Source organism: Streptomyces torulosus, from assembly GCF_001419765.1.
Classification (GTDB): Bacteria; Actinomycetota; Actinomycetes; order Streptomycetales; family Streptomycetaceae; genus Streptomyces; species Streptomyces torulosus.
In genome coordinates this window covers 1-42393 of record NZ_LIRK01000003.1, presented here as the reverse complement: position 1 = coordinate 42393, position 42393 = coordinate 1, and the positions used below count along the sequence as shown (strand labels likewise).

The 42393-nt window shown below is 71.8% G+C and carries 31 protein-coding genes and 5 pseudogenes; 26 read left to right on the top strand and 10 right to left on the bottom strand.

Annotated elements, in window-relative coordinates; genetic code table 11:
• Positions 1-89 precede the first annotated feature (89 nt).
• A complete protein-coding gene (locus tag AOK23_RS00345; protein ID WP_055515596.1) occupies positions 90-581 on the bottom strand; it encodes an Lrp/AsnC family transcriptional regulator in 492 nt (163 codons plus the stop codon).
• A gap of 129 nt (positions 582-710) precedes the next feature.
• Here AOK23_RS00345 and pdhA point away from each other — a divergent pair, with 129 nt between their 5' ends.
• From pdhA to paaN, 4 genes are all read left to right on the top strand, one after another.
• Positions 711-1832 carry a pyruvate dehydrogenase (acetyl-transferring) E1 component subunit alpha gene (gene pdhA / locus AOK23_RS00340; RefSeq protein ID WP_055710736.1) on the top strand — a complete coding sequence of 374 codons (1122 nt, stop codon included), beginning with the start codon at positions 711-713 and terminating at the stop codon, positions 1830-1832.
• A 3-nt stretch (positions 1833-1835) separates the two neighbouring features.
• A complete protein-coding gene (locus tag AOK23_RS00335) occupies positions 1836-2864 on the top strand; it encodes an alpha-ketoacid dehydrogenase subunit beta (protein WP_055710735.1) in 1029 nt (342 codons plus the stop codon).
• Positions 2861-4348, top strand: coding sequence for a dihydrolipoamide acetyltransferase family protein (locus tag AOK23_RS00330; protein WP_055710734.1), 1488 nt, complete (start codon positions 2861-2863; stop codon positions 4346-4348). Before AOK23_RS00335 ends, AOK23_RS00330 begins: the two co-directional genes overlap by 4 nt.
• A gap of 151 nt (positions 4349-4499) precedes the next feature.
• Entirely contained in the window at positions 4500-6200 is a 1701-nt protein-coding gene (gene paaN / locus AOK23_RS00325) for a phenylacetic acid degradation protein PaaN (RefSeq protein ID WP_107102693.1), read from the top strand.
• Between the two features lie 69 nt (positions 6201-6269).
• On the opposite strand, the pseudogene AOK23_RS00320 reads toward paaN, so the two are convergent.
• Positions 6270-6758: pseudogene (locus AOK23_RS00320) on the bottom strand (helix-turn-helix domain-containing protein); the annotation flags it as partial.
• A 15-nt stretch (positions 6759-6773) separates the two neighbouring features.
• Positions 6774-7046, bottom strand: a complete 273-nt coding sequence (locus tag AOK23_RS00315; protein ID WP_055710731.1) for a hypothetical protein — start codon at positions 7044-7046, stop codon at positions 6774-6776.
• Positions 7047-7089: 43 nt separating this feature from the next.
• On the opposite strand from AOK23_RS00315, the pseudogene AOK23_RS51790 reads away from it, so the two are divergent.
• Positions 7090-7356, top strand: a pseudogene (locus tag AOK23_RS51790) (LysR substrate-binding domain-containing protein); the annotation flags it as partial.
• Here the strand turns inward: AOK23_RS51790 and AOK23_RS00310 are convergent.
• The 3 genes from AOK23_RS00310 to AOK23_RS00300 all read right to left on the bottom strand — a co-directional run bounded on the left by AOK23_RS00310 (position 7353) and on the right by AOK23_RS00300 (position 9675).
• Positions 7353-7664, bottom strand: coding sequence for an NIPSNAP family protein (locus tag AOK23_RS00310; protein ID WP_055710730.1), 312 nt, complete (start codon positions 7662-7664; stop codon positions 7353-7355). The pseudogene AOK23_RS51790 and the gene AOK23_RS00310 sit on opposite strands and share 4 nt — an antisense overlap.
• Positions 7665-7792: 128 nt before the next feature.
• On the bottom strand, positions 7793-9253 hold the full coding sequence (locus AOK23_RS00305) for an ABC transporter substrate-binding protein (protein WP_055710729.1): 1461 nt from the start codon (positions 9251-9253) through the stop codon (positions 7793-7795).
• Between the two features lie 68 nt (positions 9254-9321).
• A complete protein-coding gene (locus AOK23_RS00300) occupies positions 9322-9675 on the bottom strand; it encodes an ArsR/SmtB family transcription factor (RefSeq protein WP_055710728.1) in 354 nt (117 codons plus the stop codon).
• A gap of 581 nt (positions 9676-10256) precedes the next feature.
• Between AOK23_RS00300 and AOK23_RS00295 the strand changes: the two genes are divergently transcribed.
• Positions 10257-11630, top strand: a complete 1374-nt coding sequence (locus AOK23_RS00295; protein WP_206336088.1) for an amidase family protein — start codon at positions 10257-10259, stop codon at positions 11628-11630.
• A gap of 330 nt (positions 11631-11960) precedes the next feature.
• Entirely contained in the window at positions 11961-14414 is a 2454-nt protein-coding gene (locus AOK23_RS00290) for a SpoIIE family protein phosphatase (protein ID WP_079049188.1), read from the top strand.
• 87 nt (positions 14415-14501) lie between these two features.
• Here AOK23_RS00290 and paaK read toward each other — a convergent pair whose 3' ends face one another.
• The gene (paaK, locus tag AOK23_RS00285) at positions 14502-15848 is read right to left on the bottom strand and encodes a phenylacetate--CoA ligase PaaK (RefSeq protein ID WP_055710727.1); all 1347 of its coding nucleotides are present in this window, start codon (positions 15846-15848) and stop codon (positions 14502-14504) included.
• Complete coding sequence (gene paaI / locus AOK23_RS00280; protein ID WP_055710726.1) at positions 15845-16282, bottom strand: hydroxyphenylacetyl-CoA thioesterase PaaI; 438 nt, start codon at positions 16280-16282, stop codon at positions 15845-15847. Before paaI ends, paaK begins: the two co-directional genes overlap by 4 nt.
• A 132-nt stretch (positions 16283-16414) precedes the next feature.
• Between paaI and AOK23_RS51785 the strand changes: the two genes are divergently transcribed.
• The 11 genes from AOK23_RS51785 to AOK23_RS00225 all read left to right on the top strand — a co-directional run bounded on the left by AOK23_RS51785 (position 16415) and on the right by AOK23_RS00225 (position 25114).
• Positions 16415-16888, top strand: a complete 474-nt coding sequence (locus AOK23_RS51785; protein ID WP_055710725.1) for a hypothetical protein — start codon at positions 16415-16417, stop codon at positions 16886-16888.
• A complete protein-coding gene (locus AOK23_RS00270; RefSeq protein WP_055710724.1) occupies positions 16867-18090 on the top strand; it encodes a thiolase family protein in 1224 nt (407 codons plus the stop codon). Before AOK23_RS51785 ends, AOK23_RS00270 begins: the two co-directional genes overlap by 22 nt.
• Positions 18087-18839 carry an enoyl-CoA hydratase/isomerase family protein gene (locus tag AOK23_RS00265; RefSeq protein WP_055710723.1) on the top strand — a complete coding sequence of 251 codons (753 nt, stop codon included), beginning with the start codon at positions 18087-18089 and terminating at the stop codon, positions 18837-18839. Before AOK23_RS00270 ends, AOK23_RS00265 begins: the two co-directional genes overlap by 4 nt.
• On the top strand, positions 18836-19690 hold the full coding sequence (locus AOK23_RS00260) for a 3-hydroxyacyl-CoA dehydrogenase family protein (RefSeq protein ID WP_055710722.1): 855 nt from the start codon (positions 18836-18838) through the stop codon (positions 19688-19690). The genes AOK23_RS00265 and AOK23_RS00260 overlap by 4 nt, the downstream gene beginning before the upstream one ends.
• Positions 19687-20508 carry an enoyl-CoA hydratase/isomerase family protein gene (locus tag AOK23_RS00255; RefSeq protein ID WP_055710721.1) on the top strand — a complete coding sequence of 274 codons (822 nt, stop codon included), beginning with the start codon at positions 19687-19689 and terminating at the stop codon, positions 20506-20508. The genes AOK23_RS00260 and AOK23_RS00255 overlap by 4 nt, the downstream gene beginning before the upstream one ends.
• An 82-nt stretch (positions 20509-20590) precedes the next feature.
• Positions 20591-21589: a 1,2-phenylacetyl-CoA epoxidase subunit PaaA gene (gene paaA, locus AOK23_RS00250; protein WP_055710720.1), complete on the top strand. Its 999-nt coding sequence runs from the start codon at positions 20591-20593 to the stop codon at positions 21587-21589.
• The gene (gene paaB / locus AOK23_RS00245) at positions 21586-21879 is read left to right on the top strand and encodes a 1,2-phenylacetyl-CoA epoxidase subunit PaaB (RefSeq protein ID WP_055710719.1); all 294 of its coding nucleotides are present in this window, start codon (positions 21586-21588) and stop codon (positions 21877-21879) included. Before paaA ends, paaB begins: the two co-directional genes overlap by 4 nt.
• A gap of 10 nt (positions 21880-21889) precedes the next feature.
• Positions 21890-22717, top strand: coding sequence for a 1,2-phenylacetyl-CoA epoxidase subunit PaaC (gene paaC, locus AOK23_RS00240; protein WP_055710718.1), 828 nt, complete (start codon positions 21890-21892; stop codon positions 22715-22717).
• Positions 22711-23226: a 1,2-phenylacetyl-CoA epoxidase subunit PaaD gene (gene paaD / locus AOK23_RS00235; protein ID WP_055710717.1), complete on the top strand. Its 516-nt coding sequence runs from the start codon at positions 22711-22713 to the stop codon at positions 23224-23226. The genes paaC and paaD overlap by 7 nt, the downstream gene beginning before the upstream one ends.
• On the top strand, positions 23226-24338 hold the full coding sequence (paaE, locus tag AOK23_RS00230; RefSeq protein ID WP_055710716.1) for a 1,2-phenylacetyl-CoA epoxidase subunit PaaE: 1113 nt from the start codon (positions 23226-23228) through the stop codon (positions 24336-24338). The genes paaD and paaE overlap by 1 nt, the downstream gene beginning before the upstream one ends.
• Positions 24339-24346: 8 nt before the next feature.
• Positions 24347-25114, top strand: a complete 768-nt coding sequence (locus AOK23_RS00225) for an enoyl-CoA hydratase/isomerase family protein (RefSeq protein WP_055710715.1) — start codon at positions 24347-24349, stop codon at positions 25112-25114.
• A gap of 220 nt (positions 25115-25334) precedes the next feature.
• Here AOK23_RS00225 and AOK23_RS00220 read toward each other — a convergent pair.
• A pseudogene (locus tag AOK23_RS00220) lies at positions 25335-27247 on the bottom strand (non-ribosomal peptide synthetase); the annotation flags it as partial.
• A 28-nt stretch (positions 27248-27275) separates the two neighbouring features.
• Here AOK23_RS00220 and AOK23_RS00210 point away from each other — a divergent pair.
• From AOK23_RS00210 to AOK23_RS44175, 7 genes and pseudogenes are all read left to right on the top strand, one after another.
• Positions 27276-29730, top strand: a pseudogene (locus AOK23_RS00210) (amino acid adenylation domain-containing protein); the annotation flags it as partial.
• Positions 29731-29839: 109 nt separating this feature from the next.
• Positions 29840-30913, top strand: a complete 1074-nt coding sequence (locus AOK23_RS00205) for an aminotransferase class III-fold pyridoxal phosphate-dependent enzyme (protein ID WP_240496186.1) — start codon at positions 29840-29842, stop codon at positions 30911-30913.
• A gap of 304 nt (positions 30914-31217) precedes the next feature.
• Positions 31218-33338 carry a SpoIIE family protein phosphatase gene (locus tag AOK23_RS00200; RefSeq protein ID WP_055710712.1) on the top strand — a complete coding sequence of 707 codons (2121 nt, stop codon included), beginning with the start codon at positions 31218-31220 and terminating at the stop codon, positions 33336-33338.
• Between the two features lie 521 nt (positions 33339-33859).
• Positions 33860-34018, top strand: coding sequence for a hypothetical protein (locus AOK23_RS47580; protein WP_157877902.1), 159 nt, complete (start codon positions 33860-33862; stop codon positions 34016-34018).
• Positions 34019-34106: 88 nt separating this feature from the next.
• A complete protein-coding gene (locus AOK23_RS00195; RefSeq protein WP_055710738.1) occupies positions 34107-37280 on the top strand; it encodes a lantibiotic dehydratase in 3174 nt (1057 codons plus the stop codon).
• Entirely contained in the window at positions 37277-38596 is a 1320-nt protein-coding gene (locus AOK23_RS00190) for a lanthionine synthetase C family protein (protein ID WP_055710711.1), read from the top strand. The genes AOK23_RS00195 and AOK23_RS00190 overlap by 4 nt, the downstream gene beginning before the upstream one ends.
• A gap of 60 nt (positions 38597-38656) precedes the next feature.
• Positions 38657-38902, top strand: a pseudogene (locus AOK23_RS44175) (class I SAM-dependent methyltransferase); the annotation flags it as partial.
• A 324-nt stretch (positions 38903-39226) separates the two neighbouring features.
• Here AOK23_RS44175 and AOK23_RS00185 read toward each other — a convergent pair.
• A complete protein-coding gene (locus AOK23_RS00185; RefSeq protein ID WP_079049186.1) occupies positions 39227-40327 on the bottom strand; it encodes an amidohydrolase family protein in 1101 nt (366 codons plus the stop codon).
• Between the two features lie 973 nt (positions 40328-41300).
• On the opposite strand from AOK23_RS00185, the gene AOK23_RS44170 reads away from it, so the two are divergent.
• A complete protein-coding gene (locus AOK23_RS44170) occupies positions 41301-41543 on the top strand; it encodes a DUF6411 family protein (RefSeq protein WP_079049185.1) in 243 nt (80 codons plus the stop codon).
• Positions 41544-42393: the final 850 nt, after the last annotated feature.

Below are 42393 nucleotides of genomic sequence, written 5' to 3'. Positions count from 1 at the left end.
TCTCCGACTCAGGTCACTAGTGCTGTGACCGGACCTGGCCTCGACCCCGCCACCCCCGGGCACCGGGGTCGAGGCCGCCGGCGGTTCGGTCAGCCCGTCCAGTCCGCCCCGCGCCCCCGCACCTCGTCGAACACCAGCCAGGTCCGTGTCGAACGCACCCCGGGAACGCCCTGGATGCTCTCCAGCACGACCGAGCGCAACGCCTCGTTGTCCGGCGCGCGCACCAGCACCAGGACGTCGAAGTCCCCCGACACCAGGGAGACGTGCTCCACGTACGGGATCTCACGCAGCTCGCGCGAGATGTCCCGCCAGGCGGCCTGCTCGGTGCTCAAGGTGATGTAGGCGCTCGTGCCGAGGCCGGCCCGCTTGGGGTTCAGCTGAGCGGTGAAGCCGGTGATCACCCCCTCGGCCAGCAGCCTGCCGACGCGCGTGTAGGCGTTGGCGCGCGAGATGTGCACCTGCTCGGCCAGCGCACGGACCGACTGGCGGGCGTCCTTCAGCAGCCGGGCCAGGATCTGGCGGTCGGTGTCGTCGAGCGGGACGGCAGTTCGTCCGGGCACGGGCCCCGCCGGCGAGTCCATCTCGGACACATTGCTCTCCAGAACGTCGAGATTCGGCACTTCATCTGCGGTTCACGCGAAGTCTTGAACACATATTCCCTCGTCGTCACCATTCTCCTGTCAAGCGTCCAGAGAAAGTGAGCGCCCTCCATGTCCGTGAAGAGCCTCCGACAGACGGTCCAGGGGCTTCTGCCGTCCCTCACACCGGTGCGGTTCGTGGCCGAGGACGGCACCCCCGTGGCCAAGCCCCCGGTCGGCTACAGCGAGCCTTCTGAGGAGGCCCTGCGCGAGGCCTACCGGCGCATGGTCCTGGGGCGCCGCTTCGACACCCAGGCCACCGCGCTCACCAAGCAGGGCCGGCTCGCCGTCTACCCGTCCAGCCGGGGCCAGGAGGCCTGCCAGATCGGCGCCGTGCTCGCCCTGCGCCCGGACGACTGGCTGTTCCCGACCTACCGGGACTCCGTCGCCCTGGTCACCCGAGGCATCGACCCGGTCGAGGTGCTCACCCTGCTGCGCGGCGACTGGCACTGCGGATACGACCCGGCCGCCACCCGCGTCGCCCCCCAGTGCACCCCGCTGGCCACCCAGGTGCTCCACGCCACCGGCATGGCGGAGGCGCAGCGCCGCAAGGGCGAGGACGGCGTGGCCATGGCCCTGATCGGCGACGGCGCCACCAGTGAGGGCGACTTCCACGAGGCGCTGAACTTCGCGGCCGTCCTCCGTGCGCCGGTCGTCTTCTTCGTCCAGAACAACAAGTACGCGATCTCCGTCCCGCTGGCCCGGCAGACCGCGGCGCCCGCCCTCGCCTACAAGGGCATCGGCTACGGGGTGCGCTCCGAGCAGGTCGACGGCAACGACCTCGTCGCCGTGCTCGCGGTGCTCACCGACGCCGTCGCGCACGCCCGCGCCGGGCACGGCCCCGTCCTGGTCGAGGCGCACACCTACCGCATGGACGCGCACACCAACGCCGACGACGCGACCCGCTACCGCGACGCCGAGGAGGTCGAGCGCTGGGGCGCCGCGGACCCCCTCAGCCGGCTGGAGACACACCTGCGGGCCCGCGGCGTGCTCACCGACGCGGACACGGCGGCGGCACGGGAGGAGGCGGAGGCCCTGGCCGCGGACCTGCGCACCCGCATGAACGCCGACACCACCGCCGACCCGATGGAACTCTTCGACCACGTCTACGCCGACCCCACCCCGCAACTGCTGGAGCAACGCGCCCAGTTGGCGGCCGAGCTCGCCGAGACCGCCCTGACCCAGGAGGACTGACCCATGGCCGAGACCACCAAGGTCACCATGGCGCAGGCGCTCAACACCGCGCTGCGCGACGCCCTGCGCGAGGACGACCGCGTGCTCGTCTTCGGCGAGGACGTCGGGCCGCTCGGCGGCGTCTTCCGCATCACCGACGGACTGACCCGCGACTTCGGCGAGGAGAGGTGCTTCGACACCCCGCTCGCCGAGGCCGGCATCGTCGGGCTCGCCGTCGGCATGGCCATGGGCGGCTTCCGGCCCGTGGTGGAGATGCAGTTCGACGCCTTCGCCTACCCGGCGTTCGAGCAGATCGCCTCCCACGTCGCCAAGCTGCGCAACCGGACCCGGGGACGGCTCACCCTGCCCATGGTGATCCGTGTCCCGTACGCGGGTGGCATCGGCGGAGTCGAGCACCACTGCGACTCCAGCGAGGCCTACTACGCGCACACGCCCGGCCTGAAGGTCGTCACCCCGGCGACGGCCGAGGACGCGTACTGGCTGCTGAGGGACTCGATCGCCGACCCGGACCCGGTGGTCTTCCTGGAGCCGAAGAAGCTGTACTGGTCGCGCGAGGACACCGACCTGGGGCGCAGGGGCGCACTGCCGTTCGGGCGGGCCGCCGTACGGCGGGAGGGCCGTGACGCCACGGTCGTCGCGTACGGGCCCTCGGTTCCGGTGGCCCTGGCAGCGGCCGAGGCCGCGGCGGCCGAGGGCATCGAACTGGAGGTCGTCGACCTGCGCACGATCGTCCCCTTCGACGACGAGACGGTGACGGCTTCCGTACGGCGGACCGGGCGCTGCCTGGTCGTGCAGGAGGCGCAGGGATTCGCGGGGGTCGGGGCGGAGATCGCCGCGCGCGTGCAGGAACGCTGCTTCCACTCGCTGGCCGCCCCGGTCCTGCGGGTGGCCGGCTTCGACATCCCCTACCCGCCGCCGAAACTGGAGCACGCCCATCTGCCCGGTGTCGACCGGGTCCTCGACGCCGTCGACCGCCTCCAGTTCGGCGACGAGCCGGACACCCGGCATCTGCTGAAGGGAGCGGTCGCATGACCACGGCAACGCGTCTGGAGCAGCTGTTCCGGCTGCCCGACCTCGGTGAAGGGCTCACCGATGCGGAGATCGTCGAGTGGAAGGTCGCCGTCGGCGACACCGTGACCGTCGACCAGATCGTCGTCGAGGTCGAGACCGCCAAGGCCGCTGTCGAGGTGCCTGTCCCGTACGCGGGCACGGTGCTCCGGCTGCACGCCGAGGCGGGCACGGCGCTGGCGGTGGGGGAACCGCTGATCACCGTGGGGGCGGGCGTCCCCGAGGACGCGGGTGGCGCACCGGACCCGGTGGTGCCGGCCGACACGGCGGCGGAGCGTTACCGGGAGGAGGAACAGGCCGGATCCGGCAATGTACTGATCGGCTACGGCACGGGCCACGGCCCGACGACCTCGCGCCGCCGCCGTCGGCGCGCCGCCGCGGCAGCGGGCCCGTCCGCGAGCACCGCGCCTGCCGGAGCCGCCGGGAGCGCCGGTGCCGCGCAGCGAACCGGAGCGGTCGACGGTGCCGTAGCGGCGGGCAGCGCCGCATCCGTGTCGCACGCCGCGGCCGACATCTCGCCCGCCACCGCCACCGCGTCGCACGCCCCCCGGGTGATCTCCCCCCTCGTGCGGAGGATGGCCCGGGACCACGGCGTCGACCTCACCGGCGTGTCACCGTCCGGCCCGGCGGGAGTCGTCCTCAGAAAGGACGTCGAGCAGGCCATCGCCCGGGCCGGGCGGACCGCGAGCCCGAGCCCGGCCCACAAGGCCGCGGCCCCCGCCCCCGCACCGCTGCAGCAGACCACCACGTCGGCCGGCCCCGAGCGCATCCCCCTGCGCGGAGTCCGCCGCGCCGTCGCCGACAAGCTCTCCCGCAGCCGGACCGAGATCCCCGACGCCACCACCTGGGTCGACGTGGACGCTACCGGGCTGCTCGAGGCCAAGAAGGCGCTGGAGACCGCCGGAACCGGCACCCGCATCGGTCTGCTGGCGCTCCTCGCCCGCATCTGCGTCGCCGGACTGCGCCGCTTCCCCGACCTGAATTCCACGGTCGACACAGAACGCCGGGAGATCCTCCGCCACGGCGAGGTGCACCTTGGCTTCGCCGCCCAGACCGAACGCGGGCTGGTCGTCCCGGTCGTCCGCGACGCCCACCTCATGACGACCGTCCAACTGGCCGCCGAACTCGCCCGGTTGACCGAACTCGCGCGCGGCGGGAACCTTCCGCCGCACGCGCTGACCGGAGGCACGTTCACCCTGAACAACTATGGGGTGTTCGGCGTCGACGGATCCACACCGATCATCAACCACCCGGAGGCCGCCCTCCTCGGCGTGGGCCGCCTCGTCGACAAACCCTGGGTCGTCGACGGCCAGTTGACGGTCCGCAAGGTCACCCAGCTCTCCTTCAGCTTCGACCACAGGGTCTGCGACGGAGGAGTGGCCGGTGGCTTCCTCCGCTTCGTGGCCGACTGCGTCGAGCGCCCGGCGATCCTGTTCGCGGACGTCTGATCCGCCAATCTCACCCGTCGGACCTCGCTCAGCCCCTCGATCTTCAGTTCAGCCCGTCGCCTGTCATTCCCCGGCCCCCAGGCCTTGCGTGCATCCGCCCTGGGGGAGACCGCACCCACCGACCTACCGAATGTTCGGCCAGGAGTTCCCTATGCCCACCGACTTCTACGCCCGCCACGCGGACCTGCTCCAGCAGGCCGTGGAGCACGCCGCGGACCGCGGCTACTGGACGCCGTATCCGGAGACGCCCAGTACCTCCGCCTACGGAGCCGAGGCGCCCCAGCAGGGTGAGGCCGCCTTCCGTGCCCTCCTCGGCAACCCCTTCCCCCTCGAAGGGCACCCCACCGCCGGCACCGTCCCCGCCACCGAGTTCTCGCCCTTCGGCTTCCCACTCGACGTCAGCTACCCCTACCTCGCCCCCGGCACAGCCGTCTCCACGGCCAAGGCCGCCGCCGCACCGTGGCGCGCCGCGAGCCCCGACACCCGGGCCGGAGTGGCGGCCGAGATCCTGGCCCGGCTGAACGCGGCGAGCTTCGACATCGCGCACGCCGTCCAGCACACCACCGGCCAGCCGTTCGTGATGGCCTTCCAGGCCGGCGGCCCGCACGCCCAGGACCGCGGGCTCGAAGCGGTGGCGTACGCCTGGTACGAGCAGAAGCGCCACCCGGCCACCGCCCGCTGGAGCAAGCCGCAGCGCAAGGGCGGCCCGCTCGTCATGGACAAGACGTACACCCCGGTCGGACGCGGCGTCGCCGTGCTGATCGCCTGTAACACCTTCCCCACGTGGAACGGCTACCCCGGCTTGTTCGCGAGCCTGGTCACCGGCAACCCGGTGATCGTCAAGCCGCATCGGCGGGCCGTGCTGCCGCTGGCCATCACGGTGCGCATCGCCCGTGAGGTCCTGGCGGAAGCCGGATTCGACCCGGACGTGGTGCTGCTCGCCGCCCAGCGCCCCGGCGAGCGCACCGCCACCGCCCTGGCCACACACCCCGATGTGCGCATCGTGGACTTCACCGGGTCCAGCGAGTTCGGCGACTGGCTGGAGACCAACGCCCGCCAGGCCGCCGTGCACACGGAGAAGGCCGGACTGAACACCGTCCTCGTCGACTCCACCGACGACTACGCGGGACTGCTGCGCAACCTGGCCTTCTCGCTCGCCCTCTACAGCGGGCAGATGTGCACCACACCGCAGAACATCCTGGTCCCGCGCGAGGGCTTCACCACCGACCAGGGGCGGCGCACGGCCGACGAGTTCGCCACCGACCTGGGTGCGGCGCTGGACAAGCTGCTCGGCGACCCCGTGCGTGCTGCCGGCACCCTGGGCGCGATCGTGAACGAGGGCGTCCTGAACCGGCTGGAGGAGGCGGCGACGGTCCTCGGCGGCCGTGTCGCGCACCCCTCCCGGGAGTTGGCGCACCCCGAGCACCCCGACGCGGTCGTCCGCACCCCGCTGGTGGCCCGGCTCGACGCCGGGACCGACGAGAAGACCTACACCAGCGAGTGGTTCGGACCGGTCTCGTTCGTCATCGGCACCGACTCCACCACGCACGGCCTGCGGCTCCTGCACGAAACCGTCCGCCAGTACGGTGCACTGACCGCCTCCGTGTACACCACCGACGACGACGTGCTGGAGGCGGCCCGCGAGACCGCTCTGGACGCGGGCGTGCACCTGTCGGAGAACCTGACCGGCGCCGTCTTCGTCAACCAGTCGGCCGCCTTCAGCGACTTCCACGGCACGGCGGCCAACCCCGCCGCCAACGCGGCCCTCACCGACCCGGCCTTCGTCACCGGCCGCTTCTCCGTGGTCCAGTCCCGCCGTCACGCCCCCGAGGAGGAGAACAGCAGCATCTGATGCCCGCCCCTCCAGCCGGAGGGATTCGCGCCGCCCGCGCCGGACCTGCCCGGCGCGGCTGTCGCCGATTCAGCAGTCCGAGTCGGCGGTGACGACGTGGCCCGGCGACGTCTCCGAGGTCTCCGAGGCCAACGCGCCGACGAGCTGGGCGAATTCGGTGCGTTGCCGGTCGGTCAGGGTGGCGTAGAGCGGCGCCTGCAGTTCGTCGGTGACGTTCTCCGCGCGCCTCCATCGGGGCACCAGGGCTGCGGCGACCGGCTGCGGCTCCGGCCAGCCGTAGTGACCCGCCTGCTCGACGCCCAGGTTGATGATCATCGCTTCTCGGGCACTCAGTCCGCTCAGGCGCACCGCCGCCAGATGGCAGGCGCCACGGTGTTCCCGCAGGACGTGTAGGCGCTGCATGGCCGCTCCGACCGGGTCGTCGGCGGGGCAGGGCTGCGCGCGCCAGCCGGCGAACAGGGGCAGCGCGTCGGCGTCGGCCGCATCGATCAGCTGCTGCGCCAAGCGGTTGAAGTGCTCGACGTCGACGTCGCAGGGGATGTGGGCGCGCCCCCACGTCCGGACGGCCGAGGCCTAGCATGCGGCGGCTTCCCTCGCCGGCATCACGGGCCGGCCTGCCAACCAGCCCGGGGCCACCAGGTGAGGGCCGAGGAAGCCCTGTACCGCTTGGACCACCGGGACCGATGCCTCGCCGAGCACCCCGAACCGGCCGCGGCAGTAGAAGCCGCGGCCCGGGGGAAACCCGGCACGCAGACCCAGGGCGGCGGTCGTCTCGTCGGATATGAACTCGTCACCGAAGTCGTGGAGGGGCCGGGCAACAGCGGCGATGCAGTCGAAGATCTCCATACGCCGAAGATCGCCCCTCAGGACTCAATAGGCCGGCTTCACGCCCACGGCACGTTACGTCACCGCCCACATCGCCGCCCAGCTCACCCTCGCCCGGGCCGGCCTTGCCACCGCGCTCGTTCCCCGGACCGCCATCGACCCGGCCGCACCGGGAATCCGCACGGCGCGCATCGAGGATCGCCCTGTCCAGCGCCTGCTGTTCGCCGCGACGCGTCACACCGAGACCGCGAACCCGACGACCACGGCAGTCGTCGCAGCTCTGCGCACAGCCACGCGGCAGGACCGCACCCAGGGCCTTCGGCCGGCCTAGGACACGTCCTCGAGGGGGCGCAGGAAGCGGCGCTCGTACCGCTTGATGCAGCGGGTCCTACGGGCCAGTTCGAATGCTTCCTGGCACTCCGGGTCGGAGCTGCTGTCCGTGCGGTACTGCTCGTACGCGGCCAGGCTGGGAAAGGAGAACAAGGCGTAGGCGATGTCGCTGTCGCCCTCGCTCGGCAGGAAGTATCCATGGTGCGTCCCGCCGAAACGGTCGACGAGGCGGACCCAGCGGCGACCGTATTCCTCGAAGTCCTCCAGCTTGTCGGGGTCGATCTCATACTTCAGATGAACAGTGATCATGCCTGCGATCATGCCGGGTGGCGGTCTGCACTCGAAGGCGGCCCGTACTTTGCGTCGGGTGGCGGTGCGCTGGAGGAGACGGGGCCGGCATACCTGCCGGCCAGCGCCCTGCCAAGCCGTGCGCACGGTCAGGCGGTACCGGACGGCAGCTGTCCGCGGATCGCGAATCCTGTGGCCGTCGCCTCGGCCAGGTACATGCGCTGCCGCAGCCGGCCGTCGGCTCCCACCGAGACCCTGCCGCGCGGTCCGGCCAGAGTGAGTCCGTGCAGGGCACGCGAGACCTCATCGCCCCGCGGCGACCCCGCTTTCCGTGCCGCCCGGGCGAACAGCCGCAGGCCCTCGTACGCCGACTCCGTCAGCGCCGACGGTGAGGGCGCCCAGGGACCGAAAGCGGCCCGGTAGCGTCGCAGGAAGTCGGCGTTCTCCGTTGTGTCCAGGGCGGAGAAGTAGGGCAGGCAGGACCAGACCCCGCTGCCCGCGGCTCCCAGATGTTCTCGGGTGCTCTCCTCCAGCAGGGGTGCGAGCGTACGGAGACGACGGCGCAGTCCCGCGGCGTGGAACCGTCGCTCGAAGTCGATCGAGCTCCACCCCACGAGGCTGGAGAGCACCAGGTCGGCGCCGGACGCCTCGATGTCCTCCAGCACGTCGTCGAAGGACGACTCGCCGAGCCGGACGAGGCGCTCGCCGACGACCTGCCCGCCGTGGTGCTCCGCGATGCGGCGGCCCTGCGTGGAGACGGCCCGGGGCCAGGAGTAGTCGTTGCCGATCAGGTACCAGGAGCGACCCCCGCTCTCGCGCATCAGCGCAGGAACCGCCTGTGCCAGTTGGTCCGCCACCGACTCGCCGAGCCGGAACAGGGTTCCGTCCTGCACGCGGCTGCCCTCGTTCGCGGCCGTGTAGAGGTACAACAGGCCCGACGCCCGCGCGTAGCTGCTCACCGTGTCGAAGGTCGCCGAGCTGTGTACACCCACCACGGCCCCCAGGCCGCGCCGCCGGTCGAGTTCCCGCAGCCGGGCCAGCCCCGTGGCGGCGTGGGTGCGATCGTCGATCACCTCGATCCGCACCGGCCGGCCGCCGATCCCGCCCTCGGCATTGATCTCCTCGGCCGCCAGCGCCGCGCAGTTGGCGGCGGCCCGGCCGAACAGGCCGGCGCTCCCCGACAGACTGGTCAGCAGGGCGACACACGTCGCGTCGGCCGGGCCCTCGCCGTCCGGCACCGCGGGGCCCGGGCCGCCCGTCATCCAGCCGAGAGCCTCCTGATCGAGTTCGGTGACCGTACGCACCCGTGTGCCCCCGGGCTCACGGGCGAAGGTGATGGTGATCCGCCCCGTCCACGGCGTCTCGTGCCGCAGCACGATCCGCCGGTACGGCCGCATCTCGACGATGCGTGCCGTGCCCCGCACGGTCGTCTCGCCCCCTGGGCCCGCGAACGGCAGGGGTATGTCGATGTCGGCCGCCGCGCCGGGCTCCGCGTGCTCGAACCGCGCGGAGAACAACCAGCCCGGGCCGCCCGATCGTCCGAACATGTCGAACGCCTCGTGCGGGGGCACACCGAGGTGCGTCTCGTTGACGAGGACGATCTCGTGCATGGGCTCTCCTCAGCAGGCCGTGGCAGGGCCCGGCTGACGGGCACACCGGGAGGCGTGCCCGTCAGCCGTCATCCGCTCTTTGCTTCACGCAGCCCGCTCTCCGGTCGGTCCGCTGCCGTCTCCTGGTCCGTGGGCAGCGACTGCTCGTAGATCTGGCGCAGGAACGCGATCGCCGCGTCCGCGCGGTTGGGGCCCAGGCGGTACCGCCGGTGTTTGCCGTCTCGGATCTCGGAGACCAGTTGCGCGTCCCGCAGGATCCGCAGGTGAGCCGAGACGGCGGTCCTGCCGATCGCCGGGAAAGCGGCCGCGATGTCTCCGGCCGTGGGTTCGTGTTCCGATGCCAGCAGGGCCAGAACGGCCCGGCGGGTCGCGTCGTTGAGGGCACGGAATACCAGGTCGCTCTCGTGGTCGTGGTCGATCACTTCCTGGGACCTCTCATCCTTTCGGAAGGCGGCGACGCCGTGATTCGGCGACAACGTGCCAATATATGTCTACCCGTTGACTTTACTGTTCCCGTGGCCGCCGGGCCAGGCCCGGGCGCACCGGTCCGCTACATCCGGCGCCATCTCCAGGTGCTGCACAACGAGGAGCGCCGCGACGCCTGGGCGCCGATCCCGTACCGCTCCGGTGAACCGGGGCACGTCGGCGGGCTCCTCCGCCGGCTCGTCGAAGGTGCACACCGCGCCCGGAGCCGCGACTGTCCGGGCGATCGCCGGCGCTGTCTGCTCCGGAGCCGAAGAGGGTTCCCGCACGTTCGCCCCCAGGCGTGGTCGCTGCCGAGCGGACGCCACTTCCTGCGGCCTGTGGCGCTCTGCGCCCGGCGGATCGTCTGCTTCAGCCTCAGTGCGTCCGCCGCAGTCCGAGCGCTGCATTTTCGGGAGGTGAGGGGGCTTGATGGGCGAACCCTTTTCCTCCAACATGTCATCACGTGAGCGAACGATGACATGTGTCGGGTGATCGTCCGTGAGAGCTGTCGATGAGGATCCGCGCGAAGGAGCAGGCCATGAGCGAACCCACCACGAAGGAATCCGGCACGCACACCGGCCGGGCGGCACCTACGGGCGCGCGGAGCCGATACGAGTCCGTGCAGATGTCCCTGGAGCGTGCCGAGGAGGCGGCGTATCTGGGCGGCTTCATCACCCTCGACCGTGACGCCGCTGCCAAGACCCCCGACGGACCGGGCCCGCTGTCCGGCATGACCGTCGCGATCAAGGACAACATCCACGTCGCCGGGCTGCCCAACACCGCAGGCACCCCCGCCCTGCGGGACTTCGTGCCAGTGAGCGACGCGCCCGCGGTGCGGCGGCTGCGCGACGCCGGTGCCGTCGTCCTCGGCAAGGCCAACATGCACGAGCTGGCGTTCGGCATCACCAGCAACAACCAGGCGTTCGGCCCGGTCCGCAATCCGAGCGACCCCAGCCGTTTCGCCGGTGGCAGCAGCGGCGGGGTCGCCGCACTCGTCGCGGCCGGAGCGGTGCGGGCCGGCCTGGGCACCGACACGGGCGGCTCCGTACGTGTTCCCGCGGCCGTCACCGGCACATGCGCGCTGCGGCCCACGGTCGGGCGCTACCCCGGGGAGGGCGTGACGCCCCTGTCGAGCACCAGGGACACCATCGGGCCCATGGCGCGCCGGGTCGCGGACCTGGCCCTGCTGGACGGCGTCCTCAGCGGCGACGACACCCCGGTCGCCGCCCGCCCACCGCGGTCGATCCGCCTGGGCGTGCCGACCGGTCACTTCACCGAGCCGCTGGAGGACGAGGTCGCCGTTCGGTGGGAGGCGACCCTGCGCAGCCTGGCGGCGGCCGGCGTGGACCTGGTCCCGGTCGACGTCACCTCGTTCACCGAAGGCGAGTTCGAGACCGGCATGGCCATCGTGCTGTACGAGACCCGGGTGGAGCTCTCCGCCTACCTGGCGAAGTACCGGCCGCAGACGGACCTCGCCACGCTCGCCGCCCTCATCGCGGGCCCCGACGTGCGCGGCGTCTTCGAGGGCTGCATCCTCGACGGGGCCCCAGGGCTGGTCTCCGAGGACGTCTACCGCGAGTGCCTGGCCCAGCGCCGGCGCCTGCGCGCGGCCTACGCGGACACGTTCGCCGCCCACGGGCTGGACGGCCTGGCCTTCCCCACCACCCCGGCTACCGCCCTCGACCTGGCCACCTGTGACCAGGGCATGGTCCTGTGCGGGGAGACCTCCGACACCTTCGCCACCTTCATCCGCAACACCGGCCCGGCCAGCGTCATCGGAGCCCCCGGCCTGAGCATCCCCATGGGCGTGGCGACCAACGGCCTGCCGACGGGCCTCGAGATCGACGCCCCGGTCGGAGCCGACCGCGAACTGCTCGCCCTCGGGCTGACGCTGGAAGGGATCTGCGGTTGACGGACCCGGCCGAGCAGTGCCGGTCCTGCTGATGTGCTGGGCGCTGGTCCGCGCCCTGCGCGGACGGCGCGGAGTGTGGTCCGCACTGGTGGCCGCTGCGGCAGACCTACCCGCCCTGGTCGCTGCGGCCTCCGCACTTCTCCCCGGCCCGATTCGCCCCGCCTTCCGCGACGGCTGGACGCCGCACCAGCCGCCGCGCCCACGCTCAACCCGCCCCGTCGAACCACGTTGCCCTCCAGGTGACTCCCGCAGGCTTCCCTCGCATCGGCAATGGCCCCGCCGCTGTCGCGGGCGGGAGTGACAGGCGTACCCAGGTGAGTCCGGCGCACAATGGATATCGACACCGGTGTCGCGCGGAAGGGCGTACGGGTGGATGAGCACAGGGCCACGTCGCCGATGACCCGAGGTGCCGCCATAGCCGAGGTGGACGCCAAGGGGCTGGTCACCGCATGGAGCGACGCGGCCCGCGGCCTCCTCGGCTTCCCGACCCGGGACGTACTGGGCCGCCCTGCGGCAGAGCTGCTGGCCGAACCCCTGCCGCCTGATGCCCTGCACAGCCTTGCCGAGTCGGAGGGGTGGACCGGCACGGTCACGGTCCGGCACCAGGACGGCCACCACGTCGAGGTGCGGCTCGGGGCGTACCCGCTGCCGAACTCTGCCGACGCGGTCCGCTGGTTCCTGACGGCCACCGAGCTGGAGCCGACTGCGCGGCTGCAGAAGTGGGCTTTGGAGCAGTTCCCCGTACCGGTGGCTCTCTTCGACCAGGACGGGATCGTCGTGTCGGCCAACTCCGCGATGGAGAGGGTGACAGGCAGCCCTTCCCGGCAACTGCGTGGCCGGCGGGTGGGCGAGTCCGTCGACAGCCTCCGGTGCCTTCCCGGATGCGAGGGTCTCGGCGACGCGTGGCAGCGAGTCCTGCGCACAGGGGAGACCGTGCTGTACGAGGCTTGGCTGCGACCCCACGGCGAGCCCCGCGAACACGCCTGGCTGGTGTCCCTGAGCCCGTTGAAGGACGGTGCCGACCGCGTACGAGGCATGTGTCTGGCAGCCATGGACAGTACGGACCAGCTCCGCGCCCGACGCAGACTGAGCGTCCTGAACGAGTCCAGCGTCCGCATCGGCTCCACTCTCGACGTGACCCGCACGGCCGAAGAACTGACCGAGGTGTGCACGGAGCACTTCGCCGACTTCGCCCTCGTGGACCTGCTGGATTCCGCGCTGGCCGGGGACGAGAGGGCGCCCCCGCCCGCTACCGCGCCCGTCTTCCGTCGCACCGCCTGCTGCTCCGTGCTGGAGGGCTGCCCCGAGGTGACGATTCCGGTCGGCGCCCTCCACGGCTACCGCGAGGGCTCGCCGCAAGGGCGCGTGCTGACCGACGGCCGCGGCATGTTCCACGCGGTCGACGACGCCGGCCGACGCTGGTGGGCCGCCGACTCCCCTGACAGCGTCCGCAGCATCGACGCCCACGGCATCCACGCCCTGTTGGTCGTGCCCCTGCGCGCCCGCGGCGTCACTCTCGGCCTGGCCATCCTCGGCCGCCATCGAACACCTGAGCCTTTCGATGACGACGATCTGCTGCTCGCCAAGGAACTCGCGGCGCGCGCGGCGGTCTGCGTCGACAACGCCCGCCGCTACACACAGGAACGCGAAACGGCACTTGCCCTTCAGCGCAGCCTGCTCCCGCAGAACACTCCCCGGCAGGCGGCTGTCGAGGTCGCGTCCCGCTACTGGCCCACAAGCTCGCGCGCCGGCCTCGGCGGCGACTGGTTCGACGTCATCCCCCTGTCCGGAGCCCGGGTCGCTCTCGTCGTCGGCGACGTCGTCGGCCACGGGGTGCAGGCGTCCGCCACGATGGGCCGTCTCCGCACCGCCGTACGCACTCTCGCCGACGTCGATCTGGCTCCCGACGAGCTCCTCACACACCTTGACGACCTCGTCCTGCGTCTGGACTCCGAACGGGCACCGGACGCTGCCGGGGAACCACAGAGCCCGGGCGAGGTCGGGGCCACCTGTCTCTACGTCGTCTACGACCCCGTCTCACGCCGCTGTACCGCAGCGCGCGCCGGTCACCCCGTCCCGGCCATGGTCACCCCACACGGGGAGGTCTCCTTCCTCGATCTGCCGAGCGGACCACCCCTCGGGCTGGGCGGTCTGCCGTTCGAAACGGCAGAGGTCGACCTCCCCGAGGGCAGCGTCCTCGCCCTCTACACCGACGGACTGGTCCACGCCCCCGACCGCGACCTCGACGACGGACTGGCCCTGCTCCGCCGGGCCCTCGGCGGGCCCCGCCGTCCGCTGGAGGAGATGTGTGACGGAATCCTGCACAACCTGCCCGACCAACCCACCGACGACGTCGCCCTCCTCGTGGTCCGCACCCGCGCGCTGGAAGCGGGCCGGGTCGCCACCTGGGAGGTGGCAGCGGAGCCCTCGTCCGTCGCCCGGGCCCGTGCGCTGGCATGCGGGCAATTGGCCACCTGGCATCTGGAGGACCTCGAATTCGTCACCGAACTCGTCGTCAGTGAACTCGTCACCAACGCCATCCGGTACGGCGGATCCCCCATCCAGCTCCGCCTGATTCGTGACACCGCGCTCATCTGCGAGGTCTCGGACTCCAGCAGCACCGCCCCTCACATGCGCCGAGCCCGGGTCTTCGACGAGGGAGGCCGCGGTCTGCTGCTCGTCGCCCAGCTCACCCAGCGCTGGGGCAGCCGCCCCACCCGCACCGGCAAGACGATCTGGGCGGAACAGGCTCTCCCCACCAGGCCCACGGGCCGTGGTCCGTGAGATGCCCGTCCCGGGCGCGACATGCGCGACGGGCGGCCCGCGCAGAAGACGCCTCCCCTCCCGCGCCCCGACGCGCAAGATCAGCCGTTACGCCCGCCGGAGATCCTTGACACGACGAAGCTTGCCGAGGGACCGCTCCAGGGTCTCGGGGTCGACGATCGCCACCTCGACGGTGACGCCCACGCCGTCCTTGATGCCCTGGCCGATCGACCTGGCGGCGGCCTCGCGCTGTTCGGGGCCGGTGCCGGGTCGGGCCTCGACCCGCACGACCATGTGGTCCATGCGGCCGCGCTCGGTGAGCTGGATCTGGAAATGGGGGGCGACCGAGGGCGTGCGCAGCACGATCTCCTCGATCTGGCTGGGGAAGACGTTGACTCCGCGCAGGATGATCATGTCGTCGCAGCGGCCGGTGACCTTCTGCATCCGGCGGAAGGCGGGCCGGGCCGTGCCGGGCAGCAGCCGGGTCAGGTCGCGGGTGCGGTAGCGGATGATCGGCAGGGCCTCCTTGGTGAGCGAGGTGAAGACCACCTCGCCCTCCTCGCCCTGCGCGAGCACGGTGTCCGTGACCGGGTCGACCACCTCGGGGTAGAAGTGGTCCTCCCACACGTGCAGGCCGTCCTTGGTCTCCACGCACTCCTGCGCGACGCCGGGGCCGATCACCTCGGACAGGCCGTAGATGTCGACGGCGTGGATGTCCATCCGCTCCTCGATCTCCCGGCGCATCTCCTCCGTCCACGGCTCGGCCCCGAAGATGCCCACCTTCAGGGAGCTGCTTCGTGGGTCGATGCCCTGTTTCTCGAACTCGTCGAGCAGGGTGAGCATGTAGGACGGGGTGACCATGATGATCTCGGGCTCGAAGTCCTGGATGATCTGCACCTGGCGTGCGGTCATGCCGCCGGAGGCCGGGATCACCGTACAGCCGGCTCGCTCGGCCCCGTAGTGTGCGCCGAGGCCGCCGGTGAAGAGGCCGTAGCCGTAGGAGATGTGCACCTTGTGGCCGGGGCGACCGCCGGCGGCGCGGATCGAGCGGGCGACCATGTCCGCCCACATGGACAGGTCGTTGTCGGTGTAGCCGACGACCGTGGGGCGGCCGGTGGTGCCGCTGGAGGCGTGGATGCGCCGTACGTCCGCCATCGGCACGGCGAACATGCCGAAGGGGTAGGTGTCGCGCAGGTCGGCCTTGGTGGTGAAGGGGAACCGGGCGAGGTCCTCCAGCGACCGGCAGTCGTCGGGCCGCACACCGGCCTCGTCGAACTTCTTCCGGTACAGCTCCACGTTGTCGTAGGCGTGCCGCAGCGTCCATCGCAGACGGTCGAGCTGGAGTTCTCTCAGCTGCTCCCGCGTCAGGCGCTCGGCGTCGTCCAGCAGGCCGTGGGGGAGCGGTTCCCCCAGGCGGGATCCGGGGGCTGCCATGGCCGTCGTCTCGCTGCTCATCGCGACTCCTTCGTGGTGGTGCCCGGCGTCCTGTGCGCCGTCGTGTCCCTGGTCGAGCCCGGTGTCGTACCGGTGATGCTGCGGCTGCGTCCGCGGAACTCCGCGATCACCTCGTCGCCTCGGCGGACGCTCACGTCGTAGATGCCGCTGCGGCCGAACCGGGTGCGCTCCTCGGCGATCGCCACGAGCACGTCCCCCTCGTACGCCGGGGCGACGAAGGTGATGTCGGCGCCCGCCGCGACGGTCACCGGACCGTGGCTGTTGCAGGCGCAGGCGACGGCGGTGTCGGCGAGCAGGAACACATATCCGCCGTGGGTGATCGGGTGTCCGTTCACCATCGCCGGGGTCACCGTCATACGGAGCGTGGCGGTCCCCGGGCCGTGTTCGAGCAGTTCGATGCCCAGCCCTCGGGACGCCTCGTCCTCGGCGAGCATCGCCTGCGCTGGACTCGGTTGAGTGGTCTGTATCACGATTTCTGCCACCTTGTCTCCCGACCGAACATTCGGTTAGCGTGCGGCTCGGCTTAGTAATCCAGCCGCACCGCTGCATGTCAAGAGGTGGAATGCATGCCCCAACCCCTCCCTGATCGACCGGACTTCTTCACCTGCCACCGCGCTCTGCCGGAACAGGCGGTCGCCGCCACCGTCGCCCGGGGCCATAGGACGCCGTATCCCGCGTCGCCCAGCAAGTCGGCGTACGGCGAGGACGCCGCCAAGGCCGGAAAGGTCGCGTTCCGGGAGAGCCTGGGTGGTCACGTCGAGCTCCCCCGTACGGTGCGCGCGTCGGCACCGGTCGAGCATCCGGAGTACCCGGAGGCGGTCCGCCGTACGCCGCTGGTGGCGCGGCTGGATGCGACTGCCGACCGCGAGACGGGGGTCTTCGTCAACCAGTCCGCCGCCTTCGGCGACTTCCACGGCAGTGCCGCCGGTCCGGCGGCCGGCGCCACCCTGTCCGACCCCGCCTTCGTCACCGGCGACGCCGCAGTCGCGCCGGCCCGTTCCCTTCGAGGAGTCCGCCCATGTCTGACGATGTCTTCCTGATCGACGGGGCGCGCACCCCGCAGGGCCGCTACGGCGGCGTACTGGCCTCCGTGCGTCCCGACGACCTGGCCGCCCTGGTGGTGGGTGAGGCCGTCCGCCGCGCGGGTGTCCCGTCCGAGGCCGTGGACGAGGTGGTCCTGGGGGCCGCCAACCAGGCGGGTGAGGACAACCGCGACGTGGCGCGCATGGCCGTGCTGCTGGCGGGGCTGCCGCACACCGTCCCCGGCTACACGGTCAACCGGCTCTGCGCCTCAGGGCTGACGGCGGTCGCGAGCGCCGCCCAGGCGATCCGCTCCGGGGAGGCGGACCTGGTGGTCGCGGGCGGGGTGGAGTCCATGACCCGCGCCCCCTGGGTGATGGCCAAGCCCGGCACCCCCTGGGCCAAGCCGGGGGAGGTGCACGACACCTCACTGGGCTGGCGCTTCACCAACCCGCGCTTCGCCGCCGCCGACCGGGCCGTGCCCGCCGGGGCCGGTCCCGAGACGGTCAAGGTGACCCTCGCGATGGGGGAGACGGCCGAGGAGGTCGCGGCCCTGGACGGCATCACCCGCGCCGAGTCCGACGCGTTCGCGTTGCGCAGTCACCAGCGTGCCGTGGCGGCACAGGAAGCGGGGCGCTTCGACCGCGAGATCGTGCCGGTCCCGGTGAAGGGCGGCGAGGTCACCCGCGACGAGGGGCCGCGCCCCGGCACGACGCTGGAGAAGCTCGGCACTCTGCGGACCATCTTCCGCGAGGACGGCATCGTCACCGCCGGTTCCTCCTCACCGCTGTCGGACGGCGCCGCCGCGCTGGTGGTCGCGAGCGCCGAAGCGGTACGGCGGTACGGGCTCACCCCGCGGGCACGGGTCGTCACCTCCGCCTCGGCCGGTGTGCAGCCCCAGGTCATGGGCCTCGGCCCGGTGCCCGCCACACAGAAGGCCCTGGCCCGCGCCGGATGGCAGGCCGGGGACGTGGACGCGGTCGAGTTGAACGAGGCGTTCGCCGCGCAGGCGCTGGCCGTCATACGCCGTCTCAAGCTCGACGAGGAGAGGGTCAACGCCGACGGCGGCGCCATCGCGCTCGGCCATCCCCTCGGCTGCTCCGGTGCCCGCATCCTGCTGACGCTGCTGGGCAGGCTGGAGCGCGAGGACGCCCGCCGGGGCCTGGCGACGCTGTGCGTGGGGGTCGGCCAGGGCGTCGCCATGCTCGTGGAGCGCGTATGAGCACCGCAACCGCCTACGAGACGCTGCTCGTCGAGGAACGCGAGGACCGGGTCGTCGTCGCCCTGCACCGGCCCGAGGCCCGCAACGCCATCAGCGGCCGCATGATCGCCGAACTGCACGAGGTGTGCGATCTGCTGGAAGCCGATCCGAAGTTGCTGCTGCTCACCGGGCACGGCGGGGTCTTCGCGGGCGGCGCCGACATCGCCGAGCTGCTGCGGCGCGGCCGCGACGAAGCCCTCCAGGGCATCAACAGCCGCCTGTTCGAGCGGGTGCGCAGACTCCCCATGCCCACGCTCGCCGCCGTCGACGGCTGGGCGCTGGGCGGGGGCGCCGAACTGTCGTACGCCTGCGACCTGCGTATCGCGGGACCGGACGCCGTCTTCGGCAACCCCGAGCCCGGGCTCGGCATCCTCGCCGCGGCCGGGGCCTGCTGGCGGCTGCCCGAGCTGGTCGGCGAGTCGATCGCCAAGCAGGTGCTGCTCGCCGGGCGGAACCTCGACGCGGCCGCAGCACTGGCGGCCGGGCTGGTCATCGACGTCGTACCGGCGGAGAAGCTGCTGGACGAGGCGCACGCCCTGCTCGACCGCATGGCACGCTCCTCCGCCACCGCCCTGCGGCTGACGAAGCTCGTCGTCGACTCACCCGGTGCCCACCCGGTCGCCGACGACCTGGCCCAGGCCGTGCTGTTTGAGGGACAGGACAAGAAGGACCGCATGACACGTTTCCTGGAGAAGAGGAGTCGGGCATGACCTCAGCCCCCACAGTCGTCGGGGTGATCGGCGGCGGCCGCATGGGCGCCGGTATCGCCCAGTCCTTCGCGACGGCCGGTTCGGCCGTGACCGTCGTGGAGAGCGGCGCGCAGGCCGCGGCCGCGGCACTGGACCGCGTCGCCGCCGGGCTGAAGAGAGCAGCCGAACGCGGCGCACTCGCCGAGCCCGCGGAGGAGGTGCTGGCCCGGGTGACGACGGTTCCGTCCGTCGACGCCCTGCCCCCGGACGCCGACCTGGTCGTCGAGGCCGTCCCCGAGGACGCCGCGCTCAAGGCCCGGCTCCTCGCGGCCGCCGAGCAGGCGGTGAGCCCCGCCACGGTACTGGCCAGCAACACCAGTTCCCTGTCGGTCACCGATCTCGCCGCCGCCCTCACCCGGCCCGACCGCTTCCTGGGCATGCACTTCTTCAATCCCGTGCCCGCCTCCGAACTGGTCGAGATCGTCGTCGCACCCGATACCGGGGCGGACACCGTCGAGGCGGCCCTCGGCTGGACCCGCTGCCTCGACAAGAAGGACGTCGTCGTCAAGGACTCGCCCGGCTTCGCCAGCAGCCGCCTCGGCCTGGCCCTGGGCCTGGAGGCGATCCGCATGGTCGAGGAGGGCGTCGCGGAACCGGACGCGATCGACGACGCCATGCGGCTCGGCTACAAGCACCCCATGGGACCGTTGCGCCTGACCGACCTGGTCGGACTCGACGTGCGCCTCGCCATCGCCGAGCACCTGCACGCCACACTCGGCGAACGCTTCGCCCCGCCCCGGCTGCTGCGGGAGAAGGTCGCCCGCGGCGAGCTCGGCCGCAAGACCGGAAAGGGGTTCTACACGTGGGAATGAGCGCTACGAACCGGCCTCCGGCCGACGAGACGCGGCACGGCGTCGGCTACACCCTGGACGGCGGCGTCGCCGTCATCGAACTCCGAAGGCCCTCCGCGGGAAACGCCCTTGACGTGCCGTTGCGCGCCGGACTGATCGCCGCCGTACGCCGGGTGCACGAAGACGGCGACCTCGTCCGGGCGGTGCTCCTCACCGCCGAGGGCCGGCACTTCTGCGTCGGCCAGGACCTCAAGGAGCACGCGCGAGCCCTGGAGAGCTCACCCGCCTCCGCCTTCGCCATCGTCCGGGACGAGTACAACCCGCTCGTCGAGGAACTGTGCGCGCTGCCGCAGCCCGTGGTCGCCGCCGTCGAGGGAGCCTGTGTCGGCGCGGGGCTGGGCCTCGCGCTCTGTGCCGACGTGCGGGTCGCGGGAGCCGGTGCCCGCTTCTCGACCGCGTTCACCGGGATCGGCCTGGCTGCCGACAGCGGTCTGAGCGGTGCTCTGGCACAGGCCGTCGGACCGTCGCGGGCCGCCGCCCTGATGCTGCTCGGCGACCGCTTCCACGCCGAGCAGGCGCAGCAGTGGGGCCTCGTCCACAGCGTCGTGCCGGACGGTGGCGCCGCAGCGGAGGGCCTGACCCTGGCCAAGCGCCTCGCCGCCGGTCCCACGGCCGCGTACGCCGAGGTCAAGTCCCTGCTGCGAGCCGACCGAGGGTCCCTGCGCGAGGTACTGGAGCGCGAGGCGGCGGCTCAGGAGCGGCTGGGCGCCACCGAGGACCACCAGGCTGCTGTGCGGGCCTTCCTCGAAGGCCGACAGCCGTCCTTCAGCGGACGCTGACCCGACTGCGGCACTTGCCGAAACACAAAGAACTCAGCCATGATGCCGACCGAACGAACGGTCGGTAGGGAAGGTGGGGCAGATGGCCGCGATACACGCCGACGCGTCGGCGGACCGCGCGGAGCCGGAGCTGCGGGAGCACTTCGAGGCGACGATCGCGCGGGACCAGCGGATCGAGCCGCGTGACTGGATGCCGGGGGGCTATCGCAGGACGCTCGTCCGGCAGATCGCGCAGCACGCGCACTCGGAGATCATCGGGATGCAGCCGGAGGGGGAGTGGATCACCCGTGCGCCGTCCCTGCGCCGCAAGGCGATCCTGTTCGCGAAGGTGCAGGACGAGGCGGGCCATGGGCTGTATCTGTACTCGGCGGCGGAGACTCTGGGTGCGGACCGTTCGGATCTGACGAACCGGCTGATCGAGGGTCGTCAGAAGTACTCGTCGATCTTCAACTATCCGACCCTGAGCTTCGCCGACGTCGGGGTGATCGGCTGGTTCGTGGACGGCGCCGCCATCTGCAACCAGGTCCCGCTGTGCCGCAGTTCGTACGGTCCGTACGCGCGGGCGATGGTGCGGATCTGCAAGGAGGAGTCGTTCCACCAGCGGCAGGGGTATGAGCTGCTGCTGACGATGATGCGGGGCACGGACGAGCAGCGCGCGATGGTGCAGGACGCGGTGGACCGCTGGTGGTGGCCGTCGCTGATGATGTTCGGGCCGCCCGACGACGCCTCGCCCAACTCGGCGCAGTCGATGGCGTGGAAGATCAAGCGGCACTCCAACGACGAACTGCGGCAGCGCTTCGTCGACATGACCGTCCCGCAGGCCGAGAAGCTCGGCGTGACCCTCCCCGACCCGGACCTGAGGTGGAACGAGGAGCGCGGCCGCCACGACTTCGGCACCCCCGACTGGGCCGAGCTGAAGCGGGTCATCACCGGCGACGGGCCCTGCAACGACCAGCGGACGGAACGCCGCAGGACGGCCCACGAGGAAGGCGCCTGGGTGCGTGAGGCGGCCACCGCCCACGCCGCTAAGCAGGCCGCCCGTACCCGCCGTACACCTACGCAGAAGGGAGCGGTGGCATGACCACCGAGGAGAAGGACTGGCCGCTGTACGAGGTGTTCGTGCGCGGCAAGCGCGGCCTGAACCACGTCCACGTGGGCTCGCTGCACGCCGCCGACGACCGGATGGCCCTCACCCACGCCCGCGACCTCTACACCCGCCGGAACGAGGGCGTCTCCCTCTGGGTGGTGCGCTCGGAGCACATCGCCGCCTCCACCCGCGACGAGAAGGACCCCTTCTTCGAGCCCAGCGCCGACAAGGTGTACCGCCACCCGACGTTCTACGACATCCCCGACGACGTCCCGCACATCTGAGGAGCAGGGCATGAGTGACGACCACCTCTACATGACCCTCGCCGAGGGACACGACGACGACACCCGCTGGGCGTACGGCACCGGCTTCGAGGACCCCCTCCACGGCGTGGACGGCGCGGTACCCGACGGCATCGACACCGGTGAACTCACCGCCGTCTGCGTGGCGTTGGCCGACGACGCCCTCGTCCTGGCGCAGAGGCTGGCTGAATGGACGACCCGCGCGCCCGAGCTGGAGGAGGAGGTCGCGCTCGCCAACATCGGCCTCGACCTCCTCGGCCAGGCCCGCCTGCTGTACTCCCGCGCCGGCCAGGTCGACGGAACCGGCCGCGACGAGGACGCCTACGCCTACTTCCGGGACGCCGACGACTTCCGCAACGTACGCCTCGCCGAACTCCCCAATGGAGACTTCGCTTTCTCCGTCGCACGCCTGCTGGTGCTCTCCGCCTGGAGGCTCGCTCACTTCGAGCGGCTCACCGCCTCCGACGATCCGGTACTCGCCGCGATCGCCGCCAAGGGCGTCAAGGAGCTGAGCTACCACCGGCAGTACGCCGCCGAGTGGGTCGTCCGTCTCGGCGACGGCACCGCCGAGTCGCATCACCGGATGCGGGACGCCCTGGAGCAGGTCGCGCCGTACCTGGACGAGCTGTTCACCGCGTACGACGTCCAGGACGAGGTCGAGGCGGTGCTGAAGCAGGTCACGGAGACGGCCGGAGTGCCTCTGCCCGTGTGCCGGCCGCAGCCCGGTTCCGGCCGCGCCGGGAATCACACCGAGCACCTCGCCCCCCTGCTGGCCGAGCTGCAGAGCGTGGCCCGGGCCCACCCGGAGGCGACATGGTGACCGTGCTGCCGGACGTGCGCCATGCCCGGCACATCGCCGAGTGCGTGCCGGACCCCGAACTGCCCATGCTCACCCTGGCCGACCTCGGCGTGCTGCGGGACGTCGAGGTCGATGCGGACGGGACGGTCGTCGTCAGTCTCACCCCGACCTACTCCGGCTGCCCGGCCATGGCCGAGATGCGCGCCGAAGTGGCCGCGCGCCTCACAGCCGCCGGATACGCGCATGTCCGGGTGCGTACGGTGCTCCACCCGCCCTGGACCACGGACTGGATCACACCGAGCGGCCGCCGCACCCTCGCCGAGCACGGCATCGCGCCCCCCGGACCGGCGCCGCGCCGGGCCCCCGGCCCGGTGCCGCTGACACTGTCCCCCACACGCCCCGCGGTTCCGTGCCCCCGGTGCGGCTCGGCGGACACGGAGGAGACCTCCCGCTTCGGCGCCACCTCCTGCAAGGCGCTGTGGCGCTGCCGCGCCTGCCGCGAACCCTTCGAGTACGTCAAGGAGATCTGATGGAGGACCTGTTGCCACCCGGCACCTCCGTGTCCACACCCGTGCGGCGACGCCGCCCCGCCTTCCATCACCTGCGCGTGGCCACCGTGCAGCGGCTGTGCGAGGACGCGGTCGCGGTCGGCTTCGACATCCCGGACGACCTGGCGGAGGAGTTCGCCTTCTCCCCGGGCCAGTCGCTCACCCTGCGCCGCGAAGTCGACGGGCGGGACGAGCGGCGCTCCTACTCGATCTGTTCCTCCGTGGGGGCACGGCCGCGCATCGGGGTGCGCGAAGTACCCGGCGGGCTGTTCTCCTCCTGGCTGGTCCACGACGTACGGCCCGGCGACATCCTGGAGGTGATGGCCCCGACCGGTGCCTTCAGCCCCGACCTCACCGCACCCGGCCACCACGTCCTCGTCGCCGCGGGGTCCGGCATCACGCCCATGCTCTCCATCGCCGAGTCGGTCCTCGCCGCCGACGACCGCTCGCGGGTCACGCTGTTCTACGGCAATCGCCGCACCGGCTCGGTCATGTTCGCCGACGAACTCGCCGACCTGAAGGACCTCCACCCGGTGCGCTTCCAGGTCGCCCACGTCCTCTCCCGCGAGCCCCGCGAGGCCGAGGTGCTCTCCGGCCGGCTGGACGCCGACCGCCTCTCCGCCCTCATCGGCGGGCTGGTCGACGTCACCACCGCGGACCACTGGTGGCTGTGCGGACCCCACGGAATGGTGCGCGACGCCCAGAAGGTCCTCACCGGCCTCGGCGTCCCCGTCGACCGCGTCCACCAGGAGCTGTTCTTCGCGGACGACGCGCCGGTGCGGGAGGCACGGCACGAGGAAGCCGTCGCCGAGGGACCGGTCAGCCAGGTCACCCTCACCCTCGACGGCCGCACCACCACCGCGCCGCTGCCGCGCGCGGCCACGGTGCTGGACGGCGCCCAGAGGATGCGGCCCGACCTGCCCTTCGCCTGCAAGGGCGGAGTGTGCGGCACCTGCCGTGCCCTGGTCACCGAAGGCGAGGCCGACATGCGCCGCAACTTCGCCCTGGAGGCCCACGAGGTCGACGCCGGCTATGTGCTGACCTGCCAGACCTTCCCCGTCTCCGAGACGCTGACCGTCGACTTCGACAGTTGAGGAATCCCATGTCCGTGCATCTGGAGGTCTCCGAAGGCGTCGGGACCATCCGCCTCGACCGTCCCCCGATGAACGCCCTCGACATCGCCAGCCAGGACCGGCTCGGCGAGCTCGCCGCAGAGGTGACCGAACGCGATGACGTCCGGGCGGTGATCCTGTACGGCGGCGAGAAGGTGTTCGCGGCCGGCGCGGACATCAAGGAGATGGAACTCCTCGACCACGCCGGAATGGTCAGGCGCTCGCGCCCGCTTCAGGAAGCGTTCACCGCCGTCGCGCGCATCCCCAAGCCGGTCGTCGCCGCGGTCACCGGCTACGCGCTCGGTGGCGGCTGCGAGCTGGCCCTCTGTGCTGATTACCGGATCGCCGCCGACCACGCCAAGCTGGGCCAGCCGGAGATCCTGCTCGGCCTGATCCCCGGCGCGGGCGGTACCCAGCGCCTGTCCCGGCTCGTGGGCCCGTCGAGGGCCAAGGACCTCATCTTCACCGGCCGGATGGTCAAGGCTGACGAGGCCCTTCGGATCGGCCTGGTCGACCTCGTTGTGCCGGCCGCCGAGGTGTACGAGCAGGCGCGGGCCTGGGCCGCCCGGTTGGCCAAGGGCCCCGCACTCGCCCTGCGGGCCGCCAAGGAGTCGGTCGACCAGGGCCTGGAGACCGACCTCGACACCGGTCTCACCATCGAGCGCAACTGGTTCGCGGGCCTGTTCGCGACAGAGGACCGCGAGCGGGGGATGCGCAGCTTCGTCGAGGAAGGCCCCGGCAGGGCGACGTTTCTCTGAGTACTCCTGGGAACGGTCGGCTGTGTCGGCTTCCGCGGGAGTCGTCCGGCGACGACTTCGGTCTACGGCGACAAGTGCCTCGACGCCCTCGACAGCGTTACCGCCAGCGGTAACGGCCAACGGCACGAAGCTGATCCTGTGGACCAGAAGTGGAGTCGGGACAGTGCGCGGCGGGGTGCCGGCCGTGATGCCGGTGGTCGCACCCCGCTGACACGTACCCTCACTCCGCCGGTGTGCTCAGGTTCGCCGCCGTGGCCCTGGCCGTCGGGTGGCGGTACAGCTCGCGCAGCCGGAGGGAGGGCAGGCCACGGGCGCGTAGGGCGGCGCCTATGCGGACGGCGAACAGGGAGTTGCCGCCCAGTTCGAAGAAGTCGTCGTCGGGGTCCACGGGGACGCCGAGCACCTCGGCCCAGATCTCGCACAAGGTGCGGGTGAGGTCGTCGTCGGTGGAGGGCTGGTCCGGCTGTGCGGGCCCCGCCGGCCCGCGCCGTACCTCCGGTGGGGGGAGTCTCGACGCGTCGAGCTTGCCGTTGGGTGTCAGCGGGAGCTTGTCGAGGGCGGTGACCGTGGCGGGGAGCATGTACTCGGGGAGCATGTACTCGGGGAGGATGTTCGCGGCCCGTTCGCGGCCCGTTCGCGGACCGTGGCGGGGTCGCTGCCCGGGGACAGCGCCACGTACGCGTCGATCCGGGCGGTGGCCGCGTCCGACGGGTCGTCGCGGTGGACGACGACGGCGGCCGTACGGACGTCGGGGTCCTCCAGCAGGACGGCACGGATCTCGTCGAGTTCGATGCGGAAGCCGCGGATCTTGACCTGGCTGTCGATCCGTCCGAGGTGTTCGAGGCGCCCGTCCGGGCGCAGGCGGCCCAGGTCGCCGCTGCGGTACATGGTGCCGCCGGTGAACGGGTCCGGCACGAACCGCCGGGCCGTCAGCTCCTCCTGACCCAGGTAGCCGAGCGCCACGCCGGCCCCGCCGACGCAGATCTCGCCCGCCACGCCCGGTGGCAGCAGCCGGCCCTCCTCGTCCCTGACGTACAGGTGCCAGCCGGGCAGGGCACGGCCGACGGAGCGGGTGGCGGCCAGGGCCAGTGTGCGGGTGAGGGTCTGCTCGGTGACGTGCACCGTCGTCTCCGTGATGCCGAACATGTTCACCACCCGGCTTGTCGACTCGGGGTGGCGGTCGAACCAGCGGAGCATCATGCGGGCGTCGAGGGGTTCGCCGCCGAAGACGACCAGGCGGACGCTCAGCTCGCTGTGGTCGATGTCCAGGAGCTGGGCGAAGGCCGACGGCGTCTGGCTGAGCACCGTGACCTTCTCGGTGGTCAGCAGGTCACGGAAGCGGTCGGGTTCGCGGGAGACGAAGTACGGCACGACGGCCAGGCGGCCCCCCGTCAGCAGGCAGCCCCAGATCTCCCACACCGAGAAGTCGAAGGCGCTGGAGTGGAACCAGGTCCACACGTCCTCGGGGCCGAGGCCGTACTCGTCGCGGGTGGCGTCGATCAGGGCGATGACGTTGCGGTGGGGGACGAGGACGCCCTTGGGCCGGCCGGTGGAGCCGGAGGTGTAGATGACGTACGCCGGGGTGTCCGGAGTGTGCCCGGCGGTGGGGGCGGTTGTGCTGTGGGGGGCGGCTGCGGGTCCGGCCGCGTCCAGCAGGTCGTCAGGGGACGTCGGTGTGCAGCCCGGGACCGTCGGGAACTCCGGGTGGCGGGTGATCACGACCCCGATGCCCGCGTCCTGTGCCGTGTGGGCGAGGCGGTCCGCCGGGTAGGCGGGGTCGACCGGGACGTAGGTCGCGCCCGCTTTCAGGACGGCGAGGAGGGCGATGACCAGTTCGGCGGTGCGGTCCAGGCATACGCCCACCCGGTCGCCGGGGGTGACGCCTCGGGCGTGCAGTCCCTGGGCCAACTTCGCCGCGTGAGCGTCGAGTTCACGGTAGGTGAGGCGGGTCGTGCCGTCGGTGACGGCGACGCGCTCGGGGGCGGCCGTCGCGATACGGGTGAAGGCGTCGGGGATGGTGGTCGCGGTGGTGTGCGGCGGGCGGGGAGAGCGGCCCAGGGCGGCGATGCGGGTCTGTTCGGCGTCGTCGAGGAGTTCGACGTCGTGCACGGGAGTCTGCGGGCGGCGCAGGAGCCAGGTCGCCGTCCACGGCGACACCGCGGCTTACCTCATGTACACCTCCGGGTCCACCGGCCGGCCCAAGGGAACCGTCGTCACCCGGGCCGGGATCGTCAACACCCTCGCCTGGATGCAGGCCGACCACCGCCTCACCCCGGCGGACCGGGTCGTGCACAAGGCGCCGATCGGGTTCGACGTGTCGGTGCGGGAGATCTTCTGGCCCCTCACCCGCGGGGCGACCCTCGTCGTCGCCCGCCCGGACGGCCACCGCGACCCGGCCTACCTCGCCCGGCTGGTCCGCGAGGAGCGTGTCACCGTCCTGTGCTTCGTGCCGGCCCTGCTCGGCCCGTTCCTGGACGAGTACCGGCCCGCCGAGTCGCTGCGCCTGGTGATGTGCGGCGGCGAGGCACTGCCCGCCGCCCTGGCCGCCCGCTTCCACCGACAGTGCGGCGCCCGGCTCGTCAACTCCTACGGCCCGACCGAGTTCTCCGTGACCGCGACCTCCTGGGCCGTCGTCCCCGGCGAACCCGTGCGGATCGGCGGCCCCGGCCCCCACACCCGCGCCTATGTGCTGGACGCGTGGCTGTCTGCGGTGGCACCGGGTGTGGCGGGCGAGTTGTATCTCGCGGGCGTCCAGATGGCGCGGCTATGCCGCCCGGCCCGCTCGGACCTCTGAGCGCTTCGTCGCCGCCCCCTACGGGCCGCCCGGAGCCCGGATGTACCGCACCGGGGACATCGTGCGCTGGACGCCGGACGGGGAGCTGGAGTTCCTCGGCCGCGCCGACGACCAGGTGAAGATGCGGGGCTTCCGGATCGAGCTGGGTGAGGTCGAGGGGGCCCTGGCGGACCATCCGGCGGTCGCCCAGGCTGCCGCGGCCGTGCACGGGCAGCGGCTGGTGGGCTACGTCGTCCCCGCCGGGGACCTCGACGACGAGGAGCTGCGGGCCCGGCTCGCCGGGCGGCTGCCCGAGTACATGGTTCCGGCGCGGCTGGTCCGGCTCGCGGAGCTGCCGTTGACGCCCAGTGGCAAGGTGGACCGCAGGGCCCTGCCGGCGCCCGACACCGCCCCGTCCGTGGGCAGGGGGCCCAGGACGGCGTGGGAGGAGATCCTGTGCTCCCTGTTCGCCGCGGTGCTGGGCCTGCCCGCTGTCTCGATCGACGACGACTTCTTCGAACGGGGCGGGCACTCCCTGCTGGTGGCCCGGCTGGCCAACCGGATCCGGGCCGTGCTCGGGGTCGAGATCGACCTGTCGGCGCTGTTCGAGGCCACCACCGTGGCGAAGCTCTCCGCCCGGCTGGGATCGGCGCCCGCTCGGCGCGCGGAGATCGTGGCCCTCCCGCGCGGCGAGCGCGTCCCCCTGTCGTACGCGCAGCGACGCCTGTGGTTCCTGCACCGCTTCGAGGGGCCGTCGGCCGCCTACAACATCCCGCACGCCCTGCGGCTGACCGGGCCGCTGGACACCGCCGCGCTCTCGGCCGCGCTGACCGACGTCGTCGCCCGGCACGAGATCCTGCGCACGGTGTTCGCCGAGGACGAGGACGGCGCGTACCAGGTCGTCCTCCCGTCCGACAGCGTCACGGTGCCGGTGACCGAGCACCGCACCGCTCCTGACGAACTGGACGCCCGGCTCGCGGCCGCGGCGGCGTACGCGTTCGATCTCACCACCGAGATCCCCGTACGGGCCTGGGTGTTCCGGCAGGCGGCGGACGAAGCCGTACTGCTGCTGCTCGTCCACCACATCGCCGGTGACGCGGAATCCCTGCACCCGTTCACCGCCGATCTGGCCGGTGCCTACCGCGCCCGTCTCGCGGGCGAAGCACCCCGGTGGGCGCCCCTGGAGATCCAGTACGCCGACTACGCCCTGTGGCAGAACCAGGTCCTCGGAGACGCCGACGACCCCGGCAGCCGCGGCGGCAGGCAGCTCCACTACTGGCGGAAGGCGCTCGAGGGCGCCCCCGAGGAGCTGAACCTGCCCACGGACCGGCCGCGCACCGCGTCCGCCGAGAGCCGGGGCGCCGCGGTGCCCCTGGAGATCGGCCCGGAGCTGCACCAGCGGCTCGCCGGGGTCGCCAAGGCCCAGGGCGCCACCGTGTTCATGGCGCTCCAGGCCGGTCTCGCCACGCTGCTCACCCGGCTCGGCGCGGGTACCGACCTGCCCATCGGCATCCCCGTCGCCGGCCGCGGCGACGAGGCCCTGGACGGGCTGGTCGGGTTCTTCCTCAACACCCTGGTCCTGCGGACCGACACCTCGGGCGACCCGAGCTTCACCGAACTCCTCGGCCGGGTACGCCGTACCGACCTGGACGCCTACGACCACCAGGAGCTGCCGTTCGAGCGGCTCGTGGAGGCGGTGAACCCCACCCGGTCCCCGGCCCGGCACCCGCTGTTCCAGGTGATGCTGTCGTTCCGCAACAACGCCGAGGCCCACTTCGAACTGCCCGGCCTGACCGTACGGCACCTCCCGGCGGGCCTGCCGTCCGCCAAGTTCGACCTGTCGGCTCCTGCCGCTGCTCACGCCGGGCACCCGCGAGGCCCTCACCCGCCCCGAGTACGTCACGGACGCACCCCCGTCCTTCGGCCCGGCCGACCAGGGCACCGCGCACGCGGTGCTCACCGGTGACCCCGAGGACCCCGACCTGCGCTTCGACGAGGCGGCCACCCGGGCCGTGACCGACGCGGGCCGTGTCGCCCTCGCGGAGCACGAGGTGGTGCTGGAACCGAGAGGGTTCGGCGACCACGTGGTGCAGTTCCCCGGCCCGGCGGGGACGCTCGCGGTCGAGGCGGCCCTCAAGCTGGCCCGCAAGGTCACCGGGCGCACGCGTGTGATCGCCTTCACGGGCGGCTTCCACGGAGCGTCCCTGGGTGCGCTGGCAGCGACCTCCTCCCCGCTGCTGCGCGGCGGGGCGGGGGTGCCCCTGCGAGACGTGACGATCCTGCCCTACGGGGACGCCCCGGACGCGATGGCCGCGCTGGAGGAGGCGCTGGCCCCCGGCTCCGAGGTCCCCGCGCCCGCCGCGATCCTGCTGGAGACGGTCCAGGGCGAGGGCGGCCTCCACGTCGCACCGAACTCCTGGCTGAGGCGGATCCGTGAACTGGCCGACTCGGTCGGCGCGTTGGTCGTGGTCGACGACATCCAGGCCGGCTGCGGCCGCATCGGCACCTTCTTCAGCTTCGAGGACGCCCCCGGCCTGGATCCGGACCTGGTGTGCCTCTCGAAGTCGCTGAGCGGCATGGGCCTGCCCATGGCGGCCCTGCTGATCCGCCGCACCTACGACCGGTGGGCGCCCGGTGAGCACAACGGCACCTTCCGCGGGAACAACCTCGCCCTCGTCGGTGCCTGCGCCGCCCTCGACCTCTGGACGGACCCGCACTTCACCGCCCACACCGCCGAGCTGACCGCGGCGATCCGCACGGGTCTCGAGTCCGTCACCACAGCCCTCCCCGCCTCGGCCGCGGAGGTCGTCGGCAAGGGAGCGATGAGCGGCCTGCGCTTCGAGGACCCCGCCCATGCCGCCCGTGTACAGATGTCGCTGTTCCGCGAGGGAGTCATCGCGGAGACCTCCGGCCACGGCCACGTCCTCAAGCTCCTGCCCCCGCTGACCATGCCCCTGACCGACTGGAAGGAGGTCCTGGACATCCTCGGCACCGCGATCACGGAACGCCCGTCGCGCGCCGCCTGAGGATCAGCTCCCTGGGGGAGAAGAGGTGATCGATGCGTCCGAGGTCCGGCGCCTGCTGGGCCTTGGCGGATCGCGAGCACATACCCCAGGCCGGTCTCCTCCGGCATGCGGCGCAGCCGTGACCCCTGGCCATCGGCCGCGTCCGCGGCCACCCAGACGATGGGCAGCGGCGAGGCGATCTGCCGCAGCACCATGGGCTTGGCCCCCTCCGACCGGACAGCGGCCCTCCGCGCGGTCCGTTCCGCGTGCTGTCATCGGCGAGCGGGCGTACCGTCCCCGATATGGGCGTGAGGTGCTGGGTGAAGTGAACGGGTGTGGCGAGCGGCCCGAATCGGTCGATCCGCTGGCTGAGGCGTTGACGGCGGCCGTACACCGTACGGGTGCCATCGCCGGGGGCGTCTATGCGCTGGATCCGACGGGAACGGTGCTGAGCCTGGACGTGATGTGCGGTGTGCCCGTCGAGGCGTTCGCGCCCTGGTGGCGGGTGTCACTCGCCTCCCACGGTCCGACCCAGGATGCGGTAAAGGAAAAGCGGCTGGTGTGGGTGAGCTCGCAGGAGGAGCTGGCCCGCTCCTATCCGCGCGTGGCAGCGAATATTCCTTACCGGCTCGCGTTCGCAGTGGCCCCACTCAGCGGCGTCCACGACTGCCGGGGCGCGCTGCTGCTGATGTGGCCTCCCAAGCGTCCCAACCGTCTCACTCTCCGTGAGCGCGAGCACATCGCCTTCGGCGCTCGGCGCATCGCCCGGGTCCTGGACGCGGCCGCCCGCCCTGCGGTCGAGGCGGGCCGGCCCCGTTTCGTCCCTCCCCGTGCCCCTGCCAGGAGGCACGTACAGCCGCCGCTCGCAGCGGCCGAACTGGTCGAACGCCTCCCCCTGGGCACCCTTGCTCTCGACCTTGAAGGCCGGATCACCTTCACCAACGCCGCGGCGGCCGAACTGCTGGGCAGGCCCGCCGAAGAACTGCTGCGTACCCAGCCTTGGCAGTCACTGTCCTGGCTGGACAACGTCGCCTTCATGGACGCCTACCGCACCGCTGTGACCAGCCGCGAACCAGTGACCCTGACCGTCCTGCGCCCATCGAGCCAGTGGCTCGACTTCTGCTTCCACGCGGACGTCAGCGGCGTCAGCGTGGTCGTCACTCCTGGCGACACTGCCGCCTCCCCGTTCAGATCCGTAGAAAGGCAGCCTGCCTCCATCGGAGTCCCAGCCGGAAGCCGCATCCACCTGCTGGTCTATCTGGCAGCCGCGCTGACCGAGACCGTAGGCGTCCAGGACGTCGTCGACCTGGTTGCCGACCAGATCCTGCCCGCACTCGGCGCTCATGGAATGATCATGTCCACGGTCGAAGCCGCCCGTATGCAGATCATCGGATACCGCGGCTACACCCCGGAGACCATCGAGCAACTCGACGGCCTGCCCGCGGACGCCGGTCTCACCCCTGCCGGCCAAGCTCTGGCCAGCGGCGCCTTCTCCTACTTCGCAGACCGCACCGAGCTGGCCCGCGCATACCCCAAGGCGCCGCAGATCAGCGACAAACAGGCATGGGCGTTTCTGCCGCTGATCACCTCTGGACATCCCGTCGGCTGCTTGGTCCTCGCCTACAACCACCCTCACACCTTCGCCGCCGCAGAACGCTCCGTCCTCACACCCCTGGCCGCGCTCATCGCCCAAGCCTTGGACCGCGCCCGCCTGTACGACGCCAAGCACAGCCTCGCCCATGCTCTCCAGCGGACCCTCCTGCCCCACGCACTGCCTTCGGTGGCGGGGCTCGACGTCGCTGCCCGTTACCTGCCCGCCAGTCACGGCATGGACATCGGCGGCGACTTCTACGACCTCATCCGTCTCACCGAAACCACCGCTGCGGCAGTCATCGGCGACGTCCAGGGGCACGACGTGACGGCCGCTGCCCTGATGGGCCAGGTCCGCATGGCGGTCCACTCCCACGCCACCGCCGGCGCCGCACCGGACGAGGTCCTCACCCGCACCGACCGAGACTTGGCCGACCTCGATGCGGGCCGTTTCGTCACCTGCCTTTACGCCCACCTCGACCTCGCCCGCCACCAGGCGACCCTCGCCAGCGCCGGACACCCACCCCCGCTCCTGCGACACCCCGACCACCGGGCCCATGCGCTCGACATCGACCCCGGTCCGCCCCTCGGCATAGGCATGGGACGCCCGGGATACCCGATCGCCGCTGTGCCTCTGGCCGAGGAGGCCATCCTCACCCTCTACACCGACGGCCTCGTGGAAGTCCCGGGCACCGACATCGCTCGGACCACCGCCGAACTTGCCCGTCACCTGGGTGAGTCGAGCGACCTTCCCCTTCATCACCTCGTCGACAGCCTCGTCCACCACATCCATCCCCTCGGCCGGCACACCGACGACGCCGCCCTGCTCCTGCTCCGGCCCAGTAGCGGCTCCTGAGCAGATCGGCATGTGACAGAGCGAGAGCCCCGGTGGGATCGCCGAGACGTTCCCAGGCCCACACCGCAGAAGCCCGATGTTGCCGCGACTCAGCGACATCCCGGTGGCCCACCACCCTCTGCCCGACTGTTCGACGGTGTACACGTGCGAACCGGCCACTCGCCGTACGCCGAGGCGGCCGGCCTGTGGACGGCGGTCGCGGTCCTGATCGCACAGGCCGGCGAAGCGGACGGTGGGCAGCGCCTCGTGCGGGCGGGCACCGCCCTGACGGCCTGTCGCGCACCGAACGCGAGGCCATGGAGGCGCTGAGCCGCCTCGGGGACGAAGCCCTCGGCGCGTGAGACTGACTGCTCACATCGGTGCCGGGATTCCCGGTGAGGGGGCCACTCTTTTCGGCCAATCCCTGTAAAGGCGCGTGAAGTTATCGATGTATCAGACATATGCTCTCGCCTGGTTCAAACAGAATCACACATTCGCCAACGACAAACGACGTGGGCGAGCCTCACAACGGGAGGAGTCTGATGAGCACCAACCTTCTGCTGGAAGACACCACCGACCTCACCGAGCTGGATCTCGACATCCAGATCTCGGAGACCGAAGGCGAGGGCCCCGCGTTCGCGGCGGGTGGCGCCACCTCACCCAGCACGTTCGGGTCGCCCTGCAACCTCTGTTGCGCGTAAGCACCCGACGCACTCGTGTGGGGCGGCGCCGAGCCCCCGCCCCACGCGGGTCGTGCCGGGCCGGGAACCGAAGGGGGAGGCGGACCACGTGCGGGACGGCCACCACACGCACTACACCCCACAGGACTGCCTGTTCCTGCGCATCTCGGCGGTACCCCGCACGAGACGGACCGGCCGTCCCCTCGGGGACTCGGCCGAGCAGGTGCGGGAAGCCGCCGCCCGGCCCCTGTTCCGCGAGGCGCTCGCCGTCGCCAGCGGCAGCCTCGCCGACTCCCTCGACCGGCTCGACGCGGGCGCGGACCCTGGGGCCAAGAGCCTGCGCCGTACCGCACTCGCCGTGACCCGCTACGCGCTGAGAGCCGAGACCAGGCCCACGCCGTTCGGCCTCTTCGCCGGTGTGACACCGGGGCGGGCGGCGGACACCACGAAGGTGCGCATGGCCGGTCCCGGCCGGAAGGCCGTGCGGCTGGACGCCGCCTGGCTGACGCGCCGCGTCACCGAGTGGCTCGCGCTCCCCGAGGTGCGGCGCGACGTCGACGTCGTCCTCAGCGATCTCTGCCGCACCCGGGGCGACCGGCTCGTCGTCCCGGGGAACGGCAGCGAGACATCCGTCCGCGACACACCGTTGGTGAGCTGGGTGCGCGAGCGGGCGACGCTCCCCGTGACCTACGCCGCGCTGCTGGAACAGGCGGTCGAGGCCTTCCCCCGGTTCGGCCCGGACCAGGTGGACGCCGCGCTGTTCCAAATGGTGCGGCACGGCTTCCTGCTGACGTCCATCACCCCGCAGGACCTGGACGAATCGCTGTTCGACCGCATCGCTGCCGCTCTGGCCCCCGTCCCCGAGGCGGCCGAGGAACTGCGGTCCCTGCGCGCGGCACTGGACGACTACGCCGCCACACCGCCCGGCGAGGGCCACGCGGCGTGGCGCGGGCTCATGCGGCTGACCGATCCCGAGCGCACCGCCGCCCGGCCCCCCGTCCATGTCGATCTGCGCATGGACGCCGACGTCCAGCTCTCGCGGGCCGTGACCGAGGAGGCCGCCCGCTACGCCTCGGCCATGTGGGAGCTCTCCGCGGAGTGGCTGACCCACGCCCATATGCGCGCCTACCGCGACCGGTTCCTGGAGGAGTACGGCACCACCGGCGTGGTGCCCCTCGGCCGCCTCGTCGATCAGCATCGGGGCATCGGCTTCCCTCCCGGTTACGGTGAACGGGGCGACGCCCCCTCCCCGGAACGGCGCGACGCGGAGGCGCTGCCCAAGGAGCGTCGCCTGCTCACGCATGACCTGGTGCAGGAGGCGCTGCACAGCGGTGACGCCGAGGTCCGGCTCACCCCCGGCCTCGTCGAGCAGTTGGCCGCAGGTCGTACGACGGACGCGGCCGTCACCCCGCCCCGGTCGCTGGAACTGTGCTTCCAGTTGCTGGCCGAGAGCGGCGAGGCCATCGACCGCGGGGACTTCCGGCTCGTCTCCCCGGCCTACCCGGGCTCGTGGGTGGCCGGCGCGACCTTCGGCCGGTTCGCCGAACTCACCGGGATGGAAGGCGAGTTGCGGTCGCTGCTCGCCGGGTTGGGTGATGCCGGGACCGTACCGGCCCAGGTGGTCTTCCGGCCGCGTACGGAACGCGCGCTCAACATGGCGCAGGTGCCGCGACTGCTGCCGTACCGGATACCGGTGGGCGTCCACGCCGATCGGAGCGCGCCCGGCACTCTGGACTGGCGTCAGCTGCTGGTGACACCGGACGCCTCGGGGCTGCGGTTGGTCCTGCCGGACGACGGACGTGAGGTTCTTCCCATCGTGCCGCACATGGTGGCCCTCGACCGGGAGGCACCGGCCGTGGCCCGGCTGCTGGTGGACCTCGCCTTCGGCAGGGCCAGGACATGGACGGGCTGGAACTGGTGCGGGCTGGAGGCGCTGCCGTACCTCCCCCGCGTGACCTACGGCCGCGTCACGATCTTCCCCCGGCGCTGGGTGCCCGACCGGCATCTGCGAGCGGCGGCGGACAGCAGGGCGGGAGCCGGGGACCGCACGTCCGGGTGGGACGACGCGGTCGAGGCGTGGCGGGTGCGCTACGGCGTGCCGGACGAGGTGAACCTCGCCAGGTGGGACCGTACCTACCGGGTGGACCTCACGGATCGCTGGCACCGGGAGGTGTTCCGCCAGGAGGTCCGCCAGGGCGGCTCCCTGGCGATCATGGAGGACCTGACGGACGACGGTCGCGCACTGGGCTGGACCGGCGGACACAGCGCCGAAGTCGTCATCCCCCTCACCCGGACCACCGCGCCGGCACCGGCGGCCCCCCAGCCGCACGACGGCGGCGTCAGCGACGGCGTACGCCGGGCCCCTCGGCATCAGGCCGCGCGCCCTGCGCACACCTCTGTGCCGGAGCGTCGGCCGACCGACCACGGCGTGCGGCATCTGCCGGGCGAGGAGTGGCTGTACGCCAAGTTCTACGCGGTGGAGGACACGCACGACGAGTTCCTGCACGCCTGTCTGCCGACGCTCCTCCGCGCGGTCGGGGACGACGTGCGCAGCTGGCACTTCGTCCGGTACCGCGATCCGGATTCCCATGTCCGCCTGCGCCTGCACGGCACCGCCGAAGCCCTGCGTACGACGGTGCTGCCCCGGCTCGCCGCGGTGAGCCGGGACTGGCAGGAGGCAGGGGTGATCAGGACCGTGGTCCTGGACACCTACCGGCCGGAGACCGACCGCTACGGCGGACCGGACGAGCTTCCCCACGCGGAGCGCATGTTCTGCGTGGACAGCCGTTCGGCGCTGGCCCAGCTCACGATGCGGGCGCGAGGCCGGCTGACCCTGCCCGACCCGGTGCTTGCGGCCGTCAACCACGCCTTGCTGCTGGAGTCGCTGGGCGACTGGGACTGGTCGGGGTGGATCAGCCGCGTCATCCCCAAGGGGCCCGCCCATACGGCCTACCGGCGCCATCAGGACCTGGCCAGGTCGCTGATCGTCCCCGGGCGCACCGCCGAGAGCGCGGCCTCCGCGCTCGGCGCGCCCCTCGCCGACCTGTGGACCGGCACGCCCGAGACCAGGACGTACGGTGCGCTGGTCCTCTCCGACGAGGAGGGGACCCCCGGCACCGGTGGGCACGCCGAGGCCGTCCTGTCGCTGCTGCACATGCAGCACAACCGGCTGCTCGGCATCGACAGGGCCGCGGAGGACATCGGATACGCCGTGCTGCGCGGCGTCGCCCGCGACCATCAGGGCCGCTTGGCGCACGCCCGGGACGAGGAGCAGACCGGATGACCGCTCCCCGGCACGCGGACGAGGCACGAGACGTCGCCGCACAGGTCTTCGAGCGGCTCGCCGACCCGGACGCCACCGCGGCGGACGCCCTCAACCCCGGCCTCTCGTCGCCTGCCATCGTGCGCGAACTCCTGTGGTCGGACCTGTCCCTCTCCAGCGGCTACCCGGGGGTGTCGTTGGCCTACACCGGGCGGGGGCGGCCCGGTCCCGAGGACGCGGCGCGAGCGCACGCCTACCTCGTGCGGGCGATGCGGGCGACGGCGGCCACCGCCCATGCCCCGGGCGGTGTCTACAGCGGTCCGGGCGCCGTCGCCTTCGCGGTGCTCGTCGCGCACCGCGCGACCGGTGGCTACCGCTCGGCTCTGGAACGGCTCGACGACCATCAACGCCGTCTCGTCCGCCGTGCCCGCCCCGAGGTCCGGGACGCCCCGGCGACGACCAACGGAGAGTTCGAGTTGGTGCGCGGCATGAGCGGCGTGGGCCGCTATCTGCTGGCCCGCCGGGAGGAGTGCGAGGAGGAACTGCGCCTCGTCCTCACCTATCTGACTCGTATGGCGCAGGGCGAGATCACCCACCGGGGCCGACGGGTGCCCCGCTGGTGGACGTGGGCGGCCCCCAAACTGGGGCAGGAGACCGAGATGCCCGAGGGCCATCTCAACCTCGGGCTCTCGCACGGTGTGGCCGGCCCGCTGGCCCTGCTGTCCTTGGCCTGGCAGCAGGGCGCGGTCGTGGACGGGCAGCGCGCGGCCGTCGAGCAACTGGTCGCCCTTCTGGAGAACCGGGCCTTCGCGAGCGAGGACGGCAGCGGGCCGGTCTGGCCGAATCACCTGACCCTTGACCGCTGGGCGGCCGAACCGCAGGGGCCACCGCCCCGCTGGCGCCCCTCCTGGTGCTACGGCGCCCCGGGGATCTCCCGCGCGATACAGCTGGCCGGGCAGGCGTTCGACCGTGCCGACTGGCTGCGGCTGGCGCACCGCTCCCTGTTGCCGCTCCTGGCCACGGACCCGGAGAGCTGGAACATCGACAACCCCAATCTGTGCCACGGGTGGAGCGGCCTGATGCATCTGCTGGCCGTCCTGAACGAGTCCATCGGCGACAAGCGTCTGGCCGACCTCGTCGACGACATGGCGGCCCGTACGCTCGCCCGGTTCCAACCCGAGTCCCGGTTCGGCTTCCAGGCCACCCTCACGGACGTTCCGCAGCCGGCCGACACCCCCGCGTTCCTGGAAGGCGCCGCAGGCACGGCTCTCGCCCTCGACGCCTACGCGGACGGCCGTACGACGACGGACTGGGACCTGCCTCTGCTGCTGGCCTAGGAGCCTGTCGCCACCTGGGTCAGCGGGCCGTTCGACTGCCGGAGGAGGCGACGCGAGGCCATGGGCGTGAGCATGGAGACGGCCGAGGTGCCGATCGAGCGCGCCGTCGCCCGCGAGGACCGGTTCACGGTCATCGCCGACGTCGTCGAACACCTCACCACCGGCCGGCCCCGACCGCTCCTGCTCGACCTCGGCCGCGGTCCGGGCTCGATGGCCGCCCGGCTCGCCGAGCGGCTCCCGGACGCGGAGACCGTCGCCGTGGACATGGACCCGCTGCTCCTCGAACTCGGCCGCACGTCACGAGCGGAACCACTTCCGCGCCTGCGCACACTGCGGCCGTCGGGCCTCGAAGTCCGCCGAGTGGTCGGACGACCCGGTCTGCCGGACCTGCCACGACCGCGCGACGGGCGTCCGCGGTTGCTGCCCCGACTGCCGAGCCGACCGGCTGCTGCCCGGCCGGGACTCCGCCGGCACGCCGATCTCGCAGGCCGGTGCCCTGATATCAAAACTGGAAGATCCTGCGCGACTGCCGACTCAAGGGCAACGGCGTTCACCAAGCCATGCTCGGCATCGCCCGACTCTACAACCTGGCCCTCACTGGATTAACGCATGCCCCATACGGGACAACCTTTAGGCGCGCTTGAGCGTGTGCATGAGGCGGAGGGCGTTGTCGCGGTTGATGCCGCGGCGTTGGCGGTTGGTGAGGACGGGGTCGTTCACGATGGCCGGCACCGTGAAGCCGGTGATGATGTCGGCGGAGGCGGCCGGCCAGTCGGTGCCGAAGAGGATCCGGTCGGCACCGGCGGTGGCCACCAGAGTGCCCGAGGGGGCCAGCGGGCCGGCCGTGTCGTAGTAGAAGCGGTGCAGATAGTCCTGTACACGGGCAGCGTCCAGGGGCGGGGTGCAGAAGCTGCCGAAGGCCTTCATACGGGTGGCGATCTGAGGGAGGAACCCACCGGCGTGTGGCAGGACGACTGACAGGTGCGGGTAACGGTCGAGTGTCCTGGTACGGATCAGGTTCACGGCGGCACGCGTGGAATCCAGCAGGAAATCGCACATGAAGTTCGGGATTCCGGGGACGGTGGGCACGCCGGGTGGTCCGCCCGGGAGGTCGAGAGGGTGGGTGAAAAGGACTGTGGCGCGTTCGTCGAGTTCTGCGAGGAAGCGGTCGTAGGAGGGATCACCGAGGTAGATACCGTTGTAGTTGGCTTTCACGCTGACTCCAACGGCACCGAGCTTGTCGAAAGCGTGCTGGAGAGCCCACGTGGTCACGTCGGGATGGTCCAGGACGGCAGGGCCGAGGACCGCGAAACGGCCCGGGTGCGCGGCCACCAGGGCAGCCAGTGCCTCGAAGACGACAGTGAGGCCTTCCCTGGCCTGCGCAGCGGAGCGGTACCGGTCCTGCATGGTCGGGTTGAGGACCGCGGTTGCGATCCCCACCCGGTCCATCATCGCCAGAGTGGAGTCCAGATCCCAGCGCGCCCACCACGGCAGTTCCTCCCGCCGCACCAGGCCCTCACGCTCGGCCCAGTCGACCCATGCCGGAGCGGTGAAATGGTGGTGGACGTCAATCCTTGCCCGGCCGGCGTTGTCACCACTCTGCGAGCCCTGCGGCACCGCTTCCTCCCTGGCCAGAGCACTGGACCCGCCCGTCGCGGCGACGGTGGTCGCCACCGCACCACCGGTGATCAGCAGGCTGCGCCGACTCATGGCCTCGCTCGATTCAGGCATTCGCGTATCCCATCCGTAGCTCCGGCTTGCTGCACCACGATGGCCCGGCGACGGGCCTGCGATCAGCACGGCGTGCCCTCTTCGAGGCCGGTTACCTCGGACGGACGCGGTCCAGAGGGTGACGATCTCGTAGCTGCCGTCACCCACCGGAACGGCGATGACCTGCCCCTCCCTCAGCGGGGCTCTCCGCCACGCCACCGTGAGCGTCCGGCGTCGACTCGATAGCCGTTTCCGGTTCATGACGTGCTGGGCCCTTCCCACACTCGGCAGGGGAATCGGGGAGGTTGGCCAGGCGCCGTGCCCAGAAGGAGTGGGGAACCGGCATCTGTCGCGCCGGATGTTGCGCTGAGTCGTGGGGTAAATGTTTGCGGCCACGTTTGTCCACATGACCAAGGTCCACGTGTTCGACCCGGCGACCGGACAGAGCCCCCGGCATCCGAAGGGCGCCGCTGACCCACTCAGTCAGATGCCGCTACCCAGCCTGCGGCTGCGGGGCCCGCCTCGAACTACGCTCCCATGAACGTCTCCCCCCGCTGCAGTCCCCTTCATGGGCTGCGAGATTCCGCCCCGGTCGTACCGCTGGCACGTTCCGGTCGAGAGCACCAGCGGCCTTCATCCGGCGGACAGCGCATCACCGCGCGCCGCGCACCTGGGCGCTTCTCCGGCGCCCGACACCAGGCGCTCCACGTCCAAGGCCGCAGTGAACTGCGCCGAGACCCCGCCAAGGTGTCGCGTCGGCCGCATCCGACGCAATCCCCGCCGCCAGGCTCGACAGCGTCGCCGCCGGTTCCACGCCCCGATGATGATCAGCGAACGGCCCGTGATGCGGAGCGGGCGGTGCCCCACCACTGAGAGACCTGATCAGCCTGTGCGGGTTGAAGGGCCTGGTTCTGGCCTGGTTGGTCCGTTCCTTCACATGGATAGGAGCGGGCAGGGCACCCGTGTATCCGTCAACCAGTGAAGGGAGCCGATCATGGTAGTCGCAGCCGTCATCGCCGCGTGTGTGGTCCTGGCCGTGCTGGCCTTTCTCGTTCCTCGCCTCTCGCACCATCCCGAACGCGGTACTCAGCGTACGCTCGGCGCTGGGGCGCGGGCCGGTGGCAAGGCGCCCGGCGTGCTGGGCCGCCTCTTCAGCAAGCCCTTCCACACCAGCTCGCGCGCGGTGAGCCGCAGCGGTTCGGCCGGTCGCCGCTCCCGCGGCCGAATGCCCTTCTGACCGACAGCGGGTGACCGACCGGGAGAGTCGCGAGAAGCGCCGAAGAGGCGAAGAAGCCGCTGAACGGGCTCACCGCCGGCACCAGCCGACGAGAGCAGCCCATCGTGCTGGACGCGGACGGAAGTCCCATCCGAACGTGCCGGAAAGCTACCCATACGACCGCAAGATGGGGCCGCGAAGAAACACCACTCCGTCCCTCACTCCGTTCTCACCGGGCACCGGGGGCTCCGGAGAACACCCCGCGACCGACTGACACATGCCTGGGCCCGCTCGGACGAGCGGCCCCAGGCATGTGTCATCGCCGTGAAGAAGCGCGCCATCCGCCAACTGCCGCCACCGTCAATCCGGTCGACATCGGGATCGAGATCGAGACCGAGATGGGGATCGGCGGGGCGGAAGCACGCCGTCACCGTATTGGCCTGCCGCTGGCACCTGATTCCCCACTCGTCGGCGAGGTGTTGGCGCCTTTGGCGCCCGGCACAACGGCGTGGCACTGGCCGACTCCGCCTCCGACTGCTGTGTGGATCCCGGGGTTGCTGGTCGCCGCCAGGACCTCGTCGAAGGACAGGAGCGGGGCCGGAGCAACAACAATCAGAGGGACGCATACCGCTCCGGGTGCGCAGGCGAGAGCCAGGCCCGGGACACGGTCGGGCCGACACGGTGTGCCTCACTGCGCAGGGCTTCGAAGCGGGCACGTGGCCCTGCGGTGGAGCCCACTTTCACGTACGCACGGCGCCGGTTCTGCTTGACACCGCTCCTGGTCACGGGCCGGGGGCGCAGCCTGATCGCGAGCACCACGGCCCGGGCGCTCCCATGGCGGCCTGACCACCAAGACATCTCATGTCGCTAG

Excerpts from the sequence above, each read along its gene's own strand:
- AOK23_RS00345 (WP_055515596.1), bottom strand. The coding sequence starts at position 581 with ATGGACTCGCCGGCGGGGCCCGTGCCCGGACGAACTGCCGTCCCGCTC.
- pdhA (WP_055710736.1), top strand. The coding sequence starts at position 711 with ATGTCCGTGAAGAGCCTCCGACAGACGGTCCAGGGGCTTCTGCCGTCC.
- AOK23_RS00335 (WP_055710735.1), top strand. The coding sequence starts at position 1,836 with ATGGCCGAGACCACCAAGGTCACCATGGCGCAGGCGCTCAACACCGCG.
- AOK23_RS00330 (WP_055710734.1), top strand. The coding sequence starts at position 2,861 with ATGACCACGGCAACGCGTCTGGAGCAGCTGTTCCGGCTGCCCGACCTC.
- paaN (WP_107102693.1), top strand. The coding sequence starts at position 4,500 with ATGCCCACCGACTTCTACGCCCGCCACGCGGACCTGCTCCAGCAGGCC.
- AOK23_RS00315 (WP_055710731.1), bottom strand. The coding sequence starts at position 7,046 with ATGGAGATCTTCGACTGCATCGCCGCTGTTGCCCGGCCCCTCCACGAC.
- AOK23_RS00310 (WP_055710730.1), bottom strand. The coding sequence starts at position 7,664 with ATGATCACTGTTCATCTGAAGTATGAGATCGACCCCGACAAGCTGGAG.
- AOK23_RS00305 (WP_055710729.1), bottom strand. The coding sequence starts at position 9,253 with ATGCACGAGATCGTCCTCGTCAACGAGACGCACCTCGGTGTGCCCCCG.
- AOK23_RS00295 (WP_206336088.1), top strand. The coding sequence starts at position 10,257 with ATGAGCGAACCCACCACGAAGGAATCCGGCACGCACACCGGCCGGGCG.
- AOK23_RS00290 (WP_079049188.1), top strand. The coding sequence starts at position 11,961 with ATGGATATCGACACCGGTGTCGCGCGGAAGGGCGTACGGGTGGATGAG.
- paaK (WP_055710727.1), bottom strand. The coding sequence starts at position 15,848 with ATGAGCAGCGAGACGACGGCCATGGCAGCCCCCGGATCCCGCCTGGGG.
- paaI (WP_055710726.1), bottom strand. The coding sequence starts at position 16,282 with ATGCTCGCCGAGGACGAGGCGTCCCGAGGGCTGGGCATCGAACTGCTC.
- AOK23_RS51785 (WP_055710725.1), top strand. The coding sequence starts at position 16,415 with ATGCCCCAACCCCTCCCTGATCGACCGGACTTCTTCACCTGCCACCGC.
- AOK23_RS00270 (WP_055710724.1), top strand. The coding sequence starts at position 16,867 with ATGTCTGACGATGTCTTCCTGATCGACGGGGCGCGCACCCCGCAGGGC.
- AOK23_RS00265 (WP_055710723.1), top strand. The coding sequence starts at position 18,087 with ATGAGCACCGCAACCGCCTACGAGACGCTGCTCGTCGAGGAACGCGAG.
- AOK23_RS00260 (WP_055710722.1), top strand. The coding sequence starts at position 18,836 with ATGACCTCAGCCCCCACAGTCGTCGGGGTGATCGGCGGCGGCCGCATG.
- AOK23_RS00255 (WP_055710721.1), top strand. The coding sequence starts at position 19,687 with ATGAGCGCTACGAACCGGCCTCCGGCCGACGAGACGCGGCACGGCGTC.
- paaA (WP_055710720.1), top strand. The coding sequence starts at position 20,591 with ATGGCCGCGATACACGCCGACGCGTCGGCGGACCGCGCGGAGCCGGAG.
- paaB (WP_055710719.1), top strand. The coding sequence starts at position 21,586 with ATGACCACCGAGGAGAAGGACTGGCCGCTGTACGAGGTGTTCGTGCGC.
- paaC (WP_055710718.1), top strand. The coding sequence starts at position 21,890 with ATGAGTGACGACCACCTCTACATGACCCTCGCCGAGGGACACGACGAC.
- paaD (WP_055710717.1), top strand. The coding sequence starts at position 22,711 with ATGGTGACCGTGCTGCCGGACGTGCGCCATGCCCGGCACATCGCCGAG.
- paaE (WP_055710716.1), top strand. The coding sequence starts at position 23,226 with ATGGAGGACCTGTTGCCACCCGGCACCTCCGTGTCCACACCCGTGCGG.
- AOK23_RS00225 (WP_055710715.1), top strand. The coding sequence starts at position 24,347 with ATGTCCGTGCATCTGGAGGTCTCCGAAGGCGTCGGGACCATCCGCCTC.
- AOK23_RS47580 (WP_157877902.1), top strand. The coding sequence starts at position 33,860 with ATGAGCACCAACCTTCTGCTGGAAGACACCACCGACCTCACCGAGCTG.
- AOK23_RS00190 (WP_055710711.1), top strand. The coding sequence starts at position 37,277 with ATGACCGCTCCCCGGCACGCGGACGAGGCACGAGACGTCGCCGCACAG.
- AOK23_RS00185 (WP_079049186.1), bottom strand. The coding sequence starts at position 40,327 with ATGCCTGAATCGAGCGAGGCCATGAGTCGGCGCAGCCTGCTGATCACC.
- AOK23_RS44170 (WP_079049185.1), top strand. The coding sequence starts at position 41,301 with ATGGTAGTCGCAGCCGTCATCGCCGCGTGTGTGGTCCTGGCCGTGCTG.